The sequence below is a fragment of the Streptomyces sp. 3214.6 genome, from assembly GCF_900129855.1.
Lineage (GTDB): Bacteria > Actinomycetota > Actinomycetes > Streptomycetales > Streptomycetaceae > Streptomyces > Streptomyces soliscabiei.
On sequence record NZ_LT670819.1, the window covers coordinates 2,515,469 to 2,571,470 of the forward strand.

Sequence of the window (56,002 nt, forward strand, 5' to 3'; positions counted from 1 at the left end):
CGCCGTGCAGCGCTCGGCGTCCGCCTCGGGGTAGAGGACATGGGCCTTGCCGTAGGAGGTGGAGAACGCCTGCGATTTGTCGGGGTGCTTGTGCAGCAGGAAGCCCAGATCGGTGGCGGGGCGTTCGGGAGTGCCGGTGGTGCTGATCGTCAGGAACACGGTGGGTGCCTCGGAAGGGTTCGGATGGAGCGAAAGCGCTGGTAGTGCGCTCGCGCGCCCCTCCAACGTACAGAGAAACGGGTGAGAAGCACGCGGGATTTTCCTCGCGCTACCTTTCGGCCCGTTTCCATGCGCCGACGCCCAGCTTTCCGGTGGTCCCGAGGTCGAGGTGCGGGGTCACCGTCACGGGTGCGGCACCGGCCTTCGCTCGGACGCGGACGTACGGGACGTTCACGGCGGTACCAGCTTGGGTGGTATTGCGCCAGATCAGTCCGGAGAGAGCGGTTTCGCCGGGTTTCAGGGTGAGGGGGCGGGGCGGGTCGTCGTAACCGGTCGCGCCGGAGATGCTGTCGCCGCCGTGCAGGATCCTGATTCCGTCGACCGGCTCGCGGTCCTCGTCCAGAAGGGTCAGTTCCGGGTAGCCGTTGAGGGTGTAGTCCTTGTTTCCGCAGTTCTCCAGGTGGAGTCCGACGACCCGCAGTCCCATGGCGGCGTCGCCGTCGTCGGCCGTGAGCCGGATGCCGGAGGGCGGGCAGACGCCCGGCTTGGCGGGTGCCTCCGCCGCGGGGACCTTGGTGACCTGACCGACCTTGACCGTTGTCACCCGGGACGCTCCCGGCCCGAGCACCCCCAGCCGGACGGTCCCCTTCACCGTCCGGCCCGCCCCCACCGAGGCCACGGTCACATGCTGGTTGCTCATGACCTCGCCGGCACTCGTGGTGAACTCGAAGAGGACGGTGTAGGTCATCGCCTGGGCACCGGAGTTGGTGACCTCATAGGCGGCCGAGATGCCGGGGCCGTCGGAGTCGCCGATCCCGGTGGGGAGGCGTTCGGCCCTGACAATGCCGTCGGGTGAGGTGGCGGTCGCGGCGGGAGAGGAGGAGGCCGAGGTGGACGGGACGGTCACCGAGGTGATCCGGACCCCGTCCACGGCGGGCTGGGTGACCCGGGTCCGCGGTGTCGATCCGTCCGCGCCGACACCGCCGTTCCGCGTGCCGGCGCGTTCCGATCCGCACGCCGTGAGCAGCAGTGTGGCGGCGAGGGCGGCCGGGAGGAGGAGGGTGGGTCTGCGCATCCGGCCACCTCATCAGGGCCACGCCCGGCCGACTGTGACGGAGGCCATACCTCCGGTCACAGCCGTGTCACAGATGACGCCCGGTCTTCGTCTGCGTCGGCCGGGCCTGCGAGAGGTGCGCTTACGACAGCTGGGCCTGCACCTGGGCGGAGATCAGCTCCAGATGGTCCAGGTCGTGCAGGTCGAGGACCTGGAGGTAGATCCGCCGGGACCCGGCCTCCATGTAGCGGCCGATCTTGTCGACGACCTCGGCCGGGGAGCCGGCCAGCCCGTTGGTCTTCAGCTCGTCGACCTCACGGCCGATCGCGGCGGCGCGCCGGGCGAGCTCCGCCTCGTCCTTGCCGACGCAGACGACGAGGGCGTTGGAGAGGGTGATCGCGTCGGCGTCGCGGCCGATCTCCGCCGCGGCTGCCCGCACCCGGCCGAACTGCCGCTCGCTGTCCTCGATCGTGCCGAACGGCATGTTGAACTCGTCGGCGAACCGGGCGGCCAGCCGCGGGGTGCGGGTCGCGCCCGTGCCGCCGATCAGCACCGGGATCTTCGGCTGCGCGGGCTTGGGCAGTGCGGGCGAGTCGGTGAGGTCGTAGTACGTACCGTGGAATTCGAAGGTCTTGCCGAGCTCCGTGCCCCACAGGCCCGTGACGATCTCCAGCTGTTCCTCCAGGCGGTCGATCTTCTCCTTCGGGAAGGGGATGCCGTACGCCGTGTGCTCCGCCTCGAACCAGCCTGCGCCCAGGCCCAGTTCGACGCGTCCGCCGGACATCTGGTCCACCTGTGCGACCTGGATGGCGAGAACGCCGGGCAGCCGGAAGGTGCCGGCGGTCATCAGCGTGCCGAGGCGTATGCGCTTGGTCTCGCGGGCGAGGCCGGCGAGGGTGATCCAGGCGTCCGTGGGGCCCGGCAGGCCGCTCACGTCGCCCATCTTCAGATAGTGGTCAGACCGGAAAAAGGCATCGAACCCGAGGTCTTCGGTGGCCTTCGCCACGGTGAGGAGGGTGTCGTAGGTCGCGCCCTGCTGGGGCTCGGTGAAGATACGCAGATCCATGCCTCCATCCTGCACGCCGGGTTTCCCGTCGGTCCCACCGGTCCCCCGGGCCCCGCCGCTCCCCTGTCGGGTGAAAAACGCCCGTGCCGTGCGTGGGGGGTTGCCCGGCCCAGTGACCTGCCTCAGCAGTGATCGTTGGCGTGGGCGGAGCCGGACCGCCCGGCGCCCGCGCCCGGCTGGTCAGCGCCGGGACGTCACCCGCATCGGCCCTCCTCACGGGGGCCAGGGCCGAGGAGGCCGTCATGTCCGAAGAGACCGTGCCGCAGCAGGGCGGGGGCGCCGCCGCAGCCCAACCGAAGGGGTTGTTGCAGCAGATGGAGGAGCTCATGGCGGCGCTGAACGCGGACCTTTCGGCACTGGACGCGGACTTCCAGTCGGCCGGGGCCGCGCAGCGGACGGCGAGCGAGGAGGGCGTCGCGGACTGAGCCCGTCTGCCGTCCCGCGCTCGGCCCGCCGGGTCTCCTTCCCGCCCGGTCACCATGCTCACCGTTCCGGCAGGGCGCCCTCCCTCTCCTCTCGTTCCTCTCTCGCCGCCAGCTTGCGCAGCATCTCCAGGACCCGGTCCCTGGATTCGTCCGCCGCGTCGATGGCCTCCATGCACTGCCAGTACGTGCCCTGGTCGTCCACCGAGCTCGCCAGGCCGACCAGGGCGATGCCGACCTCGCCGAGCAGGCCGCTCAGGTCGAGCAGGGCGCGGCGGGCGTCGTCCAGTGCGGTGAGCCGGGCGGCGAGCAGGTCCCCGGTGTCGAGGTCCGGCGCCCCCAGCACACCGCAGCCTCTGCCGGCCAGTTCCGTCAGTCCCAGGGCCTCGCCGCGCAGTTCGGGCGGGCCCGAGACGGCGAGGCGGCTGCCGATCGCCTGCGCCAGGGCCTGTGCCTGCCACGCCTCCCTGAGGATCTCCGCTCCTCCGCTGCTTCCCGCGAGCGCGCGCTTGCTCGTCAGGATGAGCCACACCGCGTCCATGCGCTGCCCCCGTCTGCCCCGACGTGCTCTGCGCACGTCCGCCTGAAATACCGTGCCCACTACCCAGAGTGAGGGTCTGTGGGGCGAAAAGCCAGAGGAAGGGGGAAATCTGTGGACAACAAATCGGTTTCGGTCCGCTTGTTGATTACGGAGAGTGAAAACGGACCGGATGGCTCCCGTGCGAGAGGCGGCGAGGGGCCGTTACGGCGCCGGGAACCTGCGCTCGTTGCGGTCGATCTTCGCGTCCAGGGCGGTCAGCGGATCGATCCCGAGCACCTCGCACAGTTGCAGCAGATACGCGAGCACGTCGGCGACCTCGTCGGTCACACGGTGCGCGGTGTCCGGGTCGTCCATCACCCGCGTCGACTCCTCCGGCGTCAACCACTGGAAGATCTCAACCAGTTCGGACGCCTCCACACTGAGCGCGGCGACGAGGTTCTTGGGGGTGTGGAAGGGCTGCCAGTTCCGCGCGGCCGCGAACTCGGCCAGTCTGCGCTGCAGCTTCGCCACGTCGAGGTGTTGTTCTGTCACGGACCCAGGTGTACCACCGTCACTCCGTCCGTCCGGGCGGCCCACGACCCGTCGCTGACCGCGCCGACGCAGCGGATGTGGCCGCGTTCGGCCATCCGCACGGCGAGCCGCAGCAGTTCGGCGCGCTGCGACACGTCGAGGCCCCGGTCGAGGCCGTCGGCGAGGAGGGTGAGGGTCTGCATCGCGGCAGGCACCTCGCCGACCGGATCCACGTCGAGGACGCCCGGCCCGGTGAGCAGCACCAGCGCGAGGGCGACGTAGCGCAGCTCGCCGTATCCGAGCCGGGCGAGTTCCGTGCGGGTGCCGTCGGCGCGATCGAGCAGCGCGCGGACCGTGCCGTCGGCGAGCGGCTCGGCGCGCAGGTCCACGACCGCTCGTCCCGCGACCCGGCCGGCTCCGGCGGACAGCGCGGCCACCAGTTGCGCGTGCCGACGACCGCACTCCTCCCGGGTGCGCCACAGGACGTCGGCGAGGTTGTCGCAGCCCGCGAGGAGCCGACCGGAGCCGGTGGGGACGGGGGAGCCCATCCAGTCGGGCTGCGGATCGCAGGCGAAGACGGACCGCAGGGCGACGACCATCTGTTCGGCGGCGGCGAGCACCTGCCGCTGTCCGTCGGTCTTGCCGGCCACGCGCAGTGGCAGCAGCGCGGTGCCGAGGCGGTCGTCGGGCAGCGGGGCGCGGGTCACCGGTGCGGGGCCGCCGGTGTGCCAGGCGGCCTGCACCGTGCGGCGGCCGGGATCGCGCAGGGCCGTCTCCAGCAGGACGGTGCCGCCCGCGCTCAGCCGCTCCCCCACGATGCGCAGCTCGGGCTCTGCCTGCACGGCGATGTCGAGCCGGACCGGTCCGCCGGGTCCGTCGGCCGTGCATCCGATACGGAACCCCCGGCGACGCTGGGCGTCGGGCCTGGCCCCCTGCGGCACGCACGCGGCCGGATCGGCGAACACCTCGGCCAGCCGGGCCCCGCCGCCGAGCCGCGCCAGCGCCTCGTACGCCCGCAGCGCGCTGCTCTTGCCGCTCCCGCTTGCCCCGACGAACAGCGTGACGGCCCCGAGCGGATACCGGGCCCGGCGATGCCCCGCGAAGGCGGAGAGCCGCAGCTCCGTGACACAGGGCCGGACGTAACGCACCGACGCTGAGGCCGTGGACGGCTCCTTCGCGGGCGGCCCCGCGGGCGGCCCCTGCGCGGGCAAGGTAGGCGAGGCGTCCCCGACGGGCGGCCCGTCGGACGCGGCGTGCGGTGAGGGCGCGGAGGAGGTGAACGGCGAGGCCATATGCGGACGGTAGGACTCCGCCACCAGGCGAACCGTTCCGCCGCGACAAGCTTCCTACGATCGGGGGACCGCGAGGGGCGGGCTCGAAGCGGCGGGCGGCCGGGGCAGGCCGGGCGCGCGCCTGCGCGGGCGCGCCCGGTTGCGCGGGCGCGCCGGGATGCGCGGGCGCGCCGGGATGTCAGGCGCCGATGTGTCAGGCGCCGGGCATGCCCGCTCCCTCCATGATGCCGCTGACCTCGGTGCCCGGTGGGGTCAGGAGGAAGACGTTGCGGTCGACCCGGTGCATGCCGCTGGCCAGGCCGAAGACGACTCCGGTGGAGAAGTCCAGGACGCGCTTGGCGGTGTCGGTCTCCGCGCCCGTCAGGTCGAGGAGGACCGGGATGCCCGCCATCAGCGTCTCGGCGACCTCCCGCGCGTCCGCGAAGACGTTGACCCGCAGCACGACGAAGCGGCGCCGGGTCTCCGTCTCCGCGTCGGGCAGCGCGCGATGGTCCACCGCCGAGGGCCACGCGTCCCGGCCGCGCAGCGGAACGACCTGTGCGAGCCCTTCCCACTGTTCATCGGTGACGTCGTAACGGTTCACCGGCACCCCCCGAACTGACTCGCCTTCAATGCGTGCACCAGCCAATTCTTACGCCAAGTCACCCGTTCGGCCCAACAGCGACACGGACCGCCACCGCTCCGGCCCGCACACAGCAGCTTCTCACTCCCCGCGTTGGCGCTGCTGATCCCGGTGGTGGTGCGCCGGCCGCGGATCGGGCGGGGCGGGCGGCTCGGCGGGGCCGGGATCGCGCGGGCGGCGGCGGGCGTGCTGCCCTGGTTCGCCTTTCCGCGGTCACCACGCCCCTTGCGGCGGGGAGTCCGCCGCTGGACATGCGGCTCACGTCGGTCCGGCGGGCCTCGCCGACTGCCGTGTCCCTGCCGGCAGTTCGGGTCGAGAACCGCCGTCAGGGAAGTTCCGCTTCCCGCGTGCGGGCGTACGGGTCCGGCTGCGGGTCTTCACGGGGGCGCCGCAGACGTTGTCGAGCAGGTACGCGGACAAAGCTCTTCGTGCGATGTCGAATTGACGGAGCGTCAGCCAGCTGCGCGGGTAAAGCGGAGGGTGGCGGTGACGGTGGTCAGGCCGCGGATCATGCCCATCTGGTTCCAGCCAAGCCCGAACTCGCTGCGGTCCACGGTGAATTCGGCGTCCAGGGTGACGGCGTCGGCGTCCGCCCGGCTCAGTCGCGCGGTGAACGACTGCGGCCGGCTGATGCCGCGCGCGGTCAGCTGACCGGACACCTTCACCGAGCTGTCGGCGCCGAGGGTGGCGGAGCGCACCGCGAAGGTGATCTCGGGGTGGTTGTCGACGTCGAAGAAGTCCGCGCCGCGCAGGTGTGCGTCCCGCTTGGCGTTCTTCGTGTCGAGGGACGTCGCGTCCAGGGTCAGGGTGCCGGTGGCGGCGCCGTCGGCGCCCACCTCGCCCCCGCCGGTGACGGCGGCGAAGACGCCCTTGACGGTGACCAGGCCCCACATCGTCTTGTGCTTCAGGGCGACGATGGAGGCGCCTGCGTCGAGCTGCCACAGTCCGGTTTCCACGGCGACGGTCATGGCGTTCTCCTCGGTAGTCCAAATTTGGATGATGCTGCCGCGACCACGCTAGCCGGTCATCCAAATCTGAACAACCAGGTCGTGCAAATTTGGACTACGGATACAATCGGAACCATGGCAGAGCCCGCTGAACACCCCGTCGACCTGCCCCCCGGTCCGTCCTTGCAGGACGCCGGGAGCGGGCTGCTGCCACCCGAGCTGCGCGGCTGGATGCTGCTGCTGGCCGCGACGGGGGCGGTGGAACAGCGCCTGCGGACGGTGGTCAAGGAGCGGCTCGACGTCTCGCACGACGAGTTCCTGGTCCTGTGTCTGCTGGCGGAGCAGCCCCGGCAGGGCCTGCGGATGACCCGGATCGCGGAGCTGCTGGGGCGCCCCAAGACCCGGCTGACATATCAGATCGCCTGCCTCCAGCACGCCGGACTGGTATCCCGCCAGTCGGTCTGCGGCGACAAGCGCGGCATAGAGGTCACCCTCACCGACAAGGCCCGCCGACTGCTGCGCGAGGCGGCCGACACGCTCGCCGGGACGGTCACCGAGGCGCTGGCCCATGCCATGGGTCCCGAGCAGTGCGCCGCGCTGAGCGGGCTGATTCCGGGCGCGGCCGCCAAGGAAACAGCGGCGGCGGAGTCGGAGCCCGCCGCGGCCTCCGACTGAGTCCGGCGGGGTCGTCCCCCGCGCCGGCAGCCCCGGCTTCGCCGGCCCGCTCGACCGATCGATCCAGATCGACGGCCACGACATCGGCTATCGGGTCATCCAACGCCCCGACGGCGCCTACCAACTCTCCACGTACCGGCTCAATCCCTGAGCAAGGGTCGTGGCTGCGGCGGATGAGGCAGGGGGGCGGGGATCGTGGTGCCATGAAGGAACAGCGGTGTGACGTGTGGGCGGTCGGGGCCGCGTACGAGCGGTACATGGGTCGGTGGAGCCGGCTCGTCGCGGAGGAGTTCGCGGCGTGGCTCAGCTGCGAGGACAGGCTGCGGTGGGTGGACGTGGGTTGCGGTACCGGTGTGCTGACGGCCACGATGGCGGCCCGGTGCCGGCCGCGTTCGACGGTGGGCGTCGACCGGTCCGAGGGGTTCGTGAGCTCGGCCCGGACCACAGCTCCGGCGTCGGCGTCGGTGTGCTTCGTCGTGGGAGACGCGCTGTCGCTTCCCGTGCGTGACGGCGTATGCGATGTGGCTGTCAGCGGCCTCGCCCTGAACTTCCTTCCCGTACCGACCGCGGCGGTGGCGGAAATGGTCCGGGTGGTCCGGCCGGGCGGCCTGATCGCGGCGTATGTGTGGGACTACGCCGACGGCATGGGGTTCCTTCGCCGCTTCTGGGACGCCGCCGTCGAGGTGGATCCGGCCGCGGCCGCGCTGGACGAGGGCCGCCGGTTCCCCGTATGCCGTCCGGAGCGGTTGCGTGCGCTGTGGGCAGATGCGGGGCTGGTCGATGTGTCGACCGTTTCGATCGAGGTGGCCACTGTGTTCACCGACTTCGCCGACCTGTGGGACCCCTTCCTGGCGGGGCAGGGCCCCGCACCGGGCTACGTGGCCGCCCTCGCACCGGCCGACCGGGAGCGGGTGCGTGAGGCGCTCAGCGCGGCTGTCCCCAGGAAGCCGGACGGTTCCATCGCGCTCACGGCCCGAGCGTGGGCGGTGAGCGGCCGCAGGGCCGTCGACGTCAAGGGCCGTCCCGGTGTTCCCTGTTGAGGTCGCGCCGGTGGCCGGCGCTCGACGGGGAGCGTGGGCCGGTGTCAGGTCAGCGCACCGGACTCGGCCGTACGACCGTGTCGGAGGCGTTCTCGCCCAAGGGCCCTGTGTCGTCCGAACAGACGGTGGCCACACTGGCCCGCGGGCTGATGCTCCCGGTGGAGGAACTGCTGGAACTGCAGCCCCGAGCGCCGTGCGCGGCACGACCGGGTTCGACCCGCGTTCCCTGCCCTACGATCGCGTCCCCGCGCTGGTCGAGGAGGCCAGGGCCACCGTCGGCGTCGACTCACCGCGGAGCTGGCAGCTGACCGCCGACGGCGTCACCGGCTCCCTCACGCTCAGGATCGTGGTGACCGGCGACGGCGGCACGGGAACGCTGGAGACGGACGGCCAGGGCAAAGTACTGCGGCGCAGCGGCAGTTGAGCGGATCGTCAGGAGGAGGGCGCATGGGGTGGGACCAGTTCCTGCTGCTGTGGTGTGCGGTGTGGGGTGTGGGGTGTGGGGTGTGGGGTGTGGGGTGTGGGGTGTGGGGTGTGGCGGCGCTGGTCGGGTACGGCATGTCGCTGGCCGGGGTGACCAAGGCGCAGCGGACGGTGCGGCTCAAGGGGCGGATCGAGCGGGTGCGGGAGCCCCGGCACGGCGGGTCGCGCAGCGGCGGGATATCGGTGGTCGTCTCCTATCGCGACCCGGCCTCCGGCCAGGAAGTCACGGTGACGAAAAAGATCGCCTCGGCAGGCTGGCCGCGATGGACAGCGTGCAGGGACGGGTCGTCGCGGTCCTGAAAGACGTCAGTATCGACCAGGACGACGGCCACACCTCGACCACCATCACCCCTGTCGTGTCGTTCACCACCCGCGAGGGCACGGCCGTCACGGCCCACTGCACGTCGCATCTCCCGGACCCCGCCAATGCGTACGGCCGCCACGTCACCGTCCACCACACGCCCGCCGACCCGGCCGAGTTCATGATCGTCGTGCTCGCGGCGACGGCCGTGACGGGAGTGGCGGCACTGCTCTGAGCCCCACGTATAAACGCACATGCCATGCCATCAGATCTATAATCCTGCTCATGCAAAGCGACAGGTGACTTCCTCCTTGCATCTGCGGCAGTATGATCGGCGCATGCACAGCTACCGGATCGGGGACGCGGCCGCACTGATCAGGTCGACCAACGTGGTCGTCGAGAGACCGTAGATGTGTCCGTCAGGACCAGAGGGAGTTCACCCGTGATGACCCGTTCCGCGCGCCGGACCCGCCGGATGCTGCAGGTGACCGGGGCGGGCGCCGCCGCCCTGCTGGCCCTGAGCGCCTGCTCGTCGTCCGACTCCGACTCGTCCGCGAAGTCAGGCTCCGCCGCGTCGGCCTCCGCGTCGGACAAGCTGTCCGGCACGGTGACGGTCTTCGCCGCCGCCTCGCTGAAGGAGAGCTTCACGACGCTGGGCAAGGAGTTCGAGAAGGCCCACCCGGGCACGAAGGTCACCTTCAGCTTCGGCGGCAGCGACTCCCTCGCCGCGAGCATCACCGCCGGCGCCCCCGCCGACGTGTTCGCCTCGGCCAGCCCCAAGACGATGGCGATCGTGACGGACAAGGGCGACGCGGAGGGCACGCCCGCCACGTTCGTCCGCAACCAGCTGGAGATCGCCACGCTGCCCGGCAACCCGGACAGGGTCGCGTCCCTGAAGGACCTCACGAAGTCCTCGCTGAAGGTCGTACTGTGCGACAAGACGGTGCCGTGCGGCGCCGCCGCCCAGAAGGCCCTGGACGCGAGCAAGCTGAAGCTCACGCCGGTCTCCTACGAGGAGGACGTCAAGTCGGCCCTGAACAAGGTGGTCCTGAAGGAGGCCGACGCCGCGGTGGTCTACAAGACCGATGTGAAGGCGGCGGGTGACAAGGTGGAGGGCGTGGACTTCCCCGAGTCGGCCCAGGCCGTCAACGCGTACCCGATCACCCTGCTCAAGGACTCGAAGAACGCCGAGACCGCCAAGGCGTTCATCGCGCTGGTGCGGTCCGCCGACGGCCAGAAGGTCCTGACCGAGGCCGGGTTCCTCCAGCCGTGACCTCCCCGTCCTTGGACCAGGCCGGCGCCGCGGACACTCTGACCGGTGGCCCGCGGCGCCGCCGCGTCCGCGGGGCCCCGGGGGGCTCCGGCGTCCGCAGGGGCGCCCCGCTGCCCCTTCTCCTGCCCGCGCTGATCGGGCTGGCGTTCCTGGTCCTCCCCCTCGTCGCCCTGCTGATCCGGGCCCCCTGGCGCAGCATGCCCGAGCTGCTGACCAGCACCGAGGTGTGGCAGGCGCTCCAGTTGTCGCTGGTCTGTGCGACGGCGGCCACCTTGGTGAGCCTGGTACTCGGGGTGCCGCTGGCCTGGCTGCTGGCCCGTGTCGAGTTCCCGGGGCGCGGCCTTCTCCGGGCGATGGTCACCCTTCCGCTGGTACTGCCGCCGGTGGTGGGCGGCGTCGCCCTGCTGATGGCGCTCGGCCGCAACGGCGTCATGGGCCGGTGGCTGGACTCCTGGTTCGGCATCACCCTGCCGTTCACCACCGCCGGGGTCGTGGTCGCCGAGGCGTTCGTGGCGATGCCGTTCCTCGTCATCAGCGTCGAGGGCACGCTACGGGCCGCCGACCCGCGCTACGAGGAGGCGGCCACGACGCTCGGCGCGTCCCGCTTCACCGCCTTCCGCCGGGTCACGCTGCCGCTCATCGCTCCCGGCATCGCGGCCGGCGCCGTGCTGGCGTGGGCCCGGGCGCTCGGCGAGTTCGGCGCGACGATCACCTTCGCCGGCAACTTCCCCGGCCGTACGCAGACCATGCCGCTCGCCGTGTACCTGGCGTTGCAGAGCGACCCGGAGGCTGCGATCGCCCTGAGCCTGGTCCTGCTGGCCGTCTCGATCGCGGTGCTGGCCGGGCTGCGTGAGCGTTGGATGACCGCCTCATGAGCAACGCCGAGAAGACCGCACGCAACGCACGCAACGCACGGAACACGCAAGACGGGCTCGGCACGCCCGCCCCGGCCGGAGAGGGGCTCGACGCCCGGCTACTGGTCGAGCGTGGCTCCTTCCGCCTTGATGTGGCGCTGACCGCGGCACCGGGTGACGTCGTCGCGCTCCTCGGTCCCAACGGCGCCGGCAAGACGACCGCCCTGCGCGCCCTCGCCGGGCTCGTCCCGCTCACCGGCGGCCACCTCCGTCTGGACGGCGCCGAGTTGCACCGCACGCCGGCGGAGTCCCGACCGGTCGGCGTCGTCTTCCAGGACTACCTGCTCTTCCCCCACCTGACCGCGCTGGACAACGTGGCCTTCGGGCCGCGCTGCCACGGCGCGACCAAGGCGGAGGCACGCGCCCAGGCCGCCGAGTGGCTGAAGCGCATGGGCCTCGCCGACCACGGCGGGAGCAAGCCCCGCAAGCTCTCCGGCGGCCAGGCACAACGCGTCGCCCTCGCCCGCGCCCTGGCCACCCACCCGCGCCTGCTGCTCCTCGACGAGCCACTCGCCGCCCTCGACGCCCGCACCCGCCTCGACGTCCGCGCCCAACTCCGGCACCACCTGGCCGCGTTCGAAGCGGTCGCCGTGCTCGTCACACACGATCCGCTGGACGCGATGGTCCTGGCCGACCACCTCGTCGTCATCGAGGACGGCCATATCGTCCAGCAGGGCAGCCCGGCCGACATCGCACGCCACCCGCGCACCGACTACATCGCCCACCTCGTCGGCCTCAACCTCTACCAGGGCGTGGCCGATGGACACACGGTCCGCGTCGACGGCGGGCCCGCGATCACGACCACCGAGGACCTCACCGGCCCGGTCTTCGTCGCCTTCCCACCCAGCGCGGTCACCCTGCACCGGGACCGCCCCACCGGCTCCAGCGCCCGCAACCTCTGGCGGTGCGAGGTCGCCGGCATGGAGACCCACGGCGACCAGATCCGCGCCGCCCTCACCGGCGAACTTCCCCTCGCCGCCGACCTCACGACGGTGGCGGCGGCGGAGCTCGATCTGTATCCGGGTGCCGCGGTGTGGGCGACGGTCAAGGCGGCCCAGACACACGCGTACCCCGCCTGACGGCCTACGGAGACGGGCGGAGCGCGGGGCCCGGACACTGAGGAACAAGCTCGTCACTGGAGCACGAGGAGAGCGGCCTGCTCGGCAAGGAATCGGGCCATTGGGTCGGGCGCGGAGTAGAACGGCGAGTGGTCGCAGTCGAGTTCGACGTAAGTGACGGCACGTGCGGCACAGGTGTGCTGTGCCTCGGGGCGTACGGTCCGGTCCGCTGCGCACACGACGTAGGCGCTGGGCACCGTCAGCCACCAGGCGTGCCGCCGCGTGCTCACCGGCCGAGATCGGCAGGCCGCCGTAGCTGTGCGCGACCAGCAGCACGGGGGCCGTGTCGTGCCGCCTCGCCTACGGCGGCTCGGACCGCCTCGGTGTCGTCGGTGAAGGAGGCGAAAGGGAGGTCGACGGCGTGGCTGCGGACGCCGGCCGCACGCAGCCGTTCTGTCACCTCCTCCCAGCACCAGGAGCCGTGGTGGGCGCCGTGCACGAGCAGGATGGAGGGCTCGCACTCCGGTGACCTGCTCATGGCAACTCTCCGGGGTACGGGTCAGGGGCGACGGGCCGGTTGTTGAGGTCGACGGAGAGGAAGACGTCGTTCGCGACCGGATGCCGCATCTCCTCGGCGAGCTGGCCGATCAGCCCCGCGGTACGGGCCAGCAGCGCGAAGCCGCGCAGCAGTGGGATGGGCAGGCCGAGGTCGGCCAGGGCGGCTCCACACACCCCGGCGTCGTTCAGCGTGGAGGGGTTGACGACGACCACGTTGGAGAGCTCGCATGCCCACAGGAACTCGGTGCGCACCCCCTCGGTGTCGGGACCGCTGTCGTGGGTGAGGATCTCGGCGATGCCTTCGTGATCCACGTCGGGATGTTTACGGGTGGTACCACAACAGCAGCCCCGGCACATGCGGATCCGCGGGCCGACACGCGTCGGCATCGACGGCGCCGGGGCTGCCGGTGTGTTCAAGTGCTGTGCCTCGGCCGGCCCCGGGCCGGATCGATTGCGATGGGCTCGGTGTGGGCCTTGTGGTGGTTACGGTTCGGCGGCTCGGCGAGGACTCGCTGGGCTTTCTCGTCGAGCGCGTCCGGTGCCAGGGCGCACTGGGTGGCCATGACGGTCTCGAGCGCGGCGACCCAGTGCTCGTAGTACGACCACGGAACCTCGCCGGTCTCGGTGTCGCTGTTCTCCCAGTCCTGGATGGAGGCGATGAGCGCGCCCTGGAACTGCGCCCATTCGAACGCCAGCGCCTGGTGGGCCGCGACCGCCATGGCGAAGGCGCGGATCTCCCACGAGAACCGGAAACCCAGCTGGCTCGGGTCGGCGCCTGGCAGACCGCAGACGAGCTCCTCGACCTGGCGCCGGGACTCACGGATCGCCTTCGGGGAGGCGTACGGGCCCGGGAGGGTGTCCGCGCCGGTCATGACGCGGCCGTGGCGACGGGACCGACGCCGATCATCGCATCGCGGGTGACCAGCTCGGCGAGTTGGCCTTGCAGGCCGCCGATACCGAGCTCCTTGCAGGCCTCGGAGGCGTCCTCGACGAGGCGGGCACGCACGGACCGCATACCGACCTCATGCATGAGCTGACGCCCTATCAAAGCGAACGTCCCATGAGCGTCAGGGCCGCCTTGCGCGGACCCTGTGAAGACCGGTGACAACACTCGCCCACCTTCCCGTCCGGGATTGGAACCGCAGGTGTCGAGCACGCCCGGCTACGCCCGAGCAACCCACGAAAACCGCAGGTCAGATCCCCTTCGCAGTAAGCTCCAGAATCGCCACGCACTCCACATGAGTCGCCCTTGCCTCGTCGAACGTCAGGAAACGGGGAACCAGGTCGCGAGGCGCTTGGCGATCGCCGGTACATCGACGTTGTCCTGCGCGACTTCCTCGACGAACGGGCCGGCCACGGAAACGGGCGGCGGGACGGTACTCGCGCTGACGCCGTTGAACCGCAGGAAGACACGCATGGCGAGCCAGGCGGTGCGCTTGTTGCCGTCGATCAGCGCATGGTTGCGGGCGACGGAGTGCAGCAGCGCCGCAGCCTTCTCGTGCAGCGTGGGATACAACTCAGCTCCGAACACATTCGTCCGGGGTCGCTCGATCGCCGACACCAGAAGGCCCATGTCACGCACGCTGTGCTCAGTACCGTTGACCGTGCGGGCGATTGCCAGTATCTCGTCGATCTGGATGTAGCGAACGTCCGTCACTTCAGGTAATCCAGGATCTCCGCATCGCTGTCCATGAGCTCGGCCAAGACGTTCTCGACCTTCAGCTCGGCCCGGTTCTGAGCGTCACGGATGGCCTCAATGGCAAGTTCTTGCTTGCTGCGGCCCTCGCGACGAGCCCGCTCGCTGAGCTTCGCGTCAAGGTCGTCGGGGAGTCGAAGTGTCATCGCCACACAGAGATGATACCAGGCCGGTATCAAGTGGCGCGGTCGGGCCGCGCTCGGCTCCGCGGAGCGTGGGACCAGGCGGCCGTGCGCATCGCCACCGCGGAGGCCCAAAGACTTCCATTTCGAGCGTCATCCGAGTGTCAAGAATCCCTCAAGAGCCACTTGAAGGCGTCGCCGTTGCAAGCGCCTCGCTCACGAATTCGCAGGTCAGAGAGCTCTCAAAGATCGATCCGTCCGCTCGAACCGCTACACGGAGGGAAACAGGTCGAAACCCACCAGAGCAACAAAACCGCAGGTCAGACACCTTTGCCCGCAGGCTCAAGCACTGCCACGCACTCCACATGGTGCGTCATCGGAAAGGTGTCGGCCTCAAGGGATCCGAGAAAACCCCTGGCCAGAGCCGGTTTCTCGGCTCATCGTCCTTCGTGCAGACGCCCAGAGCGTCAAACGAGCGTCCAGCCCGAGAGTGCGTGCTGCTCAGAGCTGAGCAGACTGCGGCAACCAGCTCACACGGAGATCCTCCCCCGCTCGCTCCGGACGCCAGCTCGCACATCATGACCCCCGCAACGTCTCCGGCCGCCATCATGGGGTCATGCCCTCCAGCCCACAGCATCCCGCACCCACACCGAGCGACCTCTCGGGTGCGGTCGCCGAGGACCTCGCGCTGTACCGGGAGAAGTTCCGGCGGCGTCTGCCGGAGTCGCTAAGACCATCGAGACCGTGCGCAAGATCTACCTGACCGTTTCATAAGCCCGGCTCAGCGAAGCGGTACGGAGCGATGGGACCGGGCGGCTACCGCCCGGTCCCATCCATGCCGATCGGCGTCCGGGTCCAGCCAGGGTGACGCAGGTCGGGGAGAGAAGAGCGAGTAGCACGCGCCCCGGCCGGTGGGAGTCACCGGCCGGGGCGCGTGCTGCTCGTCAGGCTGGGCGTGTGTCGTCGACCACGTATCCGCGCCGCTTGTCCACCACGTTGCGCAGCGGCTGGCCTTCGAGGTGGCGGGCGAAGTTGTCGAAGAACACCTCGATGAGCGCCTCCCGCTCGCTGGTGGTCTCGCCCGCCGTGTGCGGGGAGATCATCACGCCGGGCATGTTCCACAGGGAAGACTCGGCAGGCAGCGGTTCCTGGGCGAACACGTCCAGGGCTGCGCCGGCGAGCCGACCGGCGGCGAGGTGGTCGACCAGCGCCTCCTCGTCGACGAGTCCGCCACGGCCTACGTTGATCAGCCGCGCCCCCGGCTTCATGGCGGCGAGCACGGAGGCGTCGACCATGCCCCGGGTGTCCTCGGTGAGGGGTGCGGCCAGGACGACGTAGTCCGCTTCCGTCAGCGCATGGCGCAGGGTCCTCGCACCGTGGACCGTGCCGAAGTCGGGGTCGTCCGTGCGGGCCTTGCGGCCCGCGCCGCACACACGCATCCCCACAGCGCGCAGCAGCCGGGCGATGGCCCGGCCGATCGGCCCCGTCCCCCAGACGAGCGCGGTGCGTCCGGTGATGCCGTCGCTGGGGCGCGGACGCCACTCGCGGCGCCGCTGGTGCTCCCAGGTGCCGGGGAAGTCCTTGGCGAGGGCGAGGATCATGCCGAGGACGTACTCGGCGGTCGGCTGTTCGTAGACCCCGCGGGCGTTGGTCAGGACAACGTGCGGATCGTCCACCAGGGCGGGGAACAGGAAGGAGTCGACGCCCGCGGAGGACGCGTGGACCCAGCGGGGCGCCTTCTGCGGATCGTCGGGCCACGCCTCCCGGAGGGCCGGGGTGATGGTCACCCAGGCCAGGAGGACGTCGGCGCCGGGGAGGAGGTGGGGCAGTTCCTCCTCGGTCGCGTAGACGGTGTCCGCGAGGCGTTCGATGCGTGCGGTGGCGGGGGGCCGGTTGCCGCGGTAGAGGACGACGAGTCGCTCGCGCATGTCAGGCTCCGACGGGGACGGCCAGGTACTTGTACTCCAGGAACTCGTCGATGCCGACGCGTCCGCCCTCGCGGCCCAGACCGGACTGCTTGACGCCGCCGAAGGGCGCGGCGGGGTTGGAGACCAGTCCGGTGTTGATGCCGATCATGCCGCTTTCGAGTCGTTCGGCGACACGCAGGGCACGGTCGAGGTGCTGGGTGAACAGGTAGGCGGCCAGGCCGAATTCGGTGTCGTTGGCGGCGGCGACGGCCTCGTCCTCGGTCTCGAAGGTGCGGATCGCGGCGACGGGGCCGAAGATCTCGTTGCCGACGATCGCGGCGTCGGGGGCGATGCCCGTGAGGACGGTGGGCGGGTAGAAGCAGCCCGGCCCTTCGGGCAGTTCACCGCCGGTCAGGACGGTGGCACCGCGCTTGACGGCGTCCTGCACCAGGTCGTGGGCCTTGCTGCGGCCGACGGCGTCGATGAGGGGGCCGACGTCGGTGCCTGGTTCGGTGCCGGGCCCGACGGTGAGGGCGGCCATGCGGGCTGCGAGGCGGGAGGCGAACTCCTCGGCGACGGCGGTGTGGACGAGGATGCGGTTGGCCGCGCAGCAGGACTCGCCCATGTTGCGCATCTTGGCGACCATGGTGCCCTCGATCGCCACGTCGAGGTCGGCGTCGTCGAAGACGATGAGGGGGGCATTGCCGCCCAGTTCCATGGAGGTGCGGATGACGGTGTCGGCGCACTGGGCCAGCAGGATCCGGCCGACCTGGGTGGAGCCGGTGAAGGAGAGCTTGCGGATCTTCCCGCCGCGCAGGAGGGGTTCGACGACGCCGGCGGCGTCGGAGGTGGTGACGATGTTCAGCACGCCGGCCGGCAGGCCCGCTTCGGTGAGGATCTCCGCCAGTGCGAGGCTGGTCAGCGGGGTCTGGGGGGCGGGTTTGAGGACGATGGTGCAGCCGGCGGCGACGGCGGGGCCGATCTTGCGGGTGCCCATCGCCAGGGGGAAGTTCCAGGGGGTGACGAGCAGGCAGGGGCCGACGGGCTGACGGGTGACCAGCAGCCGGTTCCTGCCGTCGGGGGCGGTCATCATGCCGCCGTCGATACGCACGGCTTCCTCGGAGAACCAGCGGAAGAACTCCGCGCCGTAGGCGACCTCGGCACGCGCCTCGGCCAGGGGCTTGCCCATCTCCAGGGTCATCAGCAGCGCGAGGTCCTCGGTGCGCGCGACGATGATGTCGTAGGCGCGGCGCAGGATCTCACTGCGTACGCGCGGCGGGGTGGCGGCCCAGGCGGTCTGCGCGGCGACCGCCGCCTCGACCGCACGTCGACCGTCGGCGGGTGAGGCGTCGGCGACCCGGCACAGTTCCTCGCCGGTGGCCGGGTCGTCGACGGACAGGGTCCGGCCGGACTCCGCGTCCTGCCAATCGCCGCCGATGAACAGCTGCTTGGGAACATCACGGACGACAGTCATCGTGGGTATCTCCTTGTAGGTGTAGAGAGGCTGCCGACCGGTCAGCGGACGCGGTCGAGCGTCTTGTAATAGGCGCCCGCGAAGGGCAGGAACCAGGCAGTGCCGTTGTAGAGAGGGATGCGAGGCGGTGCGATGTCGCGGACGGGGTTGACCTCGGGGTGGCCGTCCAGCACCTCGGCCATGACCTGCCCCATGTGGGTGGCCATCTGCACGCCGTGGCCGGCGTATCCCATGGAGTAGTGGACGCCGTCCTCGCTCTGCCCGGCGTGCACGATGCGGTCCATGGCGAAGCCGACGGAGCCGCCCCACACGTACTCGATCCTGGTTCGGGAGAGCTGGGGGAAGATCTCGCACATCTCACGGAACAGGACGGCCCCGCTCTTCTTGTCCGAGGTGGGGTCGGACGGTGCGAAACGGGCGCGGCCGCCGAACAGCAGCCGGTTGTCCGGAGTGAGCCGGAAGTAGTGGCAGACCTTGTTGGAGTCGACGATGAGGCGGGCCCTGGGGATGATGTCCCGGGCGAGCTCCTCGCCGAGCGGCTCGGTGACGATGATGAAGCTGCCCACGCAGACCTGCTGTCGGCGCAGCCACGGGAAGTTCTTGTCGGTGTAGGCGTCGGTGGCCATCATGACCTGTCCGGCACGGATGACTCCGCGTTCGGTGCTGACCTCGAACCGGCCGGCGGCGGTACGCCGCACGCCGATGGCCGCGTTGCGCTCGTGGATCTCCACACCGGCGCGCTCGCACGCCTCGGCCATGCCGCGCACGAAGCGGCCGACGTGCAGGGCGGCACTGAACGGGTCGAGCAGGCCGCCGTGGTAGGCGTCCGAGCCGATCTCGGAACGCAGCTCGGACTTGCCGAGCAGCGTGGTCTCGTGTCCGAAGTACTTGGCCAGGTCGCGCTGTTGGGCCCTCTTGCTCTCGAAGTGGGCGGGACGGGACGCGACGCCCAGACGTCCGACGCGGCGGAACTGGCAGTCGATGGACTCCTCGTTCACGAGCCGCTCGACGGTGTCCACGGCCTCGCCGTAGGAGTTGTAGATCTCGCGGGCCCGTTCGAGTCCGTACCGGCGGATGGCCTGGCCCACGCCGATGGTGAAGCCCAGGTTGGCCATACCGCCGTTGCGGGCGGAGGCGCCGGAGCCGATCTGGCCCTTCTCGACGAGGGTGACGCGGGCGCCCTTGCGGGCGGAGTGCAGGGCGGTGGACAGACCCGTCAGACCGGCGCCGACAACCACCAGGTCGGTGTCCTCGGTCAGCGGCTTGCCGGACCGGTCGGGAAACGCCCCGGCGGTTTCTATCCAGTAGGGAATGGTCTTCATGTCCGGTCCTTAGCGGGGAGTTTCGAAGGAGGCGCGGCCGGGCAGCACCAGGGGCCCGGCCGACGGCGATGTCAGTTGCGAGGGCGAGGACGCCAGGGCGATGAGGACCGTGGTGACGGCTGTGACGGTCGGGGCGACGTCGAAACGGGGGGCTTTGGAGACCAGGACCGGCAGGGCGCGGGTGTCACGTTCACCGCAGTCGGTCAGCGTCTCCTCCAGCCTCGCTGCCGGAGCCGCTGCCACCCGTCGGTGCCACTGCCTACAGCACCCTTTCGAGGAAGGCCTGGGTGCGTTTCTCACGGGGGTTGGCCAGCACTTCGCGGGCGTCGCCGCGTTCGACTGCGATGCCTTCGTCCATGAAGAGCACTTCGTCGGCGACCTCGCGGGCGAAGCCCATCTCGTGGGTGACGAGCAGCATGGTCATTCCGTTGCCGGCGAGGTCGCGCATGACGGCGAGTACTTCACCCACGCGCTCGGGGTCCAGCGCGCTGGTGGGTTCGTCGAACAGCATGATGGTGGGTTCCATCGCCAGCGCGCGGGCGATGGCCACGCGCTGCTGCTGACCGCCGGAGAGTTGAGCGGGGTACTTGTGGCCGCACCCCTCGAGGCCGACCTTGGCCAGCAGCTCTTGTGCCTGCTCCCGGCAGGTGGCGCGGTTTTTCTTCTGCACCAGCACCGGTCCGGACATGACATTGCTTTCGGCGGTCATATTGGGGAACAGGTTGAACTGCTGGAACACCATGCCGATGCGGGCCCGCTGCTCGGCCAGCCGCTGCGGGCGGACGGCGTGGTAGGCGTCGTCCTTCTCGACGTAGCCGAAGTCCTCTCCATTGACGCGCAGGACGCCTCGGTCGACGGTCTCCAGCCCGTTGACGCACCGCAGCAGCGTCGATTTGCCCGAACCGCTCGGCCCGATGATGCAGGAGATCTCCCCGGCCGCGACGGTCAGGTCGATGTCACGCAGGACCTGGTGACGTCCGAAGCTCTTGCACAGCTTGCGTGCGACGATCGTTCCGTCGGCGTTCACAGCAGTGACTCCCTCGTGGTGGGAACTGGCTGGCCCGCCCCCGGCTCGGCCGAGGCGGCTGCCGGGGTCAGCCGGGCCCGGGTCGAGCGGGAGAAACGGCGCTCGATCATGGACTGCGGCACGCTCAGCACCAGCGTCATGATCAGGTACCAGAGGCTCGCCACGATCAGCAGCGGAATCGTCTGGTAGTTGCGGGCGTAGATCGACTGTGCGCTGTTCAGCAGGTCGGCGACGCCGAGCACGCTCACCAGCGAGGTCTCCTTGAGCATGCCGATCACCTGGTTGCCGGTGGCCGGGATGACCGCCGGCATGGTCTGCGGGATGATCACATGCCGGAGCTTGGTGAACCCCGACATGCCCAGGGACTCCGCGGCCTCGTGCTGTCCTCGGCTGACCGAGGCGAACCCGCCGCGGATGATCTCGGACATGTACGCGGCCTGGTTCAGCGTCAGCCCCATGACGGCCGCGGTCATCGGGGTCATGATCGCGTTCACGTTCACCGGCGTGGAGACGTCGGTGAACGGGATGCCGACGGAGAGGTTCGGGTACAGCGCCGCGATGTTGAACCAGAAGACCAGCTGCACGAGCACCGGGGTGCCGCGGAAGAAGGCGATGTAGAGCTGGGCCAGCCCGGAAATGGGTCGCTGGTGCGACATGCGCATCACCGCCAGCACCAGCCCCAGCAGCGTGCCCAGAGCCATGCTCGCCACAGTCAGAAGCAGCGTGACCAGCAGGCCGTTGAGTATGGTCGCAGTGGTGAAGTAGCTGAACACCACCGGCCAGCGATAGTTCTCGTTCGTCACCGCGGTCCACACGAGACCGGCGACGATCGCGATCGCGACGGCCCAGGCGACGTAGTCGCGCGGTCGTTTCGGCGTGATCCGCTTCTTTTCTTCGGCCAGCAGTTGTGACACGGGTCGGCTCCTGGACTTCGTACCGATCAGATCCGTGGACATGTCAGTCCTGCGGGACGGCCATGGCCGCGGTCTTGATCCCGAGGTCCTTGAGACCCCAGCGGCCCAGCGCCTGGGTGTACTTGGGGTCGTCGATGATCGACTGGATGGCGGCCTTCACCGCGGGGGTCAGCGGCGAGTCCTTCTTCAGCGCGACGGTCGCGGGCTTGGTGGCCACCAGGGGCTTGAGGACGTCGAACGTCTTGGGCTGCTGCGCGGCCGCCCACTCGAGCGAGATGAAGTCGTACATCACCGCGTCGATCCGCTTGGAGACCAGCTGGGTCAGAGCGTCGTTCACGCTGGGCAGGGTCACTGCCTTGATGGCCGGCTTGCCCTTGCTCGTACAGTCCTGCTCGGACAGCTGGGGCAGCCACTGCAGCTCCGCGGTGCTGCCGGAAGGGACGCCGACGCGGTGCCCGCACAGCGTGTGGGTGCCCAGCTTCTGCGGGTTGCCGTAAGGGACGGACACGCCGGTCCCGGAGTTGACGTAGTCCACCATGTCGAGCACCTTCAGCCGGTCGCTGGTGGCACCCATGGTGGAGGCGGTGAAGTCGTACCGGTTGGCTTGCAGTCCGGTGATGATGGTGTCGAACTTGACGTTGTTGATCTGGAGTTTCAGGCCGAGCTTGGCAGCGATCAGCCGGGACATGTCCGGGTTGAACCCGATCGGGGTCTTGTTGTCCGATGCCATGAACGTGGTGGGCGGGTACGCCAGGTCCATGGCCACCGAGAGCGTGCCCTTGGCCTTCACCTCCGCGGGCAGCAGCTTCACCGCGTTCTGGTCCGGCGTCACGCCCACCGAGATGTCGTCGGTGTGCTCGGCGGACGCGCTGGCTCCCCCGCCCTGCGTCGTGCCCTTCGCCGCCGCGTTCTGTGCCGTGCCGGTCGCCCCGCACGCGGCGAGCGCGAGGGCCAGGGCGGTGGTGGCGATCGGGATGCTCAGGTGTCTGTTGACCTGCATCGCGGCGGCCACGGCGCCTGCGGTGCGGAATACGTTTCTGCGGCCTGTCCGGTTGGTTTCCATGGCGGTGCCTCCTGGGGATACGGGGATACGGGGAATCCGTGTTGCGGGGACGACGTGCGGATCGGACGGGGGGGTGGGTGAGCGGGTGCGCGTCGCGTGTCAGATGCCCAGCATCTGGTTGAGCTCGTCCAGGGACCTGACGGTCACGTAGTCGTAGCCGTGGGTGACCGGGTCGCAGCCGCGGTCCAGCAGGACGAGGTTGCGGAAGCCCATGTCGTGCATCGGCATCAGGTCGTAGCGGGTGTGCGAGGAGACGTGCACGAAGTCCTCGGGGGACGCGTCGAGCTGGTCGAGCATGTACTCGAACGCGGCGTAGCGGGGCTTGTAGTAGCCGGCCTGCTCGGCGGTGAAGACGGCGTGGAAGTCGGCGCCCAGCCGCGGCACGCTTTCCGCGAGGAAGGAGTCGTCGGCGTTGGACAGGATCACCAGCTTGTAGTGCTCACCCATCTTCTTCAGCGGCTCCGGCACGTCGGCGTGCGGGCCCCAGCTGCGCACGCCGTCGGCGAGCCGCTTGCCCGCGTCCGGGGCCGCCTTGACGCCCCACTTGCGGCAGACCCCCTCGAAGGCGGCCTGCAGCGTCTGCTCGTAGGGGTAGTACGTGTCGAGGACCGAGTCGTAGCGGTAGCCGCGGAACTCCTTGACGAACTGGTCCCAGTGCTCGGCCTGGATCTGGTCGCCGACGAGCTCACGCGTGATGGGGGTCATCGGCCACTCGATCAACGTGCCGTAGCAGTCGAACGAGACGTACTTCGGACGGAACTGGAACGAGGGAATGGGCATGGAGGTGCTCCACTTTCATGCGTCGGGGGACCTGGTCAGGGCCAGCGCGGGCCCTTCTTTGGGCATGCTCATGACAGTGATGTCGGGAGTGGGAAGTGGGGGGCGATGACGTGGACAATCGCCGGGGATCAGGCGGCGCCGACTCCTGCCGTAGCAAGGAAGTCGACAGGGTGCTCCGTGGTGCCGTCGAGCGCCAGGTCGGCGGCGATCTCTCCCATCGCGGGCGAGAACTTGAAACCACTGCCGGAGAACCCGGCCATGACGATGATGCCGTCCTCGCCGGGGAGATGACCGACGATCGGGTGTCCGGACTCCGTGTAGCCCTCCATGTAGGCCGACATCCTGATGGGATCGGGGTTCAGGTCGGGCATGAGCTCACCCATGAGCTCGCGGAAGACACCGAGTTCTTCGGGGCGGACGGTACGGTCGAGCCGATCGGGCTCGGGCACCGGCGCATGGTATTTGAACGAGAGACCGAGCTTGACGGAGATGCCGTCGGGCGACGGGATTCCGAAGCAGTCGTGGGGTGCGGCGCGCACGAAGGGCGGGGCGCCGCCCGCGAACCAGTCGTGGCGGGTGGGCAGGTGCCAGGAGCAGATCACCCGGCGGACGTCGACGGTCCGGGGGAGGTCCGGGAGCAGGGTGTTGATCCAGGGGCCCACGGTCACCACGGCGGCGTCCACGTGGTCCGTGCCCAGGTCGGTGACGATGTGCACCCCGCCGCCCGCCGCGGGGACGACCTCGCGCACCGTGGTGTAGCGGTGCAGTCGGGCGCCCAGGTGCTCGGCACGGGCGGCGGCGGCCTGGATCGACGCCTCCGGCCTGATGACGGCGCCCAACCGGTCGAGGACAGCGGTGTGTCCGTCCGGGAGCCGGTGCTGCGGGTAGCGGCGGCCGAGTTCCTCCCGGTCCAAGACCTCGTGATCCAGCCCGTGCGCGGCGCTGGTGGACAGGAGGAGGCGCATGGACGGTGAGGCGGTCTCGCCCATCACGAGGCTGCCGCTGCGGCGTCGCAGCGACCGGCCCGTCTCCGCCTGGAGCTGCTCCCACATCCGGTCCGCCAGCCGCAGCAGCGGCGTGTACCCCGACTCTCCGAGGTGGACGGCTCGGTAGATACGACTCTCGCCCCCGGCCGCGCCTCGGTCGTGACCCGGTGCGTAACGGTCATAGCCGATGACCTCGGCTCCGCGGGCGGCCAGTCGCCACATGGCCTGGCTGCCCATGGTGCCGGCACCGATCACGGCGACGCGCTTCGGGATGCGCATGAGGTCGCTCCTCTCGATGGTGTGGTCCGGGTGGCAGTCGGGCCCCAGCACGGTGCGGAACACCGTGCGGACCTTTCCAGTCCGGATCCTGCTGGGGATGGCGTTCACTTTCCGCCCGGCAGAACCTGCAGGTCAACCCACACAGTGTTCCGACTCGGAGCCTTCTCGAGACGGTCTGTCACTGCGGACGGCCGCACTGCACCAATGAGGGCTCTCCTCTTGTCACGATGAGTGGCCGGTGCGAAGGTGAGCCCGATTCCCTCGGATGAAAGACCCCCTATGCCGCCCAGACACCATGCAACCGGGCACTTCCCTACCCTTAGGGAAGTACTGGGCCTGCCCGTGCTCGCCGAGGGGATGCCGCGCGTGCTGGCCGGCGAGTCGCAACTGGACAGCTTGGTGCGCTGGGTGCATGTCACCGAGCTGCTCAACCCCGCGGACTTCCTGGAGGGCGGCGAGCTGATCCTGACGACCGGTGTGCCGCATCCAGAGGACGCCTCCGAGCTGCGCGGCTACGTCGACCAGCTCGCGGATGTCGGCGCGGCCGGCCTGATCGTGGAGCTCGGTTACCGGTACCAGAAGGTGCCCCAGGAGCTGGTGGCGGCCTGCCGCGCTCGTGACGTGCCGCTGGTCGAGCTGGCCCGTGGCGTCCGGTTCATCGACGTCACGCAGGCGGTGCACGCGCTCATCCTGGACGCCCAGGGGGCCCTGCTGCGCCGCGGGAGGGACATCCAGGACATCTTCACCGCTCTGACGCTGCGCGGCGCGGACCCCGAGGAACTGGTGCACACCACCGCGGAGCTCACCGGAGCCCCCGTGGTGCTGGAGGACCTCACCCACCGGGTCCTGATGTGCGAGCTGCTCGGCCGGCCGTACGAACCGGTGGTATCGGCCTGGTCGCGGCGTTCGCGGGCCGCCCCGACGCCGGAGAGGCTCACGCCGAGCGGCCCGGAGGGGTGGCTGATCGCGCCGGTGCAGGACCACCACGGCCCGTGGGGGCGGCTGGTCCTGCTGGAGGACCGGCTGAGCGCCGAGCCCGACCCGGAACACGTCCTGGTGCTGGAGCGTGCGGCGATCGCGCTGACCATGGCGCGTCTGGCGGGGCAGGCCTGGTGGGAGCGTCGGGCCCACCGCTCCGTACTGCGAGACCTGTACGAACGGCGTTTCCGCTCCCCCGCGGACGCCCGCGCCCGCGCCGAGGCACTGGGACTGTCCACCCTCGGACACCGCCTCTTCGCCGTGGTCATCCGCCACCCGTACACCGGCACCGAGGGGGATCACCTGGACGAACGGATCGCGAAGGCGCTGACGCACACCGGCATCCGTGCCCTGGTCGGCGAGACTGCCCCTGGCCGCATCGGCGTAGTCATGGCTCTGGCACAGGCGAGCGCCTGGCAGCCGGTCGCCGAGCAGATCGGCCGCCTGACCCGGGAAGAGCTCGGACCGCGGGCAGTCGTCGCCGTCGGCCCCGGGGTGACCGACCTAGGCGGGATCGCCCGGTCGTGGCAGGAGGCGGAGCAGACGGCCGAGGCCATCACCCCGGCCTCCCCGGAGCGGTGGTTCTACGTCCCCGCCGACGTCCGGCTGCCGGAGTTGCTGGGCGTCCTGCGCGAGGACACCCGTCTTCAGCGGTACGCGGAACGGCAACTGACCCGCCTCATCGAGCACGACGACCGCAACGGCGGCGATCTGCTCCCGGCACTGCGCGCCTATCTGACGGCGGCCGGGAACAAGTCGGTGGCGGCGAAAAGCGCCGGCATGTCCCGGCAGGCGTACTACCAGCGCCTCCACACCATCGAACGGCTCCTCGGCTGCGACCTGGAATCAGGTCTGCAGCGCACGTCCCTGCATGTCGCGGTGCTGGTCCTGGACGCGGGTGAGGCTCCTGTTCCCGGCGCATGACCCCCTCGCCCAGCCGGGACGCGCAACGGCCCCAGGAGACAGCTCAGAGAAGCTCGATCAGCCTGTCGGTGAACTCGGCGGTGGTCGCGGTTCCGCCCAGGTCACGTGTGCGGGTATCGGTCTTGGCCAGGACCGACGCGATCGCGTCGGTGATGTCCCCGGCCGCGGCGGGATGGCCGAGGTGGTCGAGCATCATGGCCGCGGACCAGATCGCGCCCAACGGGTTGGCGATGCCCTGGCCTGCGATGTCGGGCGCTGAGCCGTGCACCGGCTCGAACATCGAGGGGAAGTCACCCTCGGGGTTGAGGTTGGCCGCCGGGGCGATGCCGATGGATCCGGCGACCGCGGCCGCGAGGTCGCTGAGAATGTCGCCGAAGAGGTTGGAGGCGACGACCACGTCGAAGCGGGAGGGGTCGAGAACGAACTTGGCCGCCAGCGCATCGATGTGCTCCTGGTCCCAGGTGACGCCCGGGTGCTCGGCGGACCGCTCGGCGATCAGCTCGTCCCAGAACGGCATGGTGTGAATGATGCCGTTGGACTTGGTGGCGGAGGTGAGCTTCCCTCTGCGGCGGGCGGCGAGCGAGAACGCGTAGTCGGCGATACGGGTGACCCCGGCCCGGGTGAACACCGCTTCCTGGACGGCCAGCTCCTCGGGCGTGCCCTGGTTCAGCCGTCCGCCGATCTCGCTGTACTCGCCCTCGGCGTTCTCCCGCACGACGACGAGATCGACCTCGCCCGGCCGTGCGCCGCGCACCGGACTGTCGATGCCTGCGAAGACACGGACGGGCCGGAGGTTGACGTACTGGCGAAAGCTGCGCCGTATCGGGATCAGCAACCCCCACAGCGAGACATGGTCCGGCACCCCCGGGTAGCCGACGGCGCCCAGCAGGATCGCGTCCTTGTCGCGCAGCTGGTCTATTCCGTCGGCGGGCATCATCGCGCCCTCCCGCAGGTACCGCTCGCACGACCAGTCGTACGACGTGTAGGACAGGCTGAAGCCGTGGCGGCGGCCGAGAACATCGAGCACCTGCTGTGCTGGGGGCAGTACCTCGGCGCCGATGCCGTCGCCGGGGATCAGGGCAATGCGGTGGTTCGTCGTCATGCCGTCGATTGCAGCAAGGCGGTCCGCGTGGCGTCCAAGACGCAAAGCGGATATCCCTTATAAGCGGCGCCTATCAGCTGCCGGCGGCCGAGATGGCGGCCGTGACGAACGCGGCAGCTGCCGGCGACAGGCTGCCGCGGCGGCTGACGAGAGCGATGTCCAAGGTGGTCTCCGGCTCGATGTCCAGGACGCGGGCGCCCAGCTGCCGGGCGAGGTCCCGCCAGGAATCCATGATCACCGCGAGCCCGACACCGGCCAGTACCAGGGGCATGAGCGACACCCGGTGCTCGGTCTCGGCGGCGACGGTGAACTCGATGCCCTGTGCCCGCACCGCGTCGACGTAGGCGCGCATCCCGGTACCCGGCTGCCCGACGATCAGCCGCTGTCCTGCGAGCTCCTGGCAGTCCACCGCCGTCCGATCAGCGAACGGGCCGTCGGCCGGCACCATCAGCACGAAGCGCTGCCGCCCCAGCGCATGGGAGACGACCTCCTTGTCGGAGAGCGGCCCGGCGGACGCCAAGAGCCCCAGTTCCACGGCACCCGTGCGCACCATGTCGATCACATCACGCGAGGTGAACGCCGCTTTGATGGCCACGAAGACGCCGGGATACCGGTGGCTGAAGGCACTCACCAGACTCGTCAGCGGCTCCACCGCCTGCGACGGCACCGATGCCACGTCCAGGCGCCCCTCACGCAGCTCATGCACCGCCGCGACACTCGCCCGCGCCGTCTCCAGACTCCGCACGGCCTCCCGGGCAGGCTCGATCAGAGCCCTTCCGGCCTCCGTCAGCACCGCCCTACGCCCGATGCGATGGAACAACTCGGAACCGAGATCACGCTCCAGTGCCCGCACGGCCTGCGACAGCGACGGCTGCGACACGTACAGAGCCGAGGCCGCACGGTTGAACCCCCCACGATCAACGATCGCAAGGAAGTACTCCAGCTGCCGAATGTCCACGACGCACCCTCTGCCCTTCAGCAAAGCAGCCGACGACTCGATGGTCCCGACCATGGTCGCGTGAAGGACAGTCTCGACGCAGTACGCTCCGAGGTCCGAGGACCGGCAGTGGATCAGCGTGCCGTGCGCACCATGCTGCCGGCGCTGCGCCCCTGCCGTCCGTGGCGAGGCCGAAGCCCATGCGGACGTGGATGCAGCCCCCGTCGAAGTGCCCGTACGGCACCCCGGTCAAACCCCGTGCGGCCCGCTGGTCATGTGGCCTCGCGTATGGACTACGTCCAGCAGCCCGGTGGCGCGGGCCTTCACCGCGTCCGCGTCGTCACCGTCGAGTTCGACATACGACCAGGCACGTCCTCGGCTGCGTCGACACGTCGTCATAGCCTGTGCGGCCGCCACCGGGCGGACCGTCGCCGCGGTGACGACCGCACAGGAGCCCTCGGTGCGGTGGGTCCGTTATCGCCGCGCCGCTCCCGATGTGCCGGCCTCCACCGCGGCCGCCCATGCCTGGAGTCCCTGGTCCACCGCCGTCTCGTCGATCACCAGGGCCGGGATCATCCGCACGACCTGGTTCCAGGCGCCGCACAGGAGCAGGAGCAGGCCCTGGTCGACAGCGGCACGCTGCACGCGGGCGGCGGTCTCCGGGTCCGGACTGCCGTCCTCGGTGACGAACTCGGTGGCGAGCATGAGCCCGAGGCCGCGTACGTCGCCGATGCCTGCGGTCCGGTCGGCCACCGCCTCCAGGCCCTGGCGAAGGCGCTTGCCCATCGCCTCGGCGTTCTCGACGAGCTTCTCGTCGCGGACGATGTCGAGGGTGGCGCAGGCCGCGGCGCAGGCTACGGCGTTGGCGCCGTACGTACCGCCCTGCGATCCCGGCCACGCCTTGGCCATCAGCTCGTCGGAGGCGGCGATACCTGCCAGCGGGAAGCCGCTGGCCAGGCCCTTCGCGGTGATGAGGATGTCGGGTGTGACGCCGAAGTGCTCGTGTCCCCAGAATCGGCCAGTGCGGCCCACTCCGGTCTGCACCTCGTCGAGGATCAGCAGGAAGCCGTGCCGGTCGGCCCGCTCCCGCAGGCCCTCCAGGAAGGCGCGGCTCGCGGGCACGTACCCGCCCTCGCCGAGCACCGGCTCGACGATGACGGCGGCCGTGTCAGCGGGTGAGGAGATCGTCTGGAGTGTGTAGTCCAGCTCCTGCAGGGCGAATCGTGTCGCGGTCTCCTCGTCCCAGCCGTAGCGGAAGGCCGAGGGAAAGGGGGTGACGACGACACCGCTCATCAACGGGGAGAAGCCGGACCGGAAGCGGGTGCCGGAGGTCGTCATCGAGGCGGCGGCCACCGTACGACCGTGGAAGCCACCATGGCAGACCACGATGTTCGGCCGACCGGTGGCCTGCCGGGCCAGCCGCAGCGCCGCCTCCACCGCCTCGCTGCCGGAGTTGGTGAAGAACAGGCTGTCGAGCCCCTCGGGCAGGACCTCGCCCAGCTTGTCGACAAGCCGCTGCAGCGGCTTGTGCATGACTGTCGTGTACTGGCCGTGGACGAGGGTGCCCACCTGTTCCCGGGCAGCCGCCACGACCTTGGGGTGGCAGTGCCCGGTGCTGGTCACGCCGATGCCGGCGGTGAAGTCGAGGTAGCGGCGGCCGTCATCACCGTAGAGGTGGACGCCCTCTCCCCGGACCGCCACCACGGGCGTGGCCTGGCGAAGGTGCGGCGACAGTGCAGTCATGTTCGTCTCCCGGCGGGTCGTCGGTCTGGCTCCGGTCCGGTCGAGCATCTCCACGTTCCTCGATGACGCCAACGCGCGATCTGTCCGCCCGCGCCGCGGCATCTGGACGTTGTGTCAGCCGCACCGGGCATCACGCCCCGCTCGTCCGGCTCAGCGGCCCTTTCATAGCTCTTGCGCAGGTCAGTGCGGCTTGTCAGGGTGACGGAGCACCCAGGGAGGTCCCATGCGCGAGAAGCACCGCACGGCCGCAAGGCCCGTCACCGACGGTCTTGGCGCCTCCTTGGCAGGCCCGGACATGGCCACCGCCGGCCATCCGCTCACCGTGGCCGACGTTCTGGCCCTTCCCGTCCTGTCCGCCGGGCAGCCGCAGGTCGTCACCGGAGCAGACCTGCTCGACCGCCCCGTCCGCTGGGTTCACATGACCGAGCTGACCGACCCTGCCTCTTTCCTCAAGGGCGGCGAGCTCGTACTGACCACCGGTATGCCCCTGCCGGAGGAGCCGGCCGGCGTACGCCGCTACGTGAACGAACTCGCCGACATCGGCGCGGCGGCCTTGGTCATCGAACTGGTCCGCCGTTACCACCGCCCGCCCGACGCCCTGGTCCATGCCTGCGAGGCCCGCGGGCTCCCCCTCGTGACCCTGGCACAGGACGTCAACTTCCTTGAGGTCACACAGGTCGTCCACGCTCTCATCCTCGGCAACCAGGCCGAGGAGATGCGCCGGACCCAGCGCATTCACGAGGCGTTCACCGCCCTCACCCTGCGCGGCGCTGTGCCCGAGGAGGTCGTACGTGCCGCCGCCGAGATGAGCGGTCACACCGTCGTACTGGAGAACCTGGCCCACCAGGCACTGATCTGCGCGCCCTCCGCAGGCACGGTCGAGGCAGCGCTCATCGACTGGGAACGGCGCTCACGAGCGACACCTCCCGCCGGCCGCACATCCGTGTCCGGACCCGGCGGCTGGCTCGTGACAGTCGTGGAGTACCAGGGCGAAAGCTGGGGCCGGGTGGTCATGCTGCCCGCCCCGCCAGGCCAGGCCATCCCCTCGGCATTCGGCCCCACGGCTGTGACGGTCCTGGAGAGAGCTGCGATGGCCCTCACCATCGCCCGCGTCATCCACCCCGTGCCCTGGGAACGCACCGCACACCGCAATCTCCTGCGCGACCTCGTCGGTCAACGTCACCACTCTCCTGCGGACGCCGACGCCCGAGTCGCCGCACTGGGTCTGCCCACCAAGGACTGCAGCTTCATGGCCGTGCTCGCGGACCTCCCTCAGGAGACCGACGCAACGAAAAGCGAGGCAATCGTCTGCGAAGAGCTGAGCAAGCAAGGGACACAGGCCCTCGTCGGCGTTCTCAGCCCCACACGCCTCGGCATCCTCCTATTCCTGCGCCCCGGCCGGCCCTGCCCACCCGTGGTCGAACACCTGAGCCGCACCGTACTCGAGTTGGCGCCGGGGGCCACCGTCAGTGCAGGCAGCGAGGCGACGGGCCTCTTCGATGTCGCCCGATCCTTCCGCGAGGCGATCCGCGTCACCGAAGCCACCGGGCCCGGCCAGCCGCTCCCGCCGGGACGCTCTTACCACAAGCCATGCGACATCGGCCTGCGCCGCCTGCTCTTCGCGCTCCGGGAGGACACCCGGATCCAGGACTTCACCGAGCGCCGGCTCAGCCGGCTCCTCGACCATGATGCGCGCCACGGGACCGACTTGCTGACGACCTTGCGCCACTACCTTGACGCGGCAGGCAACAAGACCCTGGCAGCCCGCTCTGGCTGTCTGTCCCGCGAGACCGTCTACCAACGTCTGCGCAGCATCGAGCGGATACTCGACTGCGATCTCGAGTCCGGCGAACACCGCACCGAACTACACGTGGCACTCACAGCGCTCGACGTCCTACGGGCCAGGTGAGCCAGAAGGACGAAGCGGTCCGCACACGACGCATGGACCGCGGTCTCCACGGTCGGCTTCAGGCGCCCTCGACAGGGTGAAGCGGACCCGTCCGCGACATCGCGCTCCTTCATCGAGCGGGGCGATCCTGCCACACCGTGGCCAAGAGTCCGTCCTCCTCCGGGCTGAGCAGACTGCGGCAACCAGCTCACCTGGGCATCCGCCCTCGCTCGCTTGCGACACCGGCTCGCACTCGGCTGCCGCCATCCCGGAGTGCGGGTGCGCGTCGCCGTCCCACCGACAGGACGTGCCGGCTGGCGATTGACCCGCGCTGTCTGGTCCGGGACAACCGCGTCACGCTCCGTCAGAATCAGCGTCGAACGAGCGTCAAGGCATTCGCCGAACCTGGCCCTCACGAAGTTGAGGCAGAGCGTTCTCGACCCGCGCCCCGCTGCGAAACCGCAGGTCGGACATGTGGCGGTAACCTGCATCATGCTCCACGGGGTGGAGCTTCAGAACCATGTCGGCACGCCCCGCCCGCAACCTGGGAAATCAGAAGAGCAGCAGGTCAGACGCCCTTTGTCGCAGGCTCCAGAATCGCCACGCACTCCACGTGATGCGTCATCGGAAACAGATCGAACGCCCGCAGCGTCCGCACCCGGTATCCGCCGTCCCGGAAGTACGCCAGGTCCCGTGCCAGTGCGGCCGGGTCGCATGCCACGTATGCGATCTTCCGGGCGCCGAGCGACGTCAGGTGCTCCACCGTCTTCTTGCCCGCCCCCGCCCGCGGCGGGTCCAGGACGATCAGGTCGACCTCGGTGATGCCGGTGCGCGGCAGGACGCTCTCCACCTTGCCCTGTTCGATGCGCACCCGGTCGAAGTCGGCGAGGTTGTGGCGGGCGTCCTCGACCGCGCGCTTGCCGGACTCGATGCCGAGGACCGCGCCCTTCTCGCCGAGGCGGTCGGCCAGCGCGCCGGCGAACAGGCCCACACCGCAGTACAGGTCGAGCGCCATGTCGCCCTTGCGCGGCAACAGACCCTGCATGACGGCCTTGACGAGGGTGTCGGCGGCCTGCGGGTGGACCTGCCAGAAGCCGCCGCTGCCGACCCGGTAGGTACGGCCGTCGGCCCGCTCGCGGACGAAGGCGCGGCCGTGGACGCGGTGGATGCCGCCGTCCTTCTCCTCGACCCGCATCACGGAGACGGGCTTGTCGAGCTCGACCAGGGGGAGCCGGGCGCCCGGCTGCGGCTCCAGGATCACCATGCGGTCCTGGGAGCCGGTCGCGGCGATCGCGTCCACCGACGCCATGCCGGACCAGTCGCGCTCCTCGATGCCCAGCTCACTCACGCCCGGCGCCGCGATCATGCAGTGCTCGACGGGCTCGACCTCGTGCGAGCGGTGGCGGCGCAGACCGGCGTTGCCGTCGGCGTCCACCGCGTACTGCACGCGCGTGCGCCACTGGGGCACCTGGCCCGCCGGAAGCTTGTCGCCCTCGGCCGGCATCACGGTGCCGTCCCAGCCGGCCTCCTCGGGTGTGAGACCCGCCAGCCGCTGGAGCTGTTCGGCGATCACCTCGCCCTTGAGGCGGCGCTGCGCGCCCGGCTTGGCGTGCTGCCAGTCGCAGCCACCGCAGCGGCCGGGGCCTGCGTACGGACAGGGGGCCTCGACGCGGTCCTTGGACGCCTCCAGGATCCGTACGGCGTCCGCCCGCAGGTAACGCGCGCCCTCCTCGCCCTCGGTCACCCGGGCGACGACCCGCTCGCCGGGCAGCGTGTGCCGGACGAACAGCACCTGGCCGGATTCGGTACGGGCGATGCAGTGGCCGCCGTGGGCGACGGGGCCGATCTCGACCTCGTACTCCTCACCGACCAGGGATACCGCCTGCGACTTCTTCGGTTCTGCCTGCATGGCGGGGTGACTCCACAACGTCGAACGAGGAACGGCCGGACAACAGCCCACCAGTCTACGTGGCTGTCGTCCGGCCGTTCACCACGAGCCGGGTCGCGGGACGAGCCGGGACGCGGGACGCCGGGTGCGGAACCCGGGGTCCGGGTCAGCTCTTCGCGTCCGGCCCCGAAGCGCCCGTCGAACCGCCCTCCGTCGAACCACCGGCCTTCGAACCGCCGCCGGTGCCCGACGGTTCCTTCGGCCGCCCCTCCTGCAGGGGACCGCGCCGTACCGAACCCGGAGCGTTCCACTCCTGCCGCTTGCGGGCCCGGTTCTTCGCCGCCTCGGAGGACTGCAGCTGGTACGGGACCGACGTGACCATGACGCCCGGCGTGAACAGCAGCCGGCCCTTCAGCCGCAGCGCGCTCTGGTTGTGCAGCAGATGCTCGTACCAGTGGCCGACCACGTACTCGGGGATGATCACCGACACCGCGTCGCGCGGCGACTCCCGGCGCAGGCTCTTGACGTACTCGATGACCGGCCGCGTGACCTCCCGGTACGGCGAGTCCAGAACCTTCAGCGGTACGTCGATCCCGCGCCGTTCCCACTCCTCGCGCAGTGCCTTCGTCTCGGCCGGGTCGACGTTGACGGTGAGCGCCTCCAGGGTGTCGGAGCGCATCAGCTTGGCGTAGGCGAGGGCGCGCAGGGTCGGGCGGTGGATCTTGGAGATCAGCAGCACCGAGTGAACGCGCGAGGGCCGGACGCTGTCGTCGCTGGGACCCTCGGGGGCGACGAGTTCCGCGGCGACGCCGTCGTAGTGGCGGCGGATCGCGGTCATCGTCGCGTAGAAGATCACCATGCCGAGCAGGGCGACCCAGGCGCCGTGCGTGAACTTGGTGACCAGGACGACGACCAGGACCAGGCCGGTGAAGAACGCGCCGAAGGTGTTGATCGCGCGGGAGCGGACCATGTGGCGGCGCTTGGCCGGGTCGGTCTCGGTGGCCAGGTGCCGGTTCCAGTGCCGGACCATGCCGGTCTGGCTGAGCGTGAAGGACACGAACACGCCGACGATGTACAGCTGGATCAGCCGGGTGGAGTCGGCGCCGTAGATGACGACCAGCAGGGTGGCCGCGCCGGCGAGCAGCACGATGCCGTTCGAGAACGCCAGCCGGTCGCCGCGGGTGTGCAGCTGGCGGGGCAGGTAGCGGTCCTGCGCGAGGATCGAGCCGAGCACCGGGAAGCCGTTGTACGCCGTGTTGGCGGCGAGGAACAGCACCAGGGCCGTGGCCGCGGCGAGCACGATGAAGAGGAAGCTGCCCTTACCGAAGACGGCCTCGGCGACCTGGGTGATCACCGGGTTCTGGACGTATCCGGAGCCGACGCCGACGCCGTTCTTGAGCAGGTCGGCGGCCGGGTTCTCGGCCATCCGGACCTTGGTCACCAGGGCCAGGACGATGATCCCGCAGAACATGGTGACGGCCAGCAGGCCCATCGCCGCCAGCGTGGTCGCCGCGTTCTTGGACTTGGGCTTGCGAAACGCCGGGACGCCGTTGGAGATCGCCTCGACGCCGGTGAGCGCGGCACAGCCGGAGGAGAAGGCGCGCAGGAGGAGGAAGACGAGCGCGAAGCCCGCCAGGCCCTGGTGCTCGGCCTTGATCGTGTACTCGGCCGTCGGCGCCCGCATCGTGTCGTCGAGGACCAGCCCGCGGAAGGCGCCCCACGCGATCATGACGAAGACGCCCGCGACGAACACGTACGTCGGGATCGCGAAGAGCTTGCCGGACTCCTTGACGCCCCGCAGGTTCATCAGCGTCAGGAGGACGATCACGGCGACCGCGCAGGCCACCTTGTGCTCGACGACGAACGGGATCGCGGAGCCGAGGTTCTCGATGCCGGAGGAGATGGAGACGGCGACGGTCAGGACGTAGTCGACGAGCAGCGCGCTCGCGACGGTCAGGCCGGCCCGGGGGCCGAGGTTGGTGGTGGCCACCTCGTAGTCGCCACCGCCACTGGGGTAGGCGTGGACGTTCTGCCGGTAGGAGGCGACCACCGTGAACATCAGCACCACGACCGCGACGGCGATCCACGGGCTGAAGTGGTAGGCCGACACGCCCGCGATGGACAGGACCAGCAGCACCTCCCCGGGCGCGTAGGCCACGGAGGACAGCGGGTCGGAAGCGAAAACGGGTAGGGCGATGCGCTTCGACAGGAGCGTTTCCCCCAGCCGATCACTGCGCAGTGCGCGCCCGATCAAAATGCGTTTGGGCACGTCGGTCAGTTTGGACACAACAGAGAATCGTAAGCCTTCGAACACGGGGCCGCCCACCCTCCCCCGCTCTCGGCCGGGTGATGGGCCGCCGCGTCTGCCTCCCGGGTGAATTCGGCCGGGCCCACGCTGCGGATTCCGCGGCCATGCCGGTCGTCATGTCTATATGACAATCCCCGCCCGCTGCCGTCCTTCGGAGGGTCCATGCATACGACCGCGGAGCTCATCGGCGCCATCGGCAGCCTCGTCGGCCTCGTAATCCTTACCTTCCTCAGCCTCTGGAGCATCAGCCGCCGCTGATCGCTCGAACCGTGCGCGAAGTGTGCACAGGGGTCCCCGGCGAGGACCGCGCGTGTGTAGCTTGGGCGACGGTCTGAGACCCTGGTCAAGGCCGAGCTCCATGCCCGGACCAGAAACTTGTCGACTTCTTGAATTCCTTGACCTCGGAAGGACGGTCGTGCACATCGTCATCATGGGCTGCGGCAGAGTGGGTTCCGCTCTCGCCCAGGCCCTGGAGCAACAGGGGCACACGGTCGCAGTGATCGACCAGGACCCCACCGCCTTCCGACGACTGGGCTCCGGTTTCGGCGGCCGTCGTGTCACCGGGGTCGGCTTCGACCAGGACACCCTGCGCGAGGCGGGCATCGAGGAGGCCGGCGCGTTCGCCGCGGTCTCCAGCGGTGACAACTCCAACATCATCGCCGCCCGCGTCGCCCGCGAGATGTTCGGCATCGAGAACGTCGCCGCCCGTATCTACGACCCGCGGCGCGCCGAGGTCTACCAGCGCCTGGGCATCCCGACCGTCGCCACCGTCCGCTGGACGGCCGACCAGATGCTGCGCCGGCTGCTCCCCTCGGGGGCCGAGCCGCTGTGGCGGGACCCGACCGGCGGCGTCCAGCTCGCCGAGGTGCACGCCGCCCCGTCCTGGGTCGGACACAAGATCAGCACGCTGCAGGAGGAGACGGGCGTCCGCGTGGCGTTCCTGACCCGCCTCGGCGAGGCGATCCTGCCCACCTCGCAGACGGTGTTGCAGGAGGGTGACCTGGTGCATGTGATGCTGCGCACCGACGAGGTCGAGAAGGTCGAGGCGTCGTTCGCCGAAGGCCCGAAGGAAGGCGGTCACTGATGAGGGTCGCCATTGCCGGAGCCGGAGCCGTCGGCCGCTCGATCGCGGGCGAGCTGCTGGAGAACGGCCACGAGGTCCTGCTCGTCGACAAGGCGCCGACCGCCATCTCGGTCGAGCGCGTCCCCCAGGCGGAGTGGCTGCTGGCCGACGCCTGCGAGATCACATCGTTGGACGAGGCGGCGCTGCAGCGCTGCAACGTCGTCATCGCCGCGACCGGCGACGACAAGGTCAACCTGGTCGTCTCGCTGCTGGCGAAGACGGAGTACGGCGTCCCGCGCGTCGTGGCCCGCGTCAACAACCCCAAGAACGAGTGGCTCTTCAACGAGTCCTGGGGTGTCGACGTCGCCGTCTCCACGCCGCGTCTGATGTCCGCCCTGGTCGAGGAGGCGGTGAGCGTCGGCGACCTGGTCCGTCTGCTCCGCTTCAGCCACGGCGACGCCAACCTCGTCGAACTGACCCTCCCCGAGGAGTCGGCCCTGGCCGGCACCCAGGTCGGCGACGTGGAATGGCCCGAGGACACCTCGCTGGTCACCATCATCCGAGGGACCCGGGTCCTGACCCCGTCCCGCGAGGACTCCCTGGAACCCGGCGACGAACTCCTCTTCGTCGCCGCCCAGGCGCGAGAGGAACAGCTGGAGGACCTGCTGTCGGTCCGCAAGGACGACACCACCGGCTGACCTTCGCGAAACGCCGCAAAGGGCGCCCTGAAATCTCAGGGCGCCCTTTCCTCACCAGCCCGTTGGGGGTCCCCCCTCTGGGGGAGCTTGAGGCAGCCCCCAGAGGACGGTCACACCAACGCCGGGGGACTACCCTTCCCGACGGTGCCGCCCACCAACCTCCGACGCCTCCGCGGCAGCCTTCCGCTCGGCCTCCGCCTTTTCCTCCGCCTCCATCTCCGCGAACACGTCGATCGGCGCGGGCGCCTTCGCGAGGAAGACCCACGTCAGCCACACGGCCAGCAGGAACGGCGGAATCTTCAGCGCCACCAGCACCCACCCCAGCTGCGCGGTGTTCGCCCACCAGTACAGCGGGAAGAGGATCGCGCACTTGGCGAGCAGGATCAGCCCCCACGCCCAACTGGCCTTGGCGTACGCCGTCTTACGGCCGGGGTTGCGGGTGCGCCAGGAGAGGTTCTCCTTGAAGACCGGCCCGAGAATCAGCCCGATCAGCGGCACCCCGCACAGCGTCGTGATGATGTACGCCAGCGCCAGACCCAGCGTGTAGAGCATGCCCGGCAGATAGAAGTCCTTGGCGTTACCGGTCATCATCGCGAAGACGACGCCGAACGCCACGCCGAAGACTCCGCTGAACGCGTGCTTGACGGTGTCCTTCATCGCCAGGCGGACCACGACCAGGACCAGCGACACCGCGAGCGCGGCGATCGCGGACATGTGCAGGTCCTTGTTGATCGTGAAGATCGTGACGAAGAGCAGGCCGGGCACCACCGTCTCGACCATGCCCCGCACGCCGCCGAACGCCTCGAACAGCGCGGCCTCGGTCACCGCCCGGGCGTCGGCCGCGGCGGTGTCTTCCGCAGTCGTGTCTTCGGTCGGCTTGTCGAGCGACGTCACCGGCTACTCCCTACCCAGGGGTCTCAGTTCGTACTTGGGGTTGAACAGCACCCGGCGGCCCCGGCTCATGGAGACCCGGCCCGATGCGATGAGCCTGCGCCCCGGTTCTATCCCCACGATGGAACGCCTGCCCAGCCACACCACGTCCAACGCGGCGCTGCCGTCGAACAGCTCGGCCTCCAGGGCCGGGACTCCGGCGCGCGGCCGCAGGGTGACCGTGCGCAAGGTACCAGTAACGGTGACTATCTGGCGGTCCTGACAGTCTCCGATGCGTGTACAACCGGCCGTCTCGGCGTCCTCGCGCAGCTCCTCGGACTCCAGGTCCTCCTGTGACGAGGAGAGCCGGTCGAGCATGCGCCGGAACCGGCCCACCGGCTTTTCGGAACGAGGAACAGCACTCATATCTGAAGCGTACCGGGGTGCACCGACAGAGCCGTAGCCGCCGCTGTACCCGCCGCCGCACCGGTCGTCCCGGCCGCTCCGCCCTCCCTGCTAGCGCTCGAACCGGTACCCCATCCCGGGTTCCGTGACGAAGTGCTTGGGATGCGAGGGGTCCGCCTCGAGCTTGCGTCTCAGTTGCGCCATGTACACCCGCAGATAGTTCGTCTCCGTCCCGTACGACGGCCCCCACACCTCCTGCAGCAGCTGTTTCTGGCTGACGAGACGGCCCGAATTGCGGACCAGAACCTCCAGCAGATGCCACTCCGTGGGCGTCAGCCGTACGTCCTTCCCGGCCCGGTTGACCTTCTTCGCGGCCAGATCGACGGTGAACTCGTCGGTCTCCACCAGCACCTCGTCCTCGCCGCCGCCGGCGGGTTCGGCCCGGCGGACGGCGGCCCGCAGCCGGGCCAGCAGCTCGTCCATGCCGAAGGGCTTGGTGACGTAGTCGTCGGCGCCGGCGTCGAGCGCCTCCACCTTCTCGTCCGAGGAGTGCCGGGCGGACAGCACCAGGATCGGCACCCTGGTCCAGCCCCTCAGGCCCTTGATCACCTCGACGCCGTCCATGTCGGGCAGCCCCAGGTCGAGGACGATCACGTCCGGGTGGCGCGCGGCGGCGAGCCGGAGGGCGGTGGCGCCGTCGTGGGCGGCGTCGACCTCGTACTTGCGGGCCTTGAGGTTGATCACGAGGGCGCGCACGATCTGCGGCTCGTCGTCGATCACGAGCACCCTCGTCGGAGCCTGGGGTGTCCCCCCAGCCGGGCTCAGCATGAGGCCTGCCTTTCGGGTCGTACGGGTCGTGCGGGTTGTTCGGGTCGTGCGGGCTGCGGCTCGGGGCGGGGTCCCGCCGCGCGGACGGTGAGGACCATGGTGAGGCCGCCGCCGGGGGTGTCCTCGGCGTTGAGTGTGCCGCCCATGGCCTCGGCGAAGCCGCGCGCGACCGCCAGGCCGAGGCCCACCCCGGCCCCGCGCGGGGCGTCACCGTACCGCTGGAAGGGCGCGAATATCCGCTCCTTGGCGTCGTCGGGGACGCCCGGCCCGCGGTCCACGACCCGTACCTCGACCCGGTCGGACATCGCGCTCGCCGAGACCAGCACGGGCTCGCCGGCCGGACTGTACTTGACCGCGTTCTCCACGAGGTTGGCGACCGACCGCTCCAGCAGTCCGGCGTCCACGGCGACCATGGGAAGCGTCTCCGGGATGTCCAGCTCCACGCTCTCCTCCGGATCCGGGACCCCGCCGAGCGCCATCGGCACCACCTCGTCGAGGTCGATCTCCCGGATGATCGGCGTGACCGTACCGGTCTGGAGGCGGGACATGTCCAGCAGGTTGCCCACCAGGTGGTCGAGGCGGTCCGCGCCCTCCTCGATGCCCTCGAGCAGCTCCGCCCGGTCCTCCTCGGACCAGGCCACGTCGTCGGACCTCAGGCTCGACACCGCGGCCTTGATCCCGGCCAGCGGCGTGCGCAGGTCGTGGCTGACGGCGGCCAGCAGGGCCGTGCGGATGCGGTTGCCCTCGGCCAGCGCGCGAGCCTGGTCGGCCTCCTCCTGCAGGCGCCGCCGGTCCAGCACCACGACCGCCTGCGCGGCGAACGCGGCCAGCACCCGCCGGTCCTCCGCGGGCAGCACCCGCCCGGTGAGGGCCAGCGCCAGGTGGTCGCCGACCGGCACGTCCACGTCGGCGTCCTCAGGCCGCGCGACCGGGCGCCCGAATCCGACGTGGCCCGCGCGGGTCCACGGCGCTATGCCGTCCGCCCGTTCCAGCAGCGCCGCCGACTCCATCCCGAAGGTCTCCCGGACCCGTTCCAGCAGCGCCTCCAGGCTGGTTTCGCCCCGCAGCACGTTGCCCGCCAGGTAGGACAGGATCTCCGACTCGGCCCGCAGTCGGGCCGCCTGGTGCGTACGCCGCGCGGCCAGGTCCACCACCGACGCCACCGACACCCCCACCCCGACGAATATCACGATGGCGACGATGTTCTTCGGGTCGGCGATCGTCCATCTGTGCAGGGGCGGTGTGTAGAAGTAGTTCAGCAGGAGCGAGCCCACGGCCGCCGAGGCCAGCGCGGGCAGCAGCCCGCCGAGCAGCGCCGCCGCCACCGTCACCGCGAGGAACAGCAGCATGTCGTTGGCGAGGCCGAGGTGGACGGTGTTCAGCAGCAGCGCCAGCAGTGCCGGACCCGCCATCCCGACCAGCCAGCCCCAGATGATCCGGGCCCGCCCGAGCCGGGCGCCCCGGGCCACCGGCAGCCCGCGTCCCTTGGCGACCTCGTCGTGGGTGACGATGTGCACGTCGAGGTCGGACCCCGACTCGCGGGCGACCGTCGCGCCGACCCCGGGTCCGAAGACGTACTGCCACGCCTTGCGGCGCGAGGAGCCGAGCACGATCTGCGTGGCGTTGACCCCGCGGGCGAAGTCGAGCAGCGCGGCCGGTATGTCGTCACCGACCACGTGGTGGAAGGTGCCGCCCAGGTCCTCCACCAGGGTGCGCTGGACCGCCAGCTCCTTGGGCGACGCCGAGGTCAGACCGTCGCTGCGCGCGATGTACACGGCCAGCACCTCGCCCCCGGCGCCCTTCTCCGCCAGTCGCGCCGCCCGCCGGATCAGGGTGCGTCCCTCCGGGCCGCCGGTCAGCCCGACCACGATCCGCTCGCGCGAACCCCAGATCGCCGACACCCGGTGCTCGCTGCGGTACTGCTTCAGGTACGCGTCGACCCGGTCGGCCACCCAGAGCAGGGCCAGCTCCCGCAGCGCGGTGAGGTTTCCGGGCCGGAAGTAGTTGGACAGGGCGGCGTCGACCTTGTCCGGTTTGTAGATGTTGCCGTGCGCCATCCGCCGGCGCAGTGCCTGGGGTGACATGTCCACCAGCTCGACCTGGTCGGCACGCCGGACGAACTCGTCGGGCACGGTCTCCTGCTGCCGTACCCCCGTGATCGACTCCACGACGTCGCCGAGGGATTCCAGGTGCTGGATGTTCACCGTCGAGACCACGTCGACGCCGCCGGCGAGCAGTTCCTCCACGTCCTGCCAGCGCTTTGCGTTGCGCGAGCCCGGGATGTTGGTGTGGGCGAGTTCGTCCACCAGGGCGACCTGTGGGTGGCGGGCCAGAACCGCGTCCACGTCCATCTCGGTGAAGACGCCGCCGCGGTACTCCAGCTCACGGCGCGTGACCTGCTCCAGGCCATGCAGCATCACCTCGGTGCGCCGACGCCCGTGGTGCTCCACGAACGCCACCACGCAGTCCGTGCCGCGCTCCACCCGCCGGTGCGCCTCGGACAGCATCGCGTACGTCTTGCCCACGCCCGGTGCCGCACCGAGGTAGATCCGAAGCTTGCCGCGTGCCATGGCCTCATTGTCTTCCAGTAACTGCTGCGTACGCAGCGTCGACCTTACGGCCAACAGTTCTGACATAAGGGACGAGCTGAACCGCGAGGGACGCCTTTGACGCAACCCTGACGCGGTGAAGACGAACACCGGCGCCCCTCAACCCTTCATCGGATGAGCCCCCCGAATCGGTTCACGCCAGCACGCCGAAGGGCCGCACCCCTGGACGGGATGCGGCCCTTTCAGCCGTACGTTCTGTCGTGCCTCTAGCGGACTTCGGTGATCTCCGGTCCGCGCTGCAGCTGGCCCATGCCACCGGAGAAGCGCGAGCCCTCCTCCTGCTGCTGGATGCCTTCGGGCACCATCTGCGCGTCGTTCGGCAGCTTCAGGACGATCGGGTCGCGCGGCGCCATCGGGCCCTCGCCGCGGACCACGACCGTGTCCCGGAAGATCTGCTCGAGCAGCCCGGCCGCCTGCGGCTGCACGGCGCCCTGGCCCGAGATCACGCCGCGCAGGAACCAGCGGGGGCCGTCCACGCCGACGAAGCGCACGACATGGAAGCCGCCCGTGCCGTCCGGCAGCTGCACCGGCACCTGAGCCCGCAGCTCCCAGCCCAGCGGGCCCTCGACCTCGTCGATGATGCCGCCCTGCTGGGTAATGCCGGAGCCGATCTCCTCGCGCACCTCGCCCCAGATGCCCTCGCGCTTGGGAGCGGCGAAGGCCTGCAGCTGGATGGCGCTGTCGCGCAGCACGACGGTCGCCGCGACGATCGCGTCACCGGCGACCTCGACCCGCAGCTCCATGCCGTCGACCCCCGGCACGAAGATCCCGCCGAGGTCCACGCGGCCCTCGGCCGGGTCGCGCACCTCGGAGTCGTCCCAGGGCCCGTCGGGCCGCGGTTCGGGCTCGAGCCGCACACGCTCGCGCTCGCCCTCTACGTCGTCCGCCTCAGTGTCGACACTGTCGACGACCTGCTCGGCCTCGCCGGCCGCGTCCTCGGCGGCACCCTTCTTCTTGCGACGTCCGAACACGTCACTGTCCTTCCCGGTCGGATACGACCGAAGCGTATCGATTCCCACCCGTCGCGCCGCCTTCGGCGGCCTGACCGCTTGTACCGCCTGCGCCGCCCACAGCGGCATGCCCGCCGGTGGACCCGAAGCCCCCTGCGGCCCGTGCCGATTCGGGAAGCTCCGCGACCTCCTGGAAGCGGACCCTCTCGACCTGCTGGACGACCAGTTGGGCAATCCGGTCGAAGCGCTCGAACCGCACGCTCTCGCGCGGGTCGAGATTCACCACGATCACCTTGATCTCCCCACGGTACCCGGCATCAACCGTCCCCGGGGCATTCACGAGGGCGACACCGCACCGGGCGGCAAGCCCCGACCGCGGGTGCACGAAGGCCGCGTACCCCTCGGGCAGGGCGATGGAAACCCCCGTGGGCAGCACGGCCCGCTCCCCCGGCGCCAGTTCACGGCTCTGGGTGGTGCGCAGATCGGCGCCCGCGTCCCCCGGATGCTCGTACGTCGGAAGCGGTACGTCGGGGTCGACGCGCCGGATCAGGACGTTCAGGGTCTCGCGGCTCACGGGTTCACCTCGAAGGCGCGGGCGCGCCGGACCTGGTCCGGGTCGCTCATGGCGGCCCGGATCTCCTCCTGGCGGCCGTGGTTCACGAAGTGCTCGACCGCGACCTCCACGAAGAGCGCGTCGGCGCGGATGGCGACGGGCCCGTCGGGGCCGCCGATCCGGCCGGTGGCGGTCGAGTAGATCTTGCGCCCGGCCACGGCCGTCACCTCGGCCGCCAGGTGCAGCGTGACGCCCACGGGCACGGGCCGTACGAACTCGGTCTCCAGCCGTCCGGTCACGGCGATGGTCCGCAGCAGCCAGTTGAGCGAGCCGAGCGTCTCGTCGAGGGCCGAGGCCAGGATTCCGCCGTGGGCGAGGCCCGGCGCGCCCTGGTGGGCGGACTGCACGGTGAACTCGGCGGTGACGGTCACTCCCTCACCGGCCCGTGCCTCCAGGTGCAGCCCGTGGGCCTGCCCGCCGCCACATCCGAAACAGTGTTCGTAGTGGGCGCCGAGAAGCTCGCCGGGCACGGGAGCATCGGGGTGCCGGACGGGTTTCACGGCATCGGCCGGAGGCTCGAGAGCTGCGGAAGTACCACTCACAGCCGCAGACCTTACCCGCGCGTCCGTGAATTCCGGACACCGTGCCAAGCTTGGCTTCATGCAGCACTCCACCGCCCCCTACGACGAACGACTCACCGCCCCCCGCTCGTGGTGGTTCATCTCGTTCCTCGTGGGCGTCTCCTGCGCCCTGATCCTGCTCCCCTTCGGCACCCTGCCGCTGCTCGGCGGCCTGGTCGGCGGCACCGCCGTGGCGGCCGTCATGGCGAGTTCCTACGGATCCCTGCGCATCCGCGTCGTGGGCGACTCCCTGATCGCGGGTGAGGCGAAGATCCCGGTCACGGCCCTGGGCGAGGCGGAGGTCCTGGACGCGGAGGAGGCGCGCGCCTGGCGCACGTTCAAGGCCGACACCCGGGCCTTCCTCCTGCTGCGCGCGTACATCCCCACGGCGCTGCGGGTGGAGGTCACCGATCCGGACGACCCCACGCCGTACCTGTACCTGTCGACGCGGGAGCCGGACCGCCTGGCCCAGGCTCTCAAGGCGGCGCGAGAGGCGACGGCGTAGCCGGCGACCTCGGCAGACCTCAGCGCCCGAGATCCCCAGGATTCTCGGACGTCTCGGGGTTTTCAGGCTTCTTGGGGCTCTCGGGCTTCTCGGGGATTTCGAGTCCCTGGAGGCTCAGCGGGTTCGCGGAGATCTCGCCCATGGCCAGTGGATCGGCGGGCTTCTCCAGCGGCGGCAGTTCCGGCAGCGCGTCCCACGGCACCTGCATCTTGCGCAGGTCGGCCCGGACCTTCGCGGCCAGTTTCCGGGTGTCCCGCCGGTTCATGACGGCTCCGACGGCGGCGCCCACCATGAACGGCATGAGGTTCGGCAGGTCCCGGACCATGCGCTTCATGATCTGCTGACGCAGCTCGCGCTTCATCCGGCCGCCGAACGCCGAGTCGATCGAGGACGGCTTGAGGACGTCGACCCCGCGTTCGCCCGACCACGAGCGCAGATACGCGGTACTGCGGTCCCTCAGGTTGCCCGCCGGCCGCACGCCGTAGACCTCGTGGAGTTCGGCGATCAGCTTGAGCTCGATCGCGGCGACCCCGGTGATCTCCGCGGCCAGTTCGGTCGGCATCGCAGGCGGCACGGGGAGCATGGCCGCCGCCCCGATGCCGGCCCCGACGGTGGACGTGGCGTTCGCCGCGCCCGCCACGAGCTTGTCCGCGATCTGCTCGGGCCCAAGGCCCGGGAACTGTCTGCGGAGCGTCCGGAGGTCGCGTACGGGGATCCTCGGGGCGATCTCGATGATCCGGTCGGCGAGGTGCGCCAGCCCCGCCCTGGCGCGGTTCCCGCCTTTGCGGGCGCCTTCTCGGGCCAGCTCCGTGGCCTTGGCCCGGATGACCGCCGCCCTCCGCCTGGCGACGGGGGCGGCGCTCCGCGTCGGCGCCGGGAGGTCACTCCGGTCAGCCGCGGGTTCGAGCGAGGCCGATCCTGCAGGGACCGCTCCCTTGCCGGATGAGCCTCGCTCGTCGTCACGCACGCCGTGAGGGCCCCGGGAGGGCCCTTTGTCCGTTCCCCGCAGGGGGAAGCGGCGCTTCCGAGGAGGGGTCGAGCCAGTCACGGCCGACCCCGCCTCAGTCGCAGTCGCGGCAGATCGGCTGGCCGTTCTTCTCCCGGGCCAGCTGGCTGCGGTGGTGCACCAGGAAGCAGCTCATGCAGGTGAACTCGTCCTGCTGCTTCGGCAGCACCCGGACGGCCAGCTCCTCGTTCGAGAGGTCTGCGCCGGGCAGTTCAAGGCCCTCCGCGGCCTCGAACTCGTCAACGTCCACTGCCGAGGCGGACTTGTCGTTCCTCCGTGCCTTGAGCTCTTCAAGGCTGTCGGAATCGACGTCGTCGTCGGTCTTGCGTGGGGTGTCGTAATCGGTAGCCATTTCGCCTCTCCCCCTCTGGGTGTCTGCGGTGTCTCCAGCGCACGTAACGCGTGAGAGGCCGGACTTGTGCCCGCCTCGAGGCGGAGATTTTGCCTCACATCAAGGTCTGTTACTCAATCGACACCCAACCGAACTCCTCACGAGTGATCGGCTTGGATGGCGATCGGGACCGTACACGGTCCGATTGCCGCACTTCAAAGGCGTCTCACCGTGTACTTCCCGTGATCAGGACCCCCGAAAACCCGGATTTTCCGGGCCTTACGACAGCATCCATGATCACGGAGAGTAGATGGCCGGAAATTCGCCCTTGTGATCGATCACACACGGCCAGGCCGGGTCGAGGCCCAGAAAATTCCGCGCAAAGCGAACATCCCCGCGTGTGTCGGCGACATGATCTCAGACAGGCAAGGTAACTCGCATCACGAGCCCACCCCCCTCGCGCGGCTGGGCCGCGATATGACCGCCGTGCGCGCGGGCCACGGACCGCACGATGGACAGGCCGAGCCCGACGCCCTTGTCGCTGCCCGTCCGCTCCGTACGCAGCCGACGGAAGGGCTCGAACAGGTTGTCGATCTCGTACGCCGGCACGACCGGCCCGGTGTTCGACACCACCAGGACCGCCTGGCCGTGCTGAACCTCGGTGGTCACCTCGACCCAACCGCCCTCGGGCACGTTGTACCGCACGGCGTTCTGTACGAGGTTCAGGGCGATCCGCTCCAGCAGGACGCCGTTGCCCTGGACGACCGCGGGTTTCTGCTCGCCCCGGATCACCACGCCCTTGGCCGCCGCCTCCCCGTGGACCTGGTCGATGGCCTGCTCGGCGACCTCCGCGAGGTCCACCGGCTTGCGCTCGACGATCTGGTTGTCGCTGCGGGCGAGCAGCAGCAGGCCCTCGACGAGCTGTTCGCTGCGCTCGTTGGTGGCCAGCAGCGTCTTGCCGAGCTGTTGCAGCTCCACCGGCGCGCCCGGGTCGGAGAGGTGCACTTCGAGCAGGGTGCGGTTGATCGCCAGCGGTGTTCTCAGCTCGTGCGAGGCGTTGCCGACGAAGCGCTGTTGGGCCGTGAAGGCCCGCTGCAGGCGCTCCAGCATGTCGTCGAGGGTGTCGGCCAGTTCCTTGAGCTCGTCGTCGGGACCGTCCAGCTCGATACGACGGGACAGGTCCGAGCCCGCCACCGCGCGGGCCGTGCGGGTGATCCGGCCGAGCGGGGTGAGTACGCGCCCCGCCATGGCGTAGCCGAACGCGAAGGCGATCACGGCCAGGCCCAGCAGCGCCAGCAGTGAGCGGCTGAGCAGGTCGTCCAGGGCCTGCTGGCGCTGGACGGCGTCGCACTGCTTGAGCACCGAGTTGATCTCGCTGCCGGGCGCGGTGTTGACGGCGGGACAGGTTTGACTGGTGATGTCGAGATTGGATCCGGTCACCTGGAAGGACTGGCCGCCGCCGCCCTCATGGAGGGCCTGCGCGGCCAACAGGTAGATGATCGACAACAGCAGGATGCCGGCGATCAGGAACATCCCGCCGTACAGCAGCGTGAGGCGTATGCGGATGGTGGGGCGCAGCCAGGGCAGGGCGGCCTGCGGCCTCCTGGGGTCCCAGGTGGGCTTCGGGGGCGCCTGGGGCGGCGCGGGCGTCGATGCCACGGCGGATCAGATCCGGTAGCCGGAACCGGGGACGGTGACGATCACCGGAGGTTCGCCCAGCTTGCGGCGCAGCGTCATGACGGTCACCCGCACGACGTTGGTGAACGGATCGGTGTTCTCGTCCCAGGCCTTCTCGAGGAGCTGCTCCGCGGAGACCACCGCTCCCTCGCTGCGCATCAGGACCTCCAGGACGGCGAACTCCTTGGGCGCGAGCTGGACCTCCTTGCCGTCGCGGAAGACCTCGCGGCGGTTGGGGTCGAGCTTGATGCCGGCGCGCTCCAGGACCGGCGGCAGCGGCACGCTGGTGCGCCGGCCGAGGGCACGCACGCGTGCGATCAGCTCGCTGAAGGCGAAGGGCTTGGGGAGGTAGTCGTCGGCGCCGATCTCCAGGCCCTCGACACGGTCGCTGACGTCGCCGGACGCCGTGAGCATCAGCACGCGCGTGGGCATGCCGAGCTCGACGATCTTGCGGCAGACGTCGTCGCCGTGCACGAGGGGGAGGTCGCGGTCGAGGACGACCACGTCGTAGTCGTTGACGCCGATGCGCTCCAGGGCGGCCGCACCGTCGTACACGACGTCGACGGCCATGGCCTCCCGGCGCAGTCCGGTGGCCACCGCATCGGCGAGCAGCTGCTCGTCCTCGACGACGAGTACGCGCACGTCGCTTGTCCTTCCTCTGTCCACCCGCGTAGCGCTCCGTGAGCGCACGCGGGCAGGGGCCTTGGTGAGTGTGTGCTCCCATCCTGCCCTTTTCGGCCATAAGTCGGCGGTAAGACGGGTGCGTGACAGATGAAGGAGCGGTGTGAAGCCCGGGAATGCGAGATTTTCTCGTCGGGTTGAGGTTTCCGTGGAAGAGAGCGGGGGGAGGACGGCTTTACACCCCGCGATCACGCTCTGCATGTGCCGCAGCACCATGTGGTACAGCACGTTCCGCTTCCCGCAGAGTGGGCGTGGGTGTCCGGCACCGTCGCCGCCCAGCAGGGCAGCGCTGGGCACCTGCTTGCAGACGTGATCGCCCCTTCCCAACCGGCACACCCCCGTGCCACCGACCCACGACCCAGGACGAGGGGGCGCAGCATGGACGCATTCACCACAGGACTTCTGCAGCGCATAAGGGCGACCGAGTCCGACCTGACGAGGGCTCGCGACGAGGGCGACGACTTCCTTGCCGAGGTGGAGCAGGCCGAACTCGACGACCTGCGTCGCCTCGCCGCCGAACATGGTGTGGAGGTCGGCGCGACGAGCGTCTGAGCAGTTCTGCGCAGTTCCCGAGCACGACGAAGGGGCCCCGGCGAATCCAGCGCCGGGGCCCCTTCGCCTGTCCGCGTCACGCGGCTCAGTCGTGCCAGGCGCCGAAGTCCTCCAGAAGCCGCTGGAGGGGCTCGAAGACGCCGGGCGTGGCCGCCACCGCCAGATCACGTGCCGGGCGCTCTCCGGGCCGTCCACCGGTCAGCGCGCCCGCTTCCCGGGCGATCAGGTCGCCGGCGGCGAGGTCCCAGGGGTGCAGCCCGCGTTCGTAGTAGCCGTCGAGGCGGCCGACGGCCACGTCGCACAGGTCGACCGCGGCCGAGCCGCCGCGCCGGATGTCCCGCAGCAGCGGGATGAGCCGCTGCGCGACGTCGGCCTGGTGGGCGCGGACCTCGGTGACGTAGTTGAAGCCGGTGGAGACCAGGGCCTGGTCCAGCGGTGCCGTCGGACGGCAGGACAGCACGCGCTCGCCCTCCCAGGCTCCCCTCCCGCGGGCCCCTGCGCCGCGTACCGCGTGGTACGTCTCACCGCGCATCGGGATCTCGACGACTCCGACGACCGTCTCGCCGCCTTGCTCGGCGGCGATGGAGACGGCCCAGGTGGGCAGCCCGTAGAGATAGTTGACCGTGCCGTCCAGCGGGTCGATCACCCAGCGGATGCCACTGTCGCCCTCGCTGGAGGCGCCCTCCTCGCCGAGGAAGCCGTCGTCGGGGCGGTGCTCGGAGATGAAGCCGGTGATGAGCTTCTCGGCGGCGATGTCCATCTCGGTGACCACGTCGATCGGGCTCGACTTGGTGGCGGCGACCGCGAGGTCGGCCGGGCGGCCGTCCCGCAGCAGCTCACCGGCCCGGCGGGCGGCCTCCTGGGCGAGCTCCAGCAGTTCGGTGTGCAGGGGGTCGGTCACGCCGCTCCTCACGCGTAGGGGCTGTCGGCGCCCGCGGCTGCGGGCTTGGGGGCGCGGGCGGGGCAGCAGCCGACCGGGCACACGTCGTGGCTCGCGCCGAGCGCCCCCAGGGCGCACGGGGTGATCTCCCGGCCGCTCTCCTGGCCGGCGCGCTCCAGGACGAGCTCGCGGATCGCGGCGGCGAAGCGCGGGTCGGCGCCCACGGTGGCCGAGCGGCGTACCGGCAGGCCGAGGTCCTGCGCCTTGGCCTTCGCCTCGGTGTCGAGGTCGTAGAGGACCTCCATGTGGTCGGAGACGAAGCCGATGGGGGCCATCACGACCGCGGGGGCGCCGGCCGCGTGCCGCTCCTCCAGGTGGTCGCAGATGTCGGGCTCCAGCCACGGGATGTGCGGGGCGCCGGAGCGGGACTGGTAGACGAGCTGCCAGGGGTGGTCCACGCCGGTGCGCTCGCGGACGGCGTCGGCGATGAGCCGCGCGGTGTCCAGGTGCTGCCGCACGTAGGCGCCGCCGTCGCCGTGGTCCTCCACGGGGCCGGAGGTGTCGGCCGAGGCCGTCGGGATCGAGTGCGTGGTGAAGGCGAGGTGCGCGCCCGCGCGGACGTCGTCGGGCAGGTCGGCGAGGGACGCGACGACGCCGTCGATCATGGGCTCCAGGAAGCCCGGGTGGTTGAAGTAGTGCCGCAGCTTGTCGACCCTCGGCGGCTGGAGGCCCTCGGCCTCCAGCGCGGCCAGCGAGTCGGCGAGGTTCTCGCGGTACTGGCGGCAGCCCGAGTAGGAGGCGTAGGCGCTGGTGGCGAGGACGAGGATGCGGCGGCGGCCGTCGGCGGCCATCTCGCGCAGGGTGTCCGTGAGGTACGGGGACCAGTTGCGGTTGCCCCAGTAGATCGGCAGGTCCAGGCCGTGGTCGGCGAAGTCCTTGCGCAGGGCGTCCAGCAGGGCGCGGTTCTGGTCGTTGATGGGGCTGACCCCGCCGAACAGGAAGTAGTGCTGACCGACTTCCTTGAGGCGTTCCTTGGGGATGCCTCGCCCGCGCGTCACGTTCTCCAGGAACGGAACCACGTCCTCCGGGCCTTCCGGGCCGCCGAAGGAGAGCAGGAGCAGGGCGTCGTAGGGGGTTGCATCGAGCGCGTCTCGCATGGGTCGATCCTGCCACCCGGCGCTGACAGCCGGGAAACGGCGGGTGGTGGACGGGGGCGTGCCGCCCGCGGGGTGGCGGCGCCGAACATACGTTAGGGTTGCCTAACTCGTAAGCTGTACGAGCTGTATTCACGCCTTACCGCGCGTGACCGGACCACCGGAGACCGCCGTGCCCAGCCCGTACCGCGCCCTGTTCGCCGCCCCCGGCTCCAAGAGCTTCTCCGCCGCCGGGTTCCTCGGCAGGATGCCGCTGTCGATGATGGGCATCGGCGTGGTCACGATGATCTCCCAGCTCACCGGGCGCTATGGGCTCGCGGGCGCGCTGTCGGCGACCATCGCGCTGGCGGCCGCGGTCTTCGGGCCGCAGATCTCGCGGCTGGTGGACCTGCACGGGCAGCGCCGGGTGCTGCGCCCGGCGACGGTGGTCGCGCTCGCCGCGGCGGCCGGGCTGCTGCTGGCCGCGCACTTCGAGTGGCCGGACTGGGTGTTGTTCGTGTGTGCCGCCGGCATCGGGTCGGTGCCCAGCCTGGGCGCGATGATCCGGGCCCGCTGGGCGGCCCTGTACCGGGGCACTCCCCGACTGCACACGGCGTACTCGTTCGAGTCCGTGGTGGACGAGGTGTGCTTCATCTTCGGGCCGATCATCTCCATCGGCCTGTCCACCGTCTGGTTCCCGGAGGCGGGACCGCTGCTGGCGGCCTGCTTCCTCGCCGTCGGCGTCTTCTGGCTGACCGCCCAGCGGGCCACCGAGCCGAAGCCGCACCCGCGCGAGCAGCGCAGCGGCGGATCGGCACTGCGCTCGCCCGGACTGCAGGTCCTGGTGGCCACCTTCGTGGCGACCGGAGCGATCTTCGGGGCGGTCGACGTGGTCACGGTCGCCTTCGCCGACGAGCAGGGTCACAAGGGCGCCGCCAGCCTCGTCCTCGCGATCTACGCGACCGGTTCGTGCGCGGCCGGCCTCGTGTTCGGCCTGCTGCGCCTCAAGGGGGCACCGGAACGACGCTGGCTGCTGGGCGTGTTCATGATGGCCGTGAGTATGATCCCCCTCCTACTGGTCGGAAACTTGCCGTTTCTGGCCGTGGCGCTGTTCTTTGCGGGCCTGGCCATCGCTCCCACGATGATCACCACGATGTCCCTCATCGAAGAGCACGTACCACGCGCACATCTGACCGAGGGCATGACCTGGATCAGCACCGGGCTCGCGGTCGGGGTCGCGCTCGGCTCCTCTCTCGCCGGCTGGGTCATCGACGCGGCCGGGGCGCGGGCCGGGTACGGGGTTCCGGCGGTGTCCGGAGCCGTCGCGGTCGCGGTCGGTTTCCTGGGGTACCGCCGGCTGAGCAGACCGGCGCCGGGTCGGGGAGGCACCGTTGAGCAGCACAGCGAGCGGGAAGAACGGCACGTGGCGTAACTGGGGCGGCAATGTCGCCGCACGCCCCGCGCGTGAGGTCACACCCGCGTCCGTCGACGAGCTGGCGGCGGCCGTGCGCCGGGCCGCCGAGGACGGGTTGAAGGTGAAGGCGGTCGGCACCGGCCACTCCTTCACGTCGATCGCCGCCACGGACGGTGTGCTGATCCGCCCTCAGCTGCTGACCGGCATCCGCAAGATCGATCGTGACAACATGACCGTCACGGTCGAGGCTGGCACACCGCTCAAGCGACTCAACCTGGCCCTCGCGCGCGAGGGGCTGTCGCTCACGAACATGGGCGACATCATGGAGCAGACCGTCTCGGGGGCCATCAGCACCGGCACGCACGGCACCGGCCGCGAGTCCGCCTCGATCGCCGCCCAGATCAAGGGGCTCGAACTCGTCACCGCGGACGGCTCGGTGCTCACCTGCTCCGAGAAGGGGACCGACGAGGAGCGCGCGCTCTTCGCCGCCGCCCGGATCGGCCTGGGCGCCCTCGGCATCGTCACCGCGATCACCTTCGCCGTGGAGCCGATCTTCCTGCTCACCGCGCGCGAGGAGCCGATGCCCCTCGACAGGGTCCTCGCCGAGTTCGACGAACTGTGGGCCGAGAACGAGCACTTCGAGTTCTACTGGTTCCCGCACACCGGCAGCACCAACACCAAGCGCAACAACCGCAGCGCCGGCCCGCGCAAGCCGGTGAGCCCGGTCGCGGGCTGGATCGAGGACGAGTTCCTGTCCAACGGCGTCTTCCAGGCGGCCCAGTGGGTGGGCCGGGCGGCGCCTGCCACGATCCCGACGATCGCCCGGGTCTCCAGCAAGGCCCTGTCCGCGCGCACCTACACGGACATCCCCTACAAGGTCTTCACGTCCCCGCGCCGGGTGCGGTTCGTGGAGATGGAGTACGCCGTCCCGCGGGCGGCACTGACCGAGACGCTGCGCGAGCTGAAGGCCATGATCGAGCGCTCCGACCTCAGGATCAGCTTCCCGGTGGAGGTGCGTACCGCGCCCGCCGACGACATCACGCTGTCCACCGCCTCCGGCCGCGACAGCGCGTACATCGCCGTCCACATGGTCAAGGGCACGCCGTACCAGAGGTACTTCACCGCCGCCGAGCCCATCTTCACCGCCCACGAGGGCCGGCCGCACTGGGGCAAGGTGCACACGCGGGACGCCGAGTACTTCGCCGGTGTGTATCCGCGCTTCGCCGAGTTCACGGAGTTGCGGGACCGGCTGGATCCCGACCGTCGGTTCCAGAACGACTACTTGCGGAGGGTTCTGGGGCCGTAGCGGACTCCGTCGGGCCGGCGGGAGCGCGGGAGCGAAACAGCCGCCTCCGTTTCGGGAGATTGCGTGAAATGTGCCGCGCCCAAGATCGCGGAAAGGCCGCCACGGAGGGTCAAGTCCCACTTCTCGCGAGAAGTTGGATGGCGCGCCAATCCACGCACGTGGCCCAAATGGAGTACTGTTGCGAGCCCTGGGCCCGGTCTCCCGCCAGGATGTCCGGGGCCTCGCTGGACCGCCCGGAGGGGGCTAGTTGCACAGGGTGACGGCGTTGGTCACTCAGCGTGGCGAATAGGTAACCGTGCCATAACGGCGGCGCAGGGCCTGTGCCCGACACGCCGGGCAACTCGGCAAGGTTGTGGCAGGCTGCACCCGGGCAGGCCACACTCGACTAGCGGAAGCAGCGACGCACGTGACGTCGGCAGGCACCACCCGGGAGGTCCCCATGCCCGAACTGCGTGTCGTGGCCGTCTCGAATGACGGCACACGGCTGGTGCTGAAGGCTGCGGACAGCACGGAGTACACGCTTCCGATCGACGAGCGTCTGCGCGCCGCCGTACGCGGCGACCGTCCCCGCCTCGGCCAGATCGAGATCGAGGTGGAGAGCCATCTCCGCCCCCGCGACATCCAGGCGCGTATACGTGCCGGTGCGACCGCGGAAGAAGTCGCGCAGATGGCCGGCATCCCTGTCGACCGTGTGCGCCGCTTCGAAGGCCCCGTGCTGGCCGAGCGTGCCTTCATGGCCGAGCGGGCCCGGAAGACTCCGGTCCGTCGGCCCGGTGAGAACGCCGGGCCGCAGCTCGGCGAGGCGGTCCAGGAACGGCTGTTGCTGCGCGGCGCCGAGAAGGACACCGTCCAGTGGGACTCCTGGCGCCGCGACGACGGCACCTGGGAGGTCCTGCTGGTCTACCGGGTCGCGGGCGAACCGCACTCGGCGAGCTGGACGTACGACCCGCCCCGGCGGCTCGTCCAGGCCGTCGACGACGAGGCGCGTTCGCTGATCGGCGAGTCCGACGACCTGGCCGCTCCGGAGCCCAGCTTTCCGTTCGTCCCGCGGATCGCCCGGCTGCCGCGCGACCGGCCGCTGGACCGCACCCTCGACCGGCCGAGCCTGCCGGCCCAGCCGTCGGAGCCGGCCGAGGAGACCACCGGCGAGCGCGAACGGGACTCGCTGACCAGCCTGTTGGAGGCGGTGCCGAGCTTCCGTGGCGACATGGTCGTCCCGGAGCGCCCGACGGAACCCGCCACCGAGGAGCCCGACGAGCAGGAGCCCGTCGCCGAGGAACCCCCGGCGCCGGCCGCCTCCGCCGGTTCCGCCTACGCGGACGTCCTCATGCCGCGTTCCGTGGGCAGCCACCGCGACCGTCTCGTCGGCGCCACCGACCGGCAGGCCGAGGCGGACGGCGTCCGTCCGGGCCGCCGGGCCGCCGTGCCGAGCTGGGACGAGATCGTGTTCGGGACGCGGCGCAAGAAGCAGGAGTAAACGGCCCCCGGGCAACTCGCCCGGGGCGTCCGTCTCTTCGCCGATGCCGGTTCGCACAGAGGTACATACGTGGGGGAGGGCCGCTCCTGTTCGGAGCGGCCGTCCCCCAACGTGTCCCCGCGGACGGTCACTGGGGGTCGGGGCCCACCGCGACCGGCCGGGCCGGGTCCGCGGACCACTCCGACCACGAC

At 70.3% G+C, this 56,002-nt stretch carries 58 protein-coding genes and 2 pseudogenes (2 of these 60 cut by a window edge); 17 read left to right on the top strand and 43 right to left on the bottom strand.

Going from position 1 to position 56,002, the window contains the following annotated elements:
- The 3 genes from B5557_RS11195 to B5557_RS11205 form a co-directional block, all read right to left on the bottom strand.
- A protein-coding gene (locus tag B5557_RS11195) for a 3' terminal RNA ribose 2'-O-methyltransferase Hen1 (protein WP_079658983.1) crosses the window boundary here: on the bottom strand, positions 1-159 show its start. The gene continues 1,305 nt to the left of window position 1, outside the view; only the first 159 of its 1,464 coding nucleotides appear in the window; its start codon is at positions 157-159; its stop codon lies beyond the left edge, outside the window.
- Positions 160-268: 109 nt separating this feature from the next.
- On the bottom strand, positions 269-1,234 hold the full coding sequence (locus B5557_RS11200; protein ID WP_079658984.1) for a DUF4232 domain-containing protein: 966 nt from the start codon (positions 1,232-1,234) through the stop codon (positions 269-271).
- A gap of 121 nt (positions 1,235-1,355) precedes the next feature.
- Positions 1,356-2,279 (bottom strand): LLM class F420-dependent oxidoreductase, encoded by a 924-nt coding sequence (locus tag B5557_RS11205; RefSeq protein ID WP_079658985.1) that lies wholly within the window; start codon positions 2,277-2,279, stop codon positions 1,356-1,358.
- Between the two features lie 242 nt (positions 2,280-2,521).
- Here B5557_RS11205 and B5557_RS11210 point away from each other — a divergent pair, with 242 nt between their 5' ends.
- Positions 2,522-2,704: a hypothetical protein gene (locus B5557_RS11210; protein WP_079664719.1), complete on the top strand. Its 183-nt coding sequence runs from the start codon at positions 2,522-2,524 to the stop codon at positions 2,702-2,704.
- Between the two features lie 58 nt (positions 2,705-2,762).
- On the opposite strand, the gene B5557_RS11215 is transcribed toward B5557_RS11210, so the two are convergent.
- The 5 genes from B5557_RS11215 to B5557_RS11235 all read right to left on the bottom strand — a co-directional run bounded on the left by B5557_RS11215 (position 2,763) and on the right by B5557_RS11235 (position 6,634).
- Positions 2,763-3,242, bottom strand: coding sequence for a DUF6099 family protein (locus B5557_RS11215; protein ID WP_079658986.1), 480 nt, complete (start codon positions 3,240-3,242; stop codon positions 2,763-2,765).
- Positions 3,243-3,443: 201 nt separating this feature from the next.
- The gene (locus tag B5557_RS11220) at positions 3,444-3,773 is read right to left on the bottom strand and encodes a nucleotide pyrophosphohydrolase (RefSeq protein ID WP_079658987.1); all 330 of its coding nucleotides are present in this window, start codon (positions 3,771-3,773) and stop codon (positions 3,444-3,446) included.
- Entirely contained in the window at positions 3,770-5,044 is a 1,275-nt protein-coding gene (locus B5557_RS11225; RefSeq protein WP_079658988.1) for a biotin transporter BioY, read from the bottom strand. Before B5557_RS11225 ends, B5557_RS11220 begins: the two co-directional genes overlap by 4 nt.
- A gap of 193 nt (positions 5,045-5,237) precedes the next feature.
- Positions 5,238-5,633, bottom strand: coding sequence for a cell division protein SepF (locus B5557_RS11230; protein WP_079658989.1), 396 nt, complete (start codon positions 5,631-5,633; stop codon positions 5,238-5,240).
- 485 nt (positions 5,634-6,118) lie between these two features.
- The gene (locus B5557_RS11235) at positions 6,119-6,634 is read right to left on the bottom strand and encodes a YceI family protein (protein WP_079658990.1); all 516 of its coding nucleotides are present in this window, start codon (positions 6,632-6,634) and stop codon (positions 6,119-6,121) included.
- A gap of 114 nt (positions 6,635-6,748) precedes the next feature.
- Between B5557_RS11235 and B5557_RS11240 the strand changes: the two genes are divergently transcribed.
- From B5557_RS11240 to B5557_RS11270, 7 genes and pseudogenes are all read left to right on the top strand, one after another.
- Positions 6,749-7,288, top strand: coding sequence for a MarR family winged helix-turn-helix transcriptional regulator (locus tag B5557_RS11240; RefSeq protein ID WP_079658991.1), 540 nt, complete (start codon positions 6,749-6,751; stop codon positions 7,286-7,288).
- Between the two features lie 203 nt (positions 7,289-7,491).
- Positions 7,492-8,328, top strand: a complete 837-nt coding sequence (locus B5557_RS11245) for a class I SAM-dependent methyltransferase (protein ID WP_079658992.1) — start codon at positions 7,492-7,494, stop codon at positions 8,326-8,328.
- Positions 8,329-8,521: 193 nt separating this feature from the next.
- Positions 8,522-8,752 carry a hypothetical protein gene (locus B5557_RS11250; RefSeq protein ID WP_443031346.1) on the top strand — a complete coding sequence of 77 codons (231 nt, stop codon included), beginning with the start codon at positions 8,522-8,524 and terminating at the stop codon, positions 8,750-8,752.
- Positions 8,753-8,775: 23 nt separating this feature from the next.
- Positions 8,776-9,347 (top strand): annotated as a pseudogene (locus tag B5557_RS11255) (hypothetical protein).
- Positions 9,348-9,557: 210 nt separating this feature from the next.
- A complete protein-coding gene (gene modA, locus B5557_RS11260; protein WP_079658993.1) occupies positions 9,558-10,385 on the top strand; it encodes a molybdate ABC transporter substrate-binding protein in 828 nt (275 codons plus the stop codon).
- Positions 10,382-11,260: a molybdate ABC transporter permease subunit gene (gene modB, locus B5557_RS11265; RefSeq protein WP_079658994.1), complete on the top strand. Its 879-nt coding sequence runs from the start codon at positions 10,382-10,384 to the stop codon at positions 11,258-11,260. The genes modA and modB overlap by 4 nt, the downstream gene beginning before the upstream one ends.
- Entirely contained in the window at positions 11,257-12,378 is a 1,122-nt protein-coding gene (locus B5557_RS11270) for an ABC transporter ATP-binding protein (protein WP_079658995.1), read from the top strand. The genes modB and B5557_RS11270 overlap by 4 nt, the downstream gene beginning before the upstream one ends.
- A 53-nt stretch (positions 12,379-12,431) precedes the next feature.
- Here the strand turns inward: B5557_RS11270 and B5557_RS46230 are convergent, their stop codons facing one another.
- The 16 genes and pseudogenes from B5557_RS46230 to solA all read right to left on the bottom strand — a co-directional run bounded on the left by B5557_RS46230 (position 12,432) and on the right by solA (position 24,485).
- Positions 12,432-12,647: an alpha/beta fold hydrolase gene (locus B5557_RS46230; protein WP_231976334.1), complete on the bottom strand. Its 216-nt coding sequence runs from the start codon at positions 12,645-12,647 to the stop codon at positions 12,432-12,434.
- Positions 12,644-12,895 (bottom strand): alpha/beta fold hydrolase, encoded by a 252-nt coding sequence (locus B5557_RS46235; RefSeq protein WP_231976335.1) that lies wholly within the window; start codon positions 12,893-12,895, stop codon positions 12,644-12,646. The genes B5557_RS46230 and B5557_RS46235 overlap by 4 nt, the downstream gene beginning before the upstream one ends.
- Positions 12,892-13,104 (bottom strand): annotated as a pseudogene (locus B5557_RS45915) (citryl-CoA lyase); the annotation flags it as partial. The gene B5557_RS46235 and the pseudogene B5557_RS45915, both read right to left, overlap by 4 nt.
- Before the next feature lie 224 nt (positions 13,105-13,328).
- Entirely contained in the window at positions 13,329-13,787 is a 459-nt protein-coding gene (locus tag B5557_RS11285; protein WP_079658996.1) for a nitrile hydratase accessory protein, read from the bottom strand.
- Positions 13,784-13,930, bottom strand: a complete 147-nt coding sequence (locus tag B5557_RS43645) for a hypothetical protein (RefSeq protein WP_159424370.1) — start codon at positions 13,928-13,930, stop codon at positions 13,784-13,786. Before B5557_RS43645 ends, B5557_RS11285 begins: the two co-directional genes overlap by 4 nt.
- 249 nt (positions 13,931-14,179) lie before the next feature.
- On the bottom strand, positions 14,180-14,572 hold the full coding sequence (locus B5557_RS11290) for a type II toxin-antitoxin system death-on-curing family toxin (RefSeq protein ID WP_079658997.1): 393 nt from the start codon (positions 14,570-14,572) through the stop codon (positions 14,180-14,182).
- Positions 14,569-14,763, bottom strand: a complete 195-nt coding sequence (locus B5557_RS11295; RefSeq protein ID WP_079658998.1) for a ribbon-helix-helix protein, CopG family — start codon at positions 14,761-14,763, stop codon at positions 14,569-14,571. Before B5557_RS11295 ends, B5557_RS11290 begins: the two co-directional genes overlap by 4 nt.
- A gap of 914 nt (positions 14,764-15,677) precedes the next feature.
- Entirely contained in the window at positions 15,678-16,661 is a 984-nt protein-coding gene (locus B5557_RS11300) for a D-2-hydroxyacid dehydrogenase (protein WP_079658999.1), read from the bottom strand.
- Between the two features lies 1 nt (position 16,662).
- Positions 16,663-18,114: an NAD-dependent succinate-semialdehyde dehydrogenase gene (locus B5557_RS11305; protein WP_079659000.1), complete on the bottom strand. Its 1,452-nt coding sequence runs from the start codon at positions 18,112-18,114 to the stop codon at positions 16,663-16,665.
- Positions 18,115-18,155: 41 nt separating this feature from the next.
- Entirely contained in the window at positions 18,156-19,436 is a 1,281-nt protein-coding gene (locus tag B5557_RS11310) for an NAD(P)/FAD-dependent oxidoreductase (protein WP_079659001.1), read from the bottom strand.
- A 9-nt stretch (positions 19,437-19,445) separates the two neighbouring features.
- Positions 19,446-19,679, bottom strand: a complete 234-nt coding sequence (locus tag B5557_RS11315; RefSeq protein ID WP_079659002.1) for a hypothetical protein — start codon at positions 19,677-19,679, stop codon at positions 19,446-19,448.
- Between the two features lie 16 nt (positions 19,680-19,695).
- Complete coding sequence (locus B5557_RS11320; protein WP_079659003.1) at positions 19,696-20,463, bottom strand: amino acid ABC transporter ATP-binding protein; 768 nt, start codon at positions 20,461-20,463, stop codon at positions 19,696-19,698.
- The gene (locus tag B5557_RS11325) at positions 20,460-21,377 is read right to left on the bottom strand and encodes an amino acid ABC transporter permease (RefSeq protein ID WP_079664720.1); all 918 of its coding nucleotides are present in this window, start codon (positions 21,375-21,377) and stop codon (positions 20,460-20,462) included. Before B5557_RS11325 ends, B5557_RS11320 begins: the two co-directional genes overlap by 4 nt.
- 43 nt (positions 21,378-21,420) lie before the next feature.
- Positions 21,421-22,440, bottom strand: coding sequence for an ABC transporter substrate-binding protein (locus tag B5557_RS11330; protein ID WP_197697301.1), 1,020 nt, complete (start codon positions 22,438-22,440; stop codon positions 21,421-21,423).
- Between the two features lie 99 nt (positions 22,441-22,539).
- Entirely contained in the window at positions 22,540-23,220 is a 681-nt protein-coding gene (locus tag B5557_RS11335; RefSeq protein WP_079659004.1) for a haloacid dehalogenase type II, read from the bottom strand.
- Between the two features lie 128 nt (positions 23,221-23,348).
- Positions 23,349-24,485 (bottom strand): N-methyl-L-tryptophan oxidase, encoded by a 1,137-nt coding sequence (solA, locus tag B5557_RS11340; RefSeq protein ID WP_079664722.1) that lies wholly within the window; start codon positions 24,483-24,485, stop codon positions 23,349-23,351.
- Positions 24,486-24,764: 279 nt separating this feature from the next.
- Here solA and B5557_RS11345 point away from each other — a divergent pair, with 279 nt between their 5' ends.
- Positions 24,765-26,387 carry a PucR family transcriptional regulator gene (locus tag B5557_RS11345; RefSeq protein ID WP_079659005.1) on the top strand — a complete coding sequence of 541 codons (1,623 nt, stop codon included), beginning with the start codon at positions 24,765-24,767 and terminating at the stop codon, positions 26,385-26,387.
- 43 nt (positions 26,388-26,430) lie between these two features.
- On the opposite strand, the gene B5557_RS11350 is transcribed toward B5557_RS11345, so the two are convergent.
- The 3 genes from B5557_RS11350 to B5557_RS11360 all read right to left on the bottom strand — a co-directional run bounded on the left by B5557_RS11350 (position 26,431) and on the right by B5557_RS11360 (position 30,169).
- Positions 26,431-27,489, bottom strand: coding sequence for a tartrate dehydrogenase (locus B5557_RS11350; RefSeq protein ID WP_079659006.1), 1,059 nt, complete (start codon positions 27,487-27,489; stop codon positions 26,431-26,433).
- A 73-nt stretch (positions 27,490-27,562) separates the two neighbouring features.
- Positions 27,563-28,447, bottom strand: coding sequence for a LysR family transcriptional regulator (locus B5557_RS11355; protein ID WP_079664723.1), 885 nt, complete (start codon positions 28,445-28,447; stop codon positions 27,563-27,565).
- Positions 28,448-28,900: 453 nt separating this feature from the next.
- Positions 28,901-30,169 carry an aspartate aminotransferase family protein gene (locus B5557_RS11360; protein WP_079664724.1) on the bottom strand — a complete coding sequence of 423 codons (1,269 nt, stop codon included), beginning with the start codon at positions 30,167-30,169 and terminating at the stop codon, positions 28,901-28,903.
- A 223-nt stretch (positions 30,170-30,392) separates the two neighbouring features.
- Here B5557_RS11360 and B5557_RS11365 point away from each other — a divergent pair, with 223 nt between their 5' ends.
- Positions 30,393-32,078, top strand: coding sequence for a PucR family transcriptional regulator (locus tag B5557_RS11365; protein WP_079659007.1), 1,686 nt, complete (start codon positions 30,393-30,395; stop codon positions 32,076-32,078).
- A gap of 547 nt (positions 32,079-32,625) precedes the next feature.
- Here the strand turns inward: B5557_RS11365 and B5557_RS11370 are convergent.
- Both B5557_RS11370 and B5557_RS11375 read right to left on the bottom strand, forming a co-directional pair.
- Entirely contained in the window at positions 32,626-33,966 is a 1,341-nt protein-coding gene (locus B5557_RS11370) for a class I SAM-dependent RNA methyltransferase (RefSeq protein ID WP_079659008.1), read from the bottom strand.
- A 145-nt stretch (positions 33,967-34,111) separates the two neighbouring features.
- Positions 34,112-36,232 (bottom strand): APC family permease, encoded by a 2,121-nt coding sequence (locus B5557_RS11375; protein WP_079659009.1) that lies wholly within the window; start codon positions 36,230-36,232, stop codon positions 34,112-34,114.
- Between the two features lie 436 nt (positions 36,233-36,668).
- Here B5557_RS11375 and B5557_RS11380 point away from each other — a divergent pair, with 436 nt between their 5' ends.
- Together B5557_RS11380 and B5557_RS11385 are read left to right on the top strand one after the other, a co-directional pair.
- Positions 36,669-37,337 (top strand): potassium channel family protein, encoded by a 669-nt coding sequence (locus B5557_RS11380; RefSeq protein ID WP_079659010.1) that lies wholly within the window; start codon positions 36,669-36,671, stop codon positions 37,335-37,337.
- Entirely contained in the window at positions 37,337-38,014 is a 678-nt protein-coding gene (locus B5557_RS11385; protein ID WP_079659011.1) for a potassium channel family protein, read from the top strand. The genes B5557_RS11380 and B5557_RS11385 overlap by 1 nt, the downstream gene beginning before the upstream one ends.
- 129 nt (positions 38,015-38,143) lie before the next feature.
- Here the strand turns inward: B5557_RS11385 and B5557_RS11390 are convergent, their stop codons facing one another.
- From B5557_RS11390 to B5557_RS11420, 7 genes are all read right to left on the bottom strand, one after another.
- A complete protein-coding gene (locus tag B5557_RS11390) occupies positions 38,144-38,908 on the bottom strand; it encodes a DUF3159 domain-containing protein (protein WP_079659012.1) in 765 nt (254 codons plus the stop codon).
- 3 nt (positions 38,909-38,911) lie between these two features.
- Positions 38,912-39,310, bottom strand: coding sequence for an OB-fold nucleic acid binding domain-containing protein (locus tag B5557_RS11395; RefSeq protein WP_078890401.1), 399 nt, complete (start codon positions 39,308-39,310; stop codon positions 38,912-38,914).
- Between the two features lie 90 nt (positions 39,311-39,400).
- Positions 39,401-40,117, bottom strand: a complete 717-nt coding sequence (locus tag B5557_RS11400; protein ID WP_079659013.1) for a response regulator — start codon at positions 40,115-40,117, stop codon at positions 39,401-39,403.
- A complete protein-coding gene (locus B5557_RS11405; RefSeq protein WP_079659014.1) occupies positions 40,111-42,687 on the bottom strand; it encodes a sensor histidine kinase in 2,577 nt (858 codons plus the stop codon). The genes B5557_RS11400 and B5557_RS11405 overlap by 7 nt, the downstream gene beginning before the upstream one ends.
- A gap of 245 nt (positions 42,688-42,932) precedes the next feature.
- Complete coding sequence (locus B5557_RS11410; protein ID WP_079659015.1) at positions 42,933-43,697, bottom strand: DUF3710 domain-containing protein; 765 nt, start codon at positions 43,695-43,697, stop codon at positions 42,933-42,935.
- Position 43,698: 1 nt separating this feature from the next.
- Complete coding sequence (gene dut / locus B5557_RS11415) at positions 43,699-44,250, bottom strand: dUTP diphosphatase (protein ID WP_079659016.1); 552 nt, start codon at positions 44,248-44,250, stop codon at positions 43,699-43,701.
- The gene (locus tag B5557_RS11420) at positions 44,247-44,831 is read right to left on the bottom strand and encodes a PaaI family thioesterase (RefSeq protein ID WP_079659017.1); all 585 of its coding nucleotides are present in this window, start codon (positions 44,829-44,831) and stop codon (positions 44,247-44,249) included. Before B5557_RS11420 ends, dut begins: the two co-directional genes overlap by 4 nt.
- Positions 44,832-44,889: 58 nt before the next feature.
- Between B5557_RS11420 and B5557_RS11425 the strand changes: the two genes are divergently transcribed.
- Entirely contained in the window at positions 44,890-45,354 is a 465-nt protein-coding gene (locus B5557_RS11425; protein ID WP_079659018.1) for a DUF3093 domain-containing protein, read from the top strand.
- Between the two features lie 19 nt (positions 45,355-45,373).
- Here the strand turns inward: B5557_RS11425 and B5557_RS11430 are convergent, their stop codons facing one another.
- From B5557_RS11430 to B5557_RS11445, 4 genes are all read right to left on the bottom strand, one after another.
- Positions 45,374-46,402: a hypothetical protein gene (locus B5557_RS11430; protein ID WP_079659019.1), complete on the bottom strand. Its 1,029-nt coding sequence runs from the start codon at positions 46,400-46,402 to the stop codon at positions 45,374-45,376.
- Positions 46,403-46,415: 13 nt separating this feature from the next.
- Positions 46,416-46,712, bottom strand: coding sequence for a DUF4193 domain-containing protein (locus B5557_RS11435; RefSeq protein WP_003993510.1), 297 nt, complete (start codon positions 46,710-46,712; stop codon positions 46,416-46,418).
- 396 nt (positions 46,713-47,108) lie between these two features.
- Entirely contained in the window at positions 47,109-48,350 is a 1,242-nt protein-coding gene (locus tag B5557_RS11440; RefSeq protein WP_079659020.1) for a sensor histidine kinase, read from the bottom strand.
- 6 nt (positions 48,351-48,356) lie between these two features.
- Positions 48,357-49,010 carry a response regulator transcription factor gene (locus tag B5557_RS11445; RefSeq protein WP_003993508.1) on the bottom strand — a complete coding sequence of 218 codons (654 nt, stop codon included), beginning with the start codon at positions 49,008-49,010 and terminating at the stop codon, positions 48,357-48,359.
- Positions 49,011-49,427: 417 nt separating this feature from the next.
- Between B5557_RS11445 and B5557_RS44200 the strand changes: the two genes are divergently transcribed.
- Entirely contained in the window at positions 49,428-49,601 is a 174-nt protein-coding gene (locus B5557_RS44200; RefSeq protein ID WP_173877665.1) for a hypothetical protein, read from the top strand.
- A gap of 85 nt (positions 49,602-49,686) precedes the next feature.
- On the opposite strand, the gene B5557_RS11450 is transcribed toward B5557_RS44200, so the two are convergent.
- Both B5557_RS11450 and B5557_RS11455 read right to left on the bottom strand, forming a co-directional pair.
- On the bottom strand, positions 49,687-50,502 hold the full coding sequence (locus tag B5557_RS11450; protein WP_079659021.1) for an inositol monophosphatase family protein: 816 nt from the start codon (positions 50,500-50,502) through the stop codon (positions 49,687-49,689).
- An 8-nt stretch (positions 50,503-50,510) separates the two neighbouring features.
- The gene (locus B5557_RS11455; protein WP_079659022.1) at positions 50,511-51,638 is read right to left on the bottom strand and encodes a ferrochelatase; all 1,128 of its coding nucleotides are present in this window, start codon (positions 51,636-51,638) and stop codon (positions 50,511-50,513) included.
- A 169-nt stretch (positions 51,639-51,807) separates the two neighbouring features.
- Between B5557_RS11455 and B5557_RS11460 the strand changes: the two genes are divergently transcribed.
- The 3 genes from B5557_RS11460 (at position 51,808) to sepH (ending at position 55,811) form a co-directional block, all read left to right on the top strand.
- Entirely contained in the window at positions 51,808-53,046 is a 1,239-nt protein-coding gene (locus tag B5557_RS11460; protein WP_079659023.1) for an MFS transporter, read from the top strand.
- A complete protein-coding gene (locus tag B5557_RS11465) occupies positions 53,006-54,334 on the top strand; it encodes a D-arabinono-1,4-lactone oxidase (RefSeq protein ID WP_079659024.1) in 1,329 nt (442 codons plus the stop codon). Before B5557_RS11460 ends, B5557_RS11465 begins: the two co-directional genes overlap by 41 nt.
- Positions 54,335-54,773: 439 nt before the next feature.
- Positions 54,774-55,811, top strand: a complete 1,038-nt coding sequence (gene sepH / locus B5557_RS11470; RefSeq protein ID WP_079664725.1) for a septation protein SepH — start codon at positions 54,774-54,776, stop codon at positions 55,809-55,811.
- A gap of 127 nt (positions 55,812-55,938) precedes the next feature.
- Here sepH and B5557_RS11475 read toward each other — a convergent pair whose 3' ends face one another.
- A protein-coding gene (locus B5557_RS11475) for a sulfurtransferase (protein WP_079659025.1) crosses the window boundary here: on the bottom strand, positions 55,939-56,002 show its end. It continues 788 nt past the right edge of the window; only the last 64 of its 852 coding nucleotides appear in the window; its start codon lies beyond the right edge, outside the window; its stop codon occupies positions 55,939-55,941.

Coding starts and splice junctions, on each gene's coding strand:
- B5557_RS11200 (WP_079658984.1), bottom strand. CDS start 1,234: ATGCGCAGACCCACCCTCCTCCTCCCGGCCGCCCTCGCCGCCACACTG.
- B5557_RS11205 (WP_079658985.1), bottom strand. CDS start 2,279: ATGGATCTGCGTATCTTCACCGAGCCCCAGCAGGGCGCGACCTACGAC.
- B5557_RS11210 (WP_079664719.1), top strand. CDS start 2,522: ATGTCCGAAGAGACCGTGCCGCAGCAGGGCGGGGGCGCCGCCGCAGCC.
- B5557_RS11215 (WP_079658986.1), bottom strand. CDS start 3,242: ATGGACGCGGTGTGGCTCATCCTGACGAGCAAGCGCGCGCTCGCGGGA.
- B5557_RS11225 (WP_079658988.1), bottom strand. CDS start 5,044: ATGGCCTCGCCGTTCACCTCCTCCGCGCCCTCACCGCACGCCGCGTCC.
- B5557_RS11235 (WP_079658990.1), bottom strand. CDS start 6,634: ATGACCGTCGCCGTGGAAACCGGACTGTGGCAGCTCGACGCAGGCGCC.
- B5557_RS11240 (WP_079658991.1), top strand. CDS start 6,749: ATGGCAGAGCCCGCTGAACACCCCGTCGACCTGCCCCCCGGTCCGTCC.
- B5557_RS11245 (WP_079658992.1), top strand. CDS start 7,492: ATGAAGGAACAGCGGTGTGACGTGTGGGCGGTCGGGGCCGCGTACGAG.
- modA (WP_079658993.1), top strand. CDS start 9,558: ATGACCCGTTCCGCGCGCCGGACCCGCCGGATGCTGCAGGTGACCGGG.
- B5557_RS11270 (WP_079658995.1), top strand. CDS start 11,257: ATGAGCAACGCCGAGAAGACCGCACGCAACGCACGCAACGCACGGAAC.
- B5557_RS46235 (WP_231976335.1), bottom strand. CDS start 12,895: ATGAGCAGGTCACCGGAGTGCGAGCCCTCCATCCTGCTCGTGCACGGC.
- B5557_RS11285 (WP_079658996.1), bottom strand. CDS start 13,787: ATGACCGGCGCGGACACCCTCCCGGGCCCGTACGCCTCCCCGAAGGCG.
- B5557_RS43645 (WP_159424370.1), bottom strand. CDS start 13,930: ATGCGGTCCGTGCGTGCCCGCCTCGTCGAGGACGCCTCCGAGGCCTGC.
- B5557_RS11300 (WP_079658999.1), bottom strand. CDS start 16,661: ATGCGCGAGCGACTCGTCGTCCTCTACCGCGGCAACCGGCCCCCCGCC.
- B5557_RS11305 (WP_079659000.1), bottom strand. CDS start 18,114: ATGACTGTCGTCCGTGATGTTCCCAAGCAGCTGTTCATCGGCGGCGAT.
- B5557_RS11310 (WP_079659001.1), bottom strand. CDS start 19,436: ATGAAGACCATTCCCTACTGGATAGAAACCGCCGGGGCGTTTCCCGAC.
- B5557_RS11330 (WP_197697301.1), bottom strand. CDS start 22,440: ATGGAAACCAACCGGACAGGCCGCAGAAACGTATTCCGCACCGCAGGC.
- B5557_RS11335 (WP_079659004.1), bottom strand. CDS start 23,220: ATGCCCATTCCCTCGTTCCAGTTCCGTCCGAAGTACGTCTCGTTCGAC.
- solA (WP_079664722.1), bottom strand. CDS start 24,485: ATGCGCATCCCGAAGCGCGTCGCCGTGATCGGTGCCGGCACCATGGGC.
- B5557_RS11345 (WP_079659005.1), top strand. CDS start 24,765: ATGCCGCCCAGACACCATGCAACCGGGCACTTCCCTACCCTTAGGGAA.
- B5557_RS11350 (WP_079659006.1), bottom strand. CDS start 27,489: ATGACGACGAACCACCGCATTGCCCTGATCCCCGGCGACGGCATCGGC.
- B5557_RS11360 (WP_079664724.1), bottom strand. CDS start 30,169: ATGACTGCACTGTCGCCGCACCTTCGCCAGGCCACGCCCGTGGTGGCG.
- B5557_RS11365 (WP_079659007.1), top strand. CDS start 30,393: ATGCGCGAGAAGCACCGCACGGCCGCAAGGCCCGTCACCGACGGTCTT.
- B5557_RS11370 (WP_079659008.1), bottom strand. CDS start 33,966: ATGCAGGCAGAACCGAAGAAGTCGCAGGCGGTATCCCTGGTCGGTGAG.
- B5557_RS11385 (WP_079659011.1), top strand. CDS start 37,337: ATGAGGGTCGCCATTGCCGGAGCCGGAGCCGTCGGCCGCTCGATCGCG.
- B5557_RS11395 (WP_078890401.1), bottom strand. CDS start 39,310: ATGAGTGCTGTTCCTCGTTCCGAAAAGCCGGTGGGCCGGTTCCGGCGC.
- B5557_RS11400 (WP_079659013.1), bottom strand. CDS start 40,117: ATGCTGAGCCCGGCTGGGGGGACACCCCAGGCTCCGACGAGGGTGCTC.
- B5557_RS11405 (WP_079659014.1), bottom strand. CDS start 42,687: ATGGCACGCGGCAAGCTTCGGATCTACCTCGGTGCGGCACCGGGCGTG.
- B5557_RS11425 (WP_079659018.1), top strand. CDS start 44,890: ATGCAGCACTCCACCGCCCCCTACGACGAACGACTCACCGCCCCCCGC.
- B5557_RS11435 (WP_003993510.1), bottom strand. CDS start 46,712: ATGGCTACCGATTACGACACCCCACGCAAGACCGACGACGACGTCGAT.
- B5557_RS44200 (WP_173877665.1), top strand. CDS start 49,428: ATGGACGCATTCACCACAGGACTTCTGCAGCGCATAAGGGCGACCGAG.
- B5557_RS11455 (WP_079659022.1), bottom strand. CDS start 51,638: ATGCGAGACGCGCTCGATGCAACCCCCTACGACGCCCTGCTCCTGCTC.
- sepH (WP_079664725.1), top strand. CDS start 54,774: ATGCCCGAACTGCGTGTCGTGGCCGTCTCGAATGACGGCACACGGCTG.